Annotated in this window: 55 protein-coding genes, 1 tRNA gene and 1 other annotated feature; of the genes, 14 read left to right on the top strand and 42 right to left on the bottom strand. The window is 46.9% G+C overall.

The window, feature by feature from the left end:
* Positions 1–74: 74 nt before the first annotated feature.
* The 6 genes from ilvD to folP all read right to left on the bottom strand — a co-directional run bounded on the left by ilvD (position 75) and on the right by folP (position 7,723).
* Positions 75–1,727, bottom strand: a complete 1,653-nt coding sequence (gene ilvD, locus ACE418_RS08740; RefSeq protein WP_416450245.1) for a dihydroxy-acid dehydratase — start codon at positions 1,725–1,727, stop codon at positions 75–77.
* Between the two features lie 16 nt (positions 1,728–1,743).
* Positions 1,744–2,247 carry an acetolactate synthase small subunit gene (gene ilvN / locus ACE418_RS08735; RefSeq protein WP_416450244.1) on the bottom strand — a complete coding sequence of 168 codons (504 nt, stop codon included), beginning with the start codon at positions 2,245–2,247 and terminating at the stop codon, positions 1,744–1,746.
* Positions 2,244–3,941 (bottom strand): biosynthetic-type acetolactate synthase large subunit, encoded by a 1,698-nt coding sequence (ilvB, locus tag ACE418_RS08730; RefSeq protein ID WP_416450243.1) that lies wholly within the window; start codon positions 3,939–3,941, stop codon positions 2,244–2,246. Before ilvB ends, ilvN begins: the two co-directional genes overlap by 4 nt.
* A gap of 115 nt (positions 3,942–4,056) precedes the next feature.
* Positions 4,057–5,067: a ketol-acid reductoisomerase gene (gene ilvC, locus ACE418_RS08725; RefSeq protein WP_416450242.1), complete on the bottom strand. Its 1,011-nt coding sequence runs from the start codon at positions 5,065–5,067 to the stop codon at positions 4,057–4,059.
* 91 nt (positions 5,068–5,158) lie between these two features.
* Positions 5,159–5,400: a binding site (T-box leader), on the bottom strand.
* 141 nt (positions 5,401–5,541) lie between these two features.
* On the bottom strand, positions 5,542–6,777 hold the full coding sequence (locus tag ACE418_RS08720) for an ATP-binding protein (protein ID WP_416450241.1): 1,236 nt from the start codon (positions 6,775–6,777) through the stop codon (positions 5,542–5,544).
* Positions 6,778–6,886: 109 nt separating this feature from the next.
* On the bottom strand, positions 6,887–7,723 hold the full coding sequence (gene folP / locus ACE418_RS08715) for a dihydropteroate synthase (protein WP_416450240.1): 837 nt from the start codon (positions 7,721–7,723) through the stop codon (positions 6,887–6,889).
* A 293-nt stretch (positions 7,724–8,016) separates the two neighbouring features.
* Here folP and ACE418_RS08710 point away from each other — a divergent pair, with 293 nt between their 5' ends.
* Positions 8,017–9,198 carry an ATP-binding protein gene (locus ACE418_RS08710; RefSeq protein WP_416450239.1) on the top strand — a complete coding sequence of 394 codons (1,182 nt, stop codon included), beginning with the start codon at positions 8,017–8,019 and terminating at the stop codon, positions 9,196–9,198.
* 100 nt (positions 9,199–9,298) lie between these two features.
* A complete protein-coding gene (gene ygiD, locus ACE418_RS08705; RefSeq protein ID WP_416450238.1) occupies positions 9,299–10,072 on the top strand; it encodes a 4,5-DOPA-extradiol-dioxygenase in 774 nt (257 codons plus the stop codon).
* A gap of 303 nt (positions 10,073–10,375) precedes the next feature.
* Here ygiD and ACE418_RS08700 read toward each other — a convergent pair whose 3' ends face one another.
* The 12 genes from ACE418_RS08700 to ACE418_RS08645 all read right to left on the bottom strand — a co-directional run bounded on the left by ACE418_RS08700 (position 10,376) and on the right by ACE418_RS08645 (position 26,394).
* Positions 10,376–10,726, bottom strand: coding sequence for a hypothetical protein (locus tag ACE418_RS08700; RefSeq protein ID WP_416450237.1), 351 nt, complete (start codon positions 10,724–10,726; stop codon positions 10,376–10,378).
* Between the two features lie 236 nt (positions 10,727–10,962).
* On the bottom strand, positions 10,963–12,258 hold the full coding sequence (locus ACE418_RS08695; RefSeq protein WP_292300493.1) for a CitMHS family transporter: 1,296 nt from the start codon (positions 12,256–12,258) through the stop codon (positions 10,963–10,965).
* Positions 12,259–12,330: 72 nt separating this feature from the next.
* Entirely contained in the window at positions 12,331–13,518 is a 1,188-nt protein-coding gene (locus ACE418_RS08690) for a CaiB/BaiF CoA transferase family protein (protein ID WP_416450236.1), read from the bottom strand.
* Positions 13,519–13,530: 12 nt separating this feature from the next.
* Positions 13,531–13,851: an AtuA-related protein gene (locus ACE418_RS08685; protein ID WP_230583075.1), complete on the bottom strand. Its 321-nt coding sequence runs from the start codon at positions 13,849–13,851 to the stop codon at positions 13,531–13,533.
* A gap of 4 nt (positions 13,852–13,855) precedes the next feature.
* The gene (locus ACE418_RS08680; protein WP_416450235.1) at positions 13,856–15,214 is read right to left on the bottom strand and encodes an acyclic terpene utilization AtuA family protein; all 1,359 of its coding nucleotides are present in this window, start codon (positions 15,212–15,214) and stop codon (positions 13,856–13,858) included.
* A gap of 284 nt (positions 15,215–15,498) precedes the next feature.
* A complete protein-coding gene (locus tag ACE418_RS08675; protein ID WP_416450234.1) occupies positions 15,499–16,908 on the bottom strand; it encodes a sigma-54 interaction domain-containing protein in 1,410 nt (469 codons plus the stop codon).
* 33 nt (positions 16,909–16,941) lie between these two features.
* On the bottom strand, positions 16,942–17,859 hold the full coding sequence (locus ACE418_RS08670) for a BsuBI/PstI family type II restriction endonuclease (RefSeq protein ID WP_416450233.1): 918 nt from the start codon (positions 17,857–17,859) through the stop codon (positions 16,942–16,944).
* Entirely contained in the window at positions 17,825–19,336 is a 1,512-nt protein-coding gene (locus ACE418_RS08665; protein ID WP_416450232.1) for an Eco57I restriction-modification methylase domain-containing protein, read from the bottom strand. The genes ACE418_RS08670 and ACE418_RS08665 overlap by 35 nt, the downstream gene beginning before the upstream one ends.
* Entirely contained in the window at positions 19,330–22,326 is a 2,997-nt protein-coding gene (locus ACE418_RS08660; protein ID WP_416450231.1) for an ATP-binding protein, read from the bottom strand. Before ACE418_RS08660 ends, ACE418_RS08665 begins: the two co-directional genes overlap by 7 nt.
* Before the next feature lie 5 nt (positions 22,327–22,331).
* Positions 22,332–23,597, bottom strand: coding sequence for a metallophosphoesterase family protein (locus tag ACE418_RS08655; protein WP_416450230.1), 1,266 nt, complete (start codon positions 23,595–23,597; stop codon positions 22,332–22,334).
* Complete coding sequence (pdxR, locus tag ACE418_RS08650) at positions 23,597–24,997, bottom strand: MocR-like pyridoxine biosynthesis transcription factor PdxR (protein ID WP_416450229.1); 1,401 nt, start codon at positions 24,995–24,997, stop codon at positions 23,597–23,599. Before pdxR ends, ACE418_RS08655 begins: the two co-directional genes overlap by 1 nt.
* Positions 24,998–25,125: 128 nt before the next feature.
* On the bottom strand, positions 25,126–26,394 hold the full coding sequence (locus tag ACE418_RS08645) for a hexokinase family protein (protein ID WP_416450228.1): 1,269 nt from the start codon (positions 26,392–26,394) through the stop codon (positions 25,126–25,128).
* Between the two features lie 241 nt (positions 26,395–26,635).
* Between ACE418_RS08645 and thiS the strand changes: the two genes are divergently transcribed.
* The 5 genes from thiS to ACE418_RS08620 all read left to right on the top strand — a co-directional run bounded on the left by thiS (position 26,636) and on the right by ACE418_RS08620 (position 30,208).
* A complete protein-coding gene (thiS, locus tag ACE418_RS08640; RefSeq protein WP_292106898.1) occupies positions 26,636–26,830 on the top strand; it encodes a sulfur carrier protein ThiS in 195 nt (64 codons plus the stop codon).
* A 57-nt stretch (positions 26,831–26,887) separates the two neighbouring features.
* A complete protein-coding gene (locus tag ACE418_RS08635; protein ID WP_416450227.1) occupies positions 26,888–27,658 on the top strand; it encodes a thiazole synthase in 771 nt (256 codons plus the stop codon).
* Between the two features lie 13 nt (positions 27,659–27,671).
* Entirely contained in the window at positions 27,672–28,856 is a 1,185-nt protein-coding gene (gene thiH / locus ACE418_RS08630) for a 2-iminoacetate synthase ThiH (protein ID WP_416450226.1), read from the top strand.
* A 221-nt stretch (positions 28,857–29,077) separates the two neighbouring features.
* A complete protein-coding gene (locus ACE418_RS08625) occupies positions 29,078–29,668 on the top strand; it encodes a thiamine phosphate synthase (protein ID WP_416450225.1) in 591 nt (196 codons plus the stop codon).
* An 18-nt stretch (positions 29,669–29,686) separates the two neighbouring features.
* Positions 29,687–30,208, top strand: a complete 522-nt coding sequence (locus ACE418_RS08620) for a cysteine hydrolase family protein (protein WP_416450249.1) — start codon at positions 29,687–29,689, stop codon at positions 30,206–30,208.
* A gap of 288 nt (positions 30,209–30,496) precedes the next feature.
* Here the strand turns inward: ACE418_RS08620 and ACE418_RS08615 are convergent, their stop codons facing one another.
* The 3 genes from ACE418_RS08615 to ACE418_RS08605 are packed head-to-tail and all read right to left on the bottom strand — an operon-like array spanning position 30,497 to position 31,992.
* Positions 30,497–30,910, bottom strand: coding sequence for a SoxR reducing system RseC family protein (locus tag ACE418_RS08615; RefSeq protein WP_416450224.1), 414 nt, complete (start codon positions 30,908–30,910; stop codon positions 30,497–30,499).
* Between the two features lie 25 nt (positions 30,911–30,935).
* Positions 30,936–31,580: a lactate utilization protein gene (locus ACE418_RS08610; RefSeq protein WP_416450223.1), complete on the bottom strand. Its 645-nt coding sequence runs from the start codon at positions 31,578–31,580 to the stop codon at positions 30,936–30,938.
* 13 nt (positions 31,581–31,593) lie between these two features.
* Positions 31,594–31,992 (bottom strand): PaaI family thioesterase, encoded by a 399-nt coding sequence (locus ACE418_RS08605; protein ID WP_416450222.1) that lies wholly within the window; start codon positions 31,990–31,992, stop codon positions 31,594–31,596.
* Between the two features lie 158 nt (positions 31,993–32,150).
* On the opposite strand from ACE418_RS08605, the gene ACE418_RS08600 reads away from it, so the two are divergent.
* The 3 genes from ACE418_RS08600 (at position 32,151) to ACE418_RS08590 (ending at position 35,642) form a co-directional block, all read left to right on the top strand.
* Positions 32,151–32,708 (top strand): DUF3793 family protein, encoded by a 558-nt coding sequence (locus ACE418_RS08600; protein ID WP_416450221.1) that lies wholly within the window; start codon positions 32,151–32,153, stop codon positions 32,706–32,708.
* A 13-nt stretch (positions 32,709–32,721) separates the two neighbouring features.
* Positions 32,722–33,135 (top strand): flavodoxin, encoded by a 414-nt coding sequence (locus tag ACE418_RS08595; RefSeq protein ID WP_416450220.1) that lies wholly within the window; start codon positions 32,722–32,724, stop codon positions 33,133–33,135.
* A gap of 368 nt (positions 33,136–33,503) precedes the next feature.
* Positions 33,504–35,642, top strand: coding sequence for a PTS transporter subunit IIABC (locus tag ACE418_RS08590; protein ID WP_416450219.1), 2,139 nt, complete (start codon positions 33,504–33,506; stop codon positions 35,640–35,642).
* 379 nt (positions 35,643–36,021) lie between these two features.
* Here the strand turns inward: ACE418_RS08590 and ACE418_RS08585 are convergent, their stop codons facing one another.
* On the bottom strand, positions 36,022–37,134 hold the full coding sequence (locus tag ACE418_RS08585) for a 4-hydroxybutyrate dehydrogenase (protein ID WP_416450218.1): 1,113 nt from the start codon (positions 37,132–37,134) through the stop codon (positions 36,022–36,024).
* A gap of 107 nt (positions 37,135–37,241) precedes the next feature.
* Here ACE418_RS08585 and ACE418_RS08580 point away from each other — a divergent pair.
* A tRNA-Sec gene (locus ACE418_RS08580) sits at positions 37,242–37,338 on the top strand.
* Positions 37,339–37,455: 117 nt separating this feature from the next.
* On the opposite strand, the gene tatA is transcribed toward ACE418_RS08580, so the two are convergent.
* From tatA to ACE418_RS08515, 13 genes are all read right to left on the bottom strand, one after another.
* The gene (tatA, locus tag ACE418_RS08575; RefSeq protein WP_416450217.1) at positions 37,456–37,647 is read right to left on the bottom strand and encodes a twin-arginine translocase TatA/TatE family subunit; all 192 of its coding nucleotides are present in this window, start codon (positions 37,645–37,647) and stop codon (positions 37,456–37,458) included.
* 61 nt (positions 37,648–37,708) lie between these two features.
* On the bottom strand, positions 37,709–38,515 hold the full coding sequence (locus tag ACE418_RS08570) for a Cof-type HAD-IIB family hydrolase (RefSeq protein WP_416450216.1): 807 nt from the start codon (positions 38,513–38,515) through the stop codon (positions 37,709–37,711).
* A 28-nt stretch (positions 38,516–38,543) separates the two neighbouring features.
* Positions 38,544–39,863, bottom strand: coding sequence for a D-serine ammonia-lyase (locus tag ACE418_RS08565; RefSeq protein ID WP_416450215.1), 1,320 nt, complete (start codon positions 39,861–39,863; stop codon positions 38,544–38,546).
* Positions 39,864–39,888: 25 nt separating this feature from the next.
* Positions 39,889–41,235 (bottom strand): alanine/glycine:cation symporter family protein, encoded by a 1,347-nt coding sequence (locus ACE418_RS08560; protein WP_416450214.1) that lies wholly within the window; start codon positions 41,233–41,235, stop codon positions 39,889–39,891.
* Positions 41,236–41,247: 12 nt separating this feature from the next.
* Positions 41,248–42,567, bottom strand: coding sequence for an alkaline phosphatase family protein (locus ACE418_RS08555; protein WP_416450213.1), 1,320 nt, complete (start codon positions 42,565–42,567; stop codon positions 41,248–41,250).
* Complete coding sequence (locus ACE418_RS08550) at positions 42,560–42,859, bottom strand: DeoR/GlpR family DNA-binding transcription regulator (protein WP_416450248.1); 300 nt, start codon at positions 42,857–42,859, stop codon at positions 42,560–42,562. The genes ACE418_RS08555 and ACE418_RS08550 overlap by 8 nt, the downstream gene beginning before the upstream one ends.
* Positions 42,835–43,074: a hypothetical protein gene (locus ACE418_RS08545; RefSeq protein WP_416450212.1), complete on the bottom strand. Its 240-nt coding sequence runs from the start codon at positions 43,072–43,074 to the stop codon at positions 42,835–42,837. The genes ACE418_RS08550 and ACE418_RS08545 overlap by 25 nt, the downstream gene beginning before the upstream one ends.
* Positions 43,075–43,490: 416 nt before the next feature.
* Positions 43,491–44,366: an L-serine ammonia-lyase, iron-sulfur-dependent, subunit alpha gene (gene sdaAA / locus ACE418_RS08540; protein ID WP_416450211.1), complete on the bottom strand. Its 876-nt coding sequence runs from the start codon at positions 44,364–44,366 to the stop codon at positions 43,491–43,493.
* 12 nt (positions 44,367–44,378) lie between these two features.
* Positions 44,379–45,038: an L-serine ammonia-lyase, iron-sulfur-dependent subunit beta gene (gene sdaAB, locus ACE418_RS08535; protein WP_416450210.1), complete on the bottom strand. Its 660-nt coding sequence runs from the start codon at positions 45,036–45,038 to the stop codon at positions 44,379–44,381.
* A 54-nt stretch (positions 45,039–45,092) separates the two neighbouring features.
* Entirely contained in the window at positions 45,093–46,334 is a 1,242-nt protein-coding gene (locus ACE418_RS08530) for an LL-diaminopimelate aminotransferase (protein ID WP_416450209.1), read from the bottom strand.
* Between the two features lie 161 nt (positions 46,335–46,495).
* Positions 46,496–47,842, bottom strand: coding sequence for an alanine/glycine:cation symporter family protein (locus ACE418_RS08525; RefSeq protein WP_416450208.1), 1,347 nt, complete (start codon positions 47,840–47,842; stop codon positions 46,496–46,498).
* A gap of 13 nt (positions 47,843–47,855) precedes the next feature.
* A complete protein-coding gene (locus tag ACE418_RS08520) occupies positions 47,856–49,169 on the bottom strand; it encodes an alkaline phosphatase family protein (RefSeq protein WP_416450207.1) in 1,314 nt (437 codons plus the stop codon).
* Positions 49,166–49,975 carry a DeoR/GlpR family DNA-binding transcription regulator gene (locus tag ACE418_RS08515; protein ID WP_416450206.1) on the bottom strand — a complete coding sequence of 270 codons (810 nt, stop codon included), beginning with the start codon at positions 49,973–49,975 and terminating at the stop codon, positions 49,166–49,168. Before ACE418_RS08515 ends, ACE418_RS08520 begins: the two co-directional genes overlap by 4 nt.
* Before the next feature lie 214 nt (positions 49,976–50,189).
* On the opposite strand from ACE418_RS08515, the gene ACE418_RS08510 reads away from it, so the two are divergent.
* On the top strand, positions 50,190–51,530 hold the full coding sequence (locus tag ACE418_RS08510; RefSeq protein WP_416450205.1) for an MFS transporter: 1,341 nt from the start codon (positions 50,190–50,192) through the stop codon (positions 51,528–51,530).
* A gap of 423 nt (positions 51,531–51,953) precedes the next feature.
* Here the strand turns inward: ACE418_RS08510 and ACE418_RS08505 are convergent, their stop codons facing one another.
* From ACE418_RS08505 to ACE418_RS08485, 5 genes are all read right to left on the bottom strand, one after another.
* Entirely contained in the window at positions 51,954–52,190 is a 237-nt protein-coding gene (locus ACE418_RS08505) for a hypothetical protein (protein WP_416450247.1), read from the bottom strand.
* Between the two features lie 10 nt (positions 52,191–52,200).
* A complete protein-coding gene (locus ACE418_RS08500; RefSeq protein ID WP_416450204.1) occupies positions 52,201–52,371 on the bottom strand; it encodes a hypothetical protein in 171 nt (56 codons plus the stop codon).
* Positions 52,372–52,750: 379 nt separating this feature from the next.
* The gene (locus tag ACE418_RS08495; protein WP_416450203.1) at positions 52,751–53,044 is read right to left on the bottom strand and encodes a hypothetical protein; all 294 of its coding nucleotides are present in this window, start codon (positions 53,042–53,044) and stop codon (positions 52,751–52,753) included.
* Positions 53,045–53,361: 317 nt separating this feature from the next.
* On the bottom strand, positions 53,362–53,568 hold the full coding sequence (locus tag ACE418_RS08490) for a hypothetical protein (protein WP_416450202.1): 207 nt from the start codon (positions 53,566–53,568) through the stop codon (positions 53,362–53,364).
* 82 nt (positions 53,569–53,650) lie between these two features.
* Positions 53,651–53,947, bottom strand: coding sequence for a hypothetical protein (locus tag ACE418_RS08485; RefSeq protein WP_416450201.1), 297 nt, complete (start codon positions 53,945–53,947; stop codon positions 53,651–53,653).
* 396 nt (positions 53,948–54,343) lie between these two features.
* On the opposite strand from ACE418_RS08485, the gene ACE418_RS08480 reads away from it, so the two are divergent.
* Positions 54,344–55,147 (top strand): gluconate 5-dehydrogenase, encoded by an 804-nt coding sequence (locus ACE418_RS08480; protein WP_416450200.1) that lies wholly within the window; start codon positions 54,344–54,346, stop codon positions 55,145–55,147.
* A gap of 83 nt (positions 55,148–55,230) precedes the next feature.
* Here ACE418_RS08480 and ACE418_RS08475 read toward each other — a convergent pair whose 3' ends face one another.
* Both ACE418_RS08475 and ACE418_RS08470 read right to left on the bottom strand, forming a co-directional pair.
* Positions 55,231–55,929, bottom strand: coding sequence for a helix-turn-helix transcriptional regulator (locus ACE418_RS08475; RefSeq protein WP_416450199.1), 699 nt, complete (start codon positions 55,927–55,929; stop codon positions 55,231–55,233).
* Positions 55,930–56,193: 264 nt separating this feature from the next.
* Positions 56,194–56,562, bottom strand: coding sequence for a RidA family protein (locus ACE418_RS08470; RefSeq protein ID WP_416450112.1), 369 nt, complete (start codon positions 56,560–56,562; stop codon positions 56,194–56,196).
* A 316-nt stretch (positions 56,563–56,878) separates the two neighbouring features.
* Here ACE418_RS08470 and ACE418_RS08465 point away from each other — a divergent pair, with 316 nt between their 5' ends.
* Positions 56,879–57,604 (top strand): CaiB/BaiF CoA transferase family protein, encoded by a 726-nt coding sequence (locus ACE418_RS08465; RefSeq protein WP_416450198.1) that lies wholly within the window; start codon positions 56,879–56,881, stop codon positions 57,602–57,604.
* Positions 57,605–57,671 lie beyond the last annotated feature (67 nt).

Genomic DNA, 57,671 nt, shown 5'->3' with positions numbered 1-57,671 from the left:
CTCCTGCCCCAAAAAGGAATTCTCCGAAGCTCCGAAGAAGCCCTGCCGGGGCAAGAGGTGACATCAAAGACGGTTTATTTCATGACAGCGCCCGTATTGGCGGACGTAACGAGTTTAGCATAGCGGGACAAGTAGCCAGTCTTGACTTTCGGTTCCGGCTGTTTCCAAGCCGCTCTGCGTTTAGCCAGTTCTTCATCGCTGACTTCCAGTTCCAGCTTACGGTTCGGGATGTCGATGGAAATGGTGTCCCCGTCGTGTACCAGGGCCAACGGACCGCCTTCCATGGCTTCCGGCGAGATATGGCCGATGCAGGCGCCGCGGCTGGCACCGCTGAAGCGGCCGTCGGTCAGGAGGGCGACTTTCAGGCCCATGCCGGTGATGACGGCTGTCGGGTTGAGCATTTCACGCATGCCCGGACCGCCTTTCGGTCCTTCGTAGCGGATGACGACGACGTGGCCTTCTTTGATTTCACCGCCGATGATAGCGGCAATAGCAGCTTCTTCCGAATCATAGCATTTAGCCGTGCCTTTATAGACCAAGAGGTCCGGTTCGACAGCACTTTCTTTGATGACCGAACCAAGCGGAGCCAGATTGCCTTTGAGGACGGCAATGCCACCTTTATGCATATAAGCATTTTCTACGGAGTGGATGACATCGTGGTTGAGGATCTTGGCATCTTTGATGCGGTCGCCAACAGTGCCGGTGATTGTCTTGGCATCCGTATGGATGAGGCCTAATTTAGAAACTTCTTTCATGACGGCACAGATACCGCCGGCTTCATCGAGGTCCTGCATGTGGTAGGTGCCACCGGGGCTCATCTTGCAGATATAAGCAGCTTTACGGCTGATTTTATCGAATTCGTCGAGAGAGAGGTCGACGCCAGCTTCGTGGGCAATGGCCGGCAAATGGAGGGCCGTATTCGTAGAACCGCCGATAGCCATGTCGACAGCAATGGCATTTTCAAAGGCTTCCAAAGTCATGATGTCGCGCGGTTTAATATCCTTGCGGACCAAATCCATGACAACCTGACCAGCTTTCTTAGCCAGCATGCGGCGCATACCCGTATAGGCAGCCGGAATCGTGCCGTTGCCAGGCAGGCCCATGCCGAGGACTTCGGTCATGCAGTTCATGGTGTTGGCCGTGAACAAGCCGGAACAGGACCCGCAGCCCGGGCAGGCCTGGAATTCCATCTGGTGCATTTCTTCCGGTGTCATCTGACCCGATTCCACTTTGCCAGCTGCTTCAAACATGGTGCTGACACTGATATTCTTGCCGTTATGACGGCCGGCGAGCATCGGGCCGCCGCTGACGACGACCGTCGGGATATTGAGGCGGCCGGCGGCCATGAGCATGGCCGGTACGATTTTATCACAGTTCGGGATGAGGACCAGCCCATCGAAAGCATGTGCTGTCGCAACGGCTTCGATGGAATCGCAGATCAATTCACGGCTGGACAGGGAAAAGCTCATGCCGCGATGGCCCATGGCAATGCCGTCGCAGACGCCGATGGACGGGAATTCAATCGGTGTACCGCCGGCAGCGGCTACGCCAAGCTTGACAGCTTCGGCAATATCGCGCAAATGGATATGGCCGGGAATGATTTCATTGAAGGCATTACAGATACCGATCAACGGCTTCTGCAAATCTTCATCGCTATAGCCCATAGCGTGGAACAACGTACGATGGGCGGTTCGGGTAACGCCCTTTTTAACAACATCACTGCGCATGGTATTCATCCTTTCTTTACATATCCTTGACGGCTGCTTCGCCGCGGGACAGGGAAATCTGCCCAGTCCGGGCAATTTCAATAATATCATAATCTTTCAACATTTCTAAAAGTGCCTCGATATGGTCTTCCCGGCCGGTCAGGCGCAGGACCAGGGAACGGCGCTGGACGTCGACGATCTTGGCGTTGAAGAGCTGGGCGATATTGGTCAGTTCTTCACGGGTCTGCGGCGTCGGACTCTGGACTTTGATCATGGCCAGTTCATAGCTGATGAACGGCGCATCATCGAGGTTGACGACTTTGATGACGTCGATGAGCTTGGCCAGCTGGTTGACCGCCTGGTCGAGTTCCCAGCGGTTTTCGACGGAAACGACAATGTTGATACGCGTTACATCGGCTTCTTCCGTATAGCCGGCATTGATACATTCAATATTAATGGCTCTGCGGCTGATCAGACCGGCGACATGCGTCAGGACGCCCGGTTTATTGTCGCAGAGAATGGCGAGATGTTGTCTCATCATTTCCCTTCACCTCCCAATACCATCTGGTCCAGGCGCTTGCCGCCAGGGACCATGGGATAGACATTTTCATCAGCCGGGATGAAGACGTCGAGCAGTGCCGGCCCTTCCGTCTTGAACAGAGCTTCTACGGCCTTAGCCAGGTCTTCCGGCTTGTGGACGGCCGTTCCGGGGACGCCCATGGACGCGGATACGGCTGTCAAATCGGGATTATCATTGATGACCGATTCGGCACAGTGGCCGTTGTAGAACATGCGCTGCCACTGATTGACCATGCCCAGGACATTGTTGTGAAGGACGATGGTCTTGACATCGACGCCGTATTTATGAAGAGTAGCGAATTCCTGGCAGTTCATCATGATACTGCCGTCACCAGTGAACAAGACGACTTTCGATTTCGGACAGCCCAGCTTGGCACCGAGGGCAGCCGGCAGGCCATAACCCATGGTACCCAAACCGCCAGAAGTGACGAAGCGGCGGGGCTTATTCAAATCGAAGAACTGTGCCGCCCACATCTGGTGCTGGCCGACGTCGGTGACGACGATAGTATCATCATCGGTCCATTTCTGGACTTCTTCAAAGAGCTTCTGCGGCGAAACGGCATCGGGAAGGTCCCGCGTGGCAAAGGGATGGGCGGCCTTCATATCGAGGACGAAAGTCCGCCATTCGCCATAGCGGTCAGCCAAATGTGTTTCGTGCGCTGCCAGCTTTTCGTCGAGCAGCGGCAGGGACCAGCGGAGGTCGCCATTGACACTAATGTCTGCATGAACGATTTTGTTGATTTCTACTTTATCGATATCGAAGTGAACAATCTGCGCATTCGGCGCGAAATTTTCGACGTCGCCAGTGACGCGGTCATCGAAACGGGCACCGATAGCCACCAAGAGGTCGCACTTGGTCACAGCCATATTCGCAGCGTACGAGCCGTGCATGCCGACCATACCCAAATGGGCATCATAGGTATCAGGAACGCATCCTTTGCCCATGAGAGTCGTCACGACAGGGACGTGCATCTGCTGGACGATGTGCTTCAACCGGTCCGACATGTTGGAAAGGACGACGCCGCCACCGGTGAGGATGACCGGTCGCTTGGCCTTTTCAATGGCTTCGACAGCGCGGTCGACATCGGCTTCATTGCCTACATGATGGCCTTGATAGCCGCGCAGATGAACTTCTTCGGGATATTCAAATTCAAAAGGTGTATCGAATACATCCTTGGCAATATCGACAAGGACCGGCCCGGGCCGGCCTGTGGTTGCGATGTAAAAGGCTTCTTTCAAGACCCGGGGCAATTCCTTGACGTTCTTCACTAAATAGTTGTGTTTCGTAATCGGTGTGGTAATACCGGAAATATCAGCTTCCTGGAAGGAATCGCGTCCGATGAGGGGCGTCGCTACCTGTCCGCTGATGACGACGAGGGGGATGGAATCCATATTGGCCGTCGCAATACCCGTAACCATATTGCAAACGCCAGGGCCGGACGTGGCAAAGCAGACACCGGGCTTGCCCGTGGCGCGGGCATAGCCGTCAGCGGCGTGGACAGCTCCCTGTTCGTGGCCTGTCAGGATATGGGGAAATTGGGCTTTATATAATTCATCATATAACGTCAGGACAGCCCCGCCGGGATAGCCGAAGACGACTTGTACCTGTTCACGTTTCAAGCATTCGATCACTGCTTGTGCTCCGGTCATTTTCATCTCATTCACCTCATCTAATATCGTTCATCGTTGCTAGTAGTTCGTTCATCGAGGAAGGTCATTCATCATTTTTCTTTCGACGAACGATGAACGGCCTGCGATGAACGGATTTTAATTAGTCGTTCTGGTCGTTGTTGTGGAGCCACGGCATCATAGCACGGAGTTTTTCGCCGACCTGTTCGAGCGGATGTTCAGCATGCTGACGGCGCATAGCGAGGAAGTGTGCGCGGCCGCCGGCTTTGTTTTCCAGGAGCCAATCTTTGGCGAAAGCGCCGGACTGGATGTCATGGAGAACTTCTTTCATGGCTTTCTTGGATTCCTGGGTTACGACACGCGGGCCAGCCGTGTAATCGCCATATTCAGCCGTGTCGCTGATGGATTTACGCATTTTAGCCATGCCGCCTTCATACATGAGGTCGACGATCAATTTCATTTCATGGAAGGTTTCAAAATAAGCGATTTCCGGCTGATAACCAGCTTCGCAAAGGGTTTCAAAACCGTTGGTGATGAGCTGGCAGATACCGCCGCAGAGGACAGCCTGTTCACCGAAGAGGTCCGTTTCCGTTTCTTCCTGGAAAGTCGTCTGGATGACGCCGGCGCGGGTACCGCCGATGCCGCGGGCATAAGCCAAAGCGAGGTCGAAGCATTTGCCGGAAGCATCCTGTTCGACAGCGAATACGTCAGGAACGCCGCCGCCTTCTACGAAAGTACGGCGTACGAGATGACCCGGTCCTTTCGGAGCGACCATGAATACGTCGACATCAGCCGGCGGAACGATCTGTTTGAAATGAACATTGAAGCCGTGTGCAAATGCAAGGGCACTGCCGGATTTCAAGTTCGGAGCGATTTCTGTTGCATAGACGTCAGCCTGTTTTTCGTCCGGGATGAGGACCATCGTGACGTCTGCATCTTTAACAGCTTCAGCAACGGTCTTGACTTCAAGGCCGGCTGCTTTAGCTTTTTCTACCGATTTGCTGCCTTTGTACAAACCAACGACAACGTCGACACCGCTATCTTTAAGGTTCAATGCATGAGCATGACCCTGACTGCCATAACCGATAACAGCAACTTTTTTGCCTTTCATTACGTCCCAATTTACGTCCTGATCATAAAATACTTTTGCCATAATAACATCTCTCCTTGAGTATAAAATAATTTATTCTCGTTGGGATTTAGAGATTCGTCGAAAGAGGCCAACAAAAAAACTCCGCCCCTCACTGAGGGACGGAGTACTATTCCGCGATACCACCCTGATTCCCGGTGCATTACTGCAACCAGGCTCTCTACAACGTACCAACATACGCGTTTCCTATAACGTGGAAAAATCGTCAGTGCTTAATCTTGCTTCAGCACTTCTCTTCGGGGATGATTTTCACTCGCCATTCATTACCGGCTCACACCAGCCGCCGGTTCTCTGGGAATGTCCGGACGAACTACTCTTTCCCGTCATCAGATTTCACTATATGCTTTTGCGAGCCGTTATCGTTGCGGCCCGTTTGAAAAGCTTGAACACATTCTACAAAATGCCGTGCCATTTGTCAATGCTTTTTTGGAAATTTTCCGAAAAAAGTTCGGTTAAACGTTTATTTGCCTAAGATTCTTAAGCCTTGCGATTGCCAAGATACCATTTCACAAACTGCTGGGCAATGCGGCCATTACGGCCGGAATGTTCCATTTCCCAGCGGACGCCTTCGACGCGCAGCTCTTCCGGATCCAGGGTGATGCCGGCTTTCTTCAACTCATGGGCGATGATCTGCAAGTATTCATCCTGTGTCGGTGCCGAGTAATGGAGGATAAGGCCAAAGCGGTCCGACAGGGAAATCGATTCATTCGTGCTGTCGTCGCGATAGACTTCGTCCAGTTCGTCGTTGCGGTCGCGCCACGTTTCCTTCAAGAGATGGCGGCGGTTCGAAGTTGCATAAATAAGCACATTTTTCGGCTGTGGCGTGACGCCGCCATCGATGGCCGACTTGAGATATTTATACTCTTTTTCATTTTCGTCAAAAGACAAATCATCCAAAAAGAGGATGAACTTCTTGCTGCCGATGTCGCCGAGTTTTTCCATAAGCTGCTGCAGGTTGTGCAGCTGGCCGCGCTGGACTTGGATGAGGCGCAGGCCCTGTTCATGATAACGGCAGACCAGGGCTTTGACCGCCGTCGACTTGCCTGTCCCACGGGAGCCCGTCAGCAAAACGTTATTGGCAGCCCGGTCAGCCAGAAAAGCCGTCGTATTGGCCAGGAGCTTTTCTTTCTGGGCCGCATAGCCGATGAGGTCGTCCCAGGCGAGATGCGGAAAATTCTCGATACCTACGAGGTCTCCGTGTTCGCCGATGCGGAAAGCCATGAACTGTGCCAGTTTACCCCGGCCATATACTGCATAATGATGCAGCAAAGTCTTGGTCGCTTCTTCCGGCGTCGATGCTGCCATAAGGGCCGTTTCCAAGGTCTGTACGTACCCATAGACCTTAGGCACAGCCGGTTCGTAGTTGTCGAGGAAATCAACATCGAGGAAGTCCGAAGCCGCCTGTTGCAGATAGGGCCAGAGCAGGGTCATATCCAAGAGCAGGGCCTTGGTCATGCCCGTACCGGCCTTGCCAGACCGTTCAATGGCTTCAGCTGCCACCGTATTGCCTTCCCCTAGGAGATAGAGGAAATACTGGCGCAGGATATTGCCGCTGAGGCCCAGCTGTTCCGCCCGTTCCAAGAGGACGGCAGCCGCTTCATGCTTGCCAAAGGGATTATCGCCCTGTTCCTGGACGGTCAGCAGTGCTTTGATGACCGGATCCTGTAAAAAATTGCGGCATACGACGAGGCCGCGCAGACTTTTATTTTCCATATAGAAACCTCCTATAACCCTACACATATATTTGAGCCATTATACCGCCGACAGGCCACGGTGGTCAAGGAAGTTTCGTCATATTTATGCGGTAAAAGGTTTTACCTAACTACTTTTCCGGGCGCAGGGCGTCGGCCATCTTACACATGCGGGCGATAGGTTTGACGTCATGGACGCGGACAATCGTGCATCCCGCCAGGATACCAGCAACACAGGTCGTTCCCGTCCCTTCCATCCGTTCCGTAACTGGCAAATCGAGAATCTTGCCAATGAAGCCTTTGCGGCTCGTCCCCAAGAGCATGGGATACGGCAGGGCCGTCAGTTCCCGCAGGTGCTTCATGACGTAGACATTCTGGTCAAAGGTCTTGCCAAAGCCGATGCCCGGGTCGGTGATGATCTGATCCTGGCTCATGCCGGCCTGATCAGCAATGATGGCCGAGCGGATAAAGAAACGCTTCATATCTTCTATGATATCGTCGTATTCCGTGCCGTCCTGGTTGTGCATGACGACGACAGGCACGCCGTATTTGGCAGCTACAGCCGCCATCTGCCCCGGTTCCGGCGCATATTGGAGGCCCCAGATATCATTCATGATATGAGCCCCAGTACGCATGGCATAATCTGCCGTTTCGGCTTTATACGTATCGACGGAAATGGGAACCGGGCAAGCTTCGACGAGGCGTGGCAAAATCGTTTCCAGCCGGGCAATCTCTTCCGCTGCCGAAATGGGCGTAAAGCCCGGCCGCGACGATTCGGCCCCGATATCGATGATATCCGCCCCATCGGCTACCATCTCTTCCATGTGCTTCAAAGCCACATCTGCGTTGTTCCACTTTCCGCCATCCGAAAAAGAATCAGGCGTATAATTGAGGACGCCCATGACCAGCGTCCGTTCCCCAACGGTCAGGGACTTTCCATCTTTCCAATGATAATGACGAACTTCCACGATAATTCCTCCCAACAAAAAAAGAGATAACCAAGGCGCCCAAAAGGACGCACAGTCGTTATCTCTAAAAAATCAAGTCCGTAACCTGTACGTTACCCGTTTATTATAGCAAAAGAAGCGTATCCTCACAAGTAAACGAAAAATTCAACTATTATACTAGTTGAATTTACCGTTTTTCATAATTTATACTAGTATAATAGTATGAATTATAGAAAATTGCAAAAAATACTGGTATAATAGTATAAATAGTTTTTCAGAAAGGACGGGATACCATGATTCAGCGCGAATATTACATGAAACAAATCAGACCGTTCATTAACACGAATCTCATAAAGGTATTGACAGGAATACGCCGCAGCGGAAAATCAGTCATGCTGCAATTAATCCAGGAAGAACTATTATCTCAACAAGTCCGTCCTGATCAAATGATAAGCCTAAATTTTGAAGATTTAGCCAATCTCCCCTTGTGCCAACCCATGGCACTCTATCAATGGATTGCAGACAAAGCAGCTGCTATAAAAGGAAAAATATACATTTTTTTAGATGAAATACAAGAAGTGACGAATTGGGAACGGGTCATCAATTCCCTGCGTATCGCTTTCGATGTCGATATTTATCTCACCGGTTCAAATGCCAAGCTGCTTTCTGGGGAACTTTCCACCTATTTAGCCGGCCGCTATGTTCAATTCGTCATTTATCCTTTTTCTTATCAAGAATTTATATTAGCAAATCAATTAGACGATACCCCGCAAGCCTTCCAAAAATACCTGCTCTTCGGTGGGATGCCTTTCTTAATGAATCTTCATTTCCAAGAAGGCCCATCTCGTCAGTATTTGCAGGATATGTACAATTCCGTAATTTTGAAGGATATCGTCCAACGGAATAATCTGCGCGACGTCGATTTATTAGAGCGCATCATCGGATATGCCCTCAGCAGTATCGGCCACGTTTTCAGTGCTTCTAACATTACAAAATACTTGAAAAGTGAACATCGAAAAGTTTCCAACGATACCGTATTGAATTACTTGAATGCTTGTACAACAGCTTATTTATTCTATAAAATCCCCCGCCAAGATTTATTAGGGAAGAAACTGCTTTCCATCAACGAAAAGTACTATGTCGTTGACCATGGCCTGCAAGAAGCCGTATATGGCTACAATGCCCGCGATATCGACCCAATATTAGAAAACATTGTCTGCTTGGAATTATTGCGCCGCGGCTATACGGTAACGATTGGCAAAACAGGAAATTTTGAAGTCGATTTCATTGCCGAAAAAGGAAATCAAAAATGTTATGTCCAGGTCACATATTTACTCGCTTCACCAGAAACTATCGAACGCGAATTCCGTGTATACAAAGACATAAAAGACAATTATCCCAAATACGTCGTTTCTATGGACGAACTCGACTTTAGCCAGGATGGAATACAGCACTATAATATTCGTAAATTTTTGCAACTCCCCCGTGATTATTAAATATGTGAAAAATAGCCGTTTGTTGACGTAAAGTAACTTCATGATATACTTAAGATGGTTTTATCTTTATGTTTTCTATGCAAAGGGGGATTTCATCATAATGAAAAAAACGCCTGTTATCTTCACCGGTCATGGCAGTCCGATGCTGGCTATCGATGAAAACGACTTGACGCGCGAAATGCAGCGCGTCGGCGCAGACGTTCTAACCAGTGAGGACAGACCCAAAGCCATCCTGGCCATCTCGGCCCATTGGTATGTTCCAGGCACGTATATCCAAAGTGCCGAAAAGCCACGACAAATCTATGACATGTACGGCTTCCCGGAAGAGCTCTACCAGCTCCAATACCCGGCCAAAGGCTGTTCGGCGCTGACCCAGGATGTCTGTCAGCTTTTGGGGAATGACGTTTCTATCGACGATTCATGGGGTATCGACCACGGAACATGGAGTGTTATGGTCCACATGTTCCCCAACGCGCCCATTCCCGTCGTCCAGCTTTCTGTAAACAGCACATTTACGCCGGACCAATGCTTTGAACTCGGTCAGAAACTCGCCCCGCTCCGCGAAAAAGGCTACCTCATCTGGGCCAGCGGCAACATCGTCCACAACCTGCGCCGCGTCGAATGGAATAAACGCAGTGGCTCTGAAGCGGCCAAACAATTTAACCAGGACATCGTCGATAACGTCGTAGCCGGCAACATCGACGACGTCATCCATTACGAAAATCACGAACACGCAGCCTACGCCGTACCGACACCGGAACACTACCTGCCCCTGCTCTATTGCCTGGGCGCCGCCGGAACGGATAAAGCTACGCCATTCAATAATACCTGTACCTTAGGGTCCATGGCTATGACCGGATTCGTCTGGGCATGAAAAAAGAGGCTGTCGCATTAAGACAGCCTCTTTTTACGTTGATCGTAGGTCGTTCATCGTTTGTCGTATGGGATTAAAAATATCAATCCATCGCGATGAACGATGAACTACGAACGAAAAACTTTTAAGTTGAAGGGGCCTCGCATGATGGCAAAAACCTTCGTGCGACAGCCCCTTTTTGAGTTGTTAGTGGCTAGGGGTTAGGGGTTAGCGGCTGCTTTTAAATTTAAAAGCCATCGTCTCAAACATTAAAGCAAAAGGAGCCTCGCATGATAGCAGAAACCCTTGCAAATCCATTCTGAATCATAAATACTGCTGAACGACATTGAAAATATTCCATACCGATTCACTGTTAGTTACATTTCCGCCACCTTTGTAAGGGCCATTGTCAAATCGATAGCCGTACCACCAAGAACCTTCATCATGATTGAACAGGAATTCTTCTATTGAAATAACCCGGTCCCATTTAACCTTTTTGACTTTCACGTGGATTTTTCCCCCAAGTAAACGATACATAGAATTCGTGTCAACATAGGCCTGCGTCCCGTCGTGATACGTATAAGCCCAAACATCTTCAGCAAACGCACTTCCAGCTCCCAAAGTCAGGCACAAAAAAGTAAGTCCTGCCACTATCCCTCTCTTCAGATTCATCATAGCCAGCCTTCTTTCTCACTTGTTATTTATCTCAATTATATACAAATATTATTACATTGTACATATATTATAATAACTATTTCCATTAAAAAATATATTTTTTATCTTCATCATCGTCTGTACTCAGAAGTAACGTTCCTTTAATAAGGTTCTATTTTATAAAAAAGTCCAACATGATATAAAAACTACCATGTCGGACTTTTTATGGTCCTCAATATTTATCATTTTTAGTACGCTTATAAAGGAATGGTTCCGACAATAATCGCCGTAAAGAGAATGACCAGCGATACAAGCCATGCCCACAAAAAGGTATGTTTTTGATGTTCGCCTAAATCAATTCCTGTGAGCCCAATCAATAAGAACGTTGCCGGTGTAAGTGGGGAAATAGGGAACCCTAATGTCATTTCCCCAGCAATAGCCGCCCGGCCTAAGTCTACTCCAGCCAAGCCAACGGCATCTGCAGCTTGTGCCAAAACTGGCAAAACAGCAAAATAAAAACTATCTGGGTCAAACAAAAGACTAGCCGGCATTGAAATGACCCCAATAATAACAGCAAAATGGGGAGCTAAAGATTCTGGCATGATTTCTACCAAGCCATTTGCCATCGCACTAATCATCCCTGAACCTTTCATGATTCCTGTAAAAATCCCTGCTGCAAATAAGACACTGGCCATCATTAAGGCTTCTTTCGCATGAGCATCAATCAATTTTCCTTGTAATTTTACATCAGGGTAATTAACAATAAGCATGACGACCAAGGCAGCCATAAAACAACCTACAGGAGGCAAGGTGCCTTCAACCATAAGTGCAACAGTCACAATGATTAGAATGAGATTGAACCAAAAAAGTTTTGGTCTGCGTAACACTTGCTCCTCTTCTGATAATACAGCTGGCGCTACGCTGATGCTGGCTAATTCAGTTCCTAATCGGCGTTTTTCCTTCATTCCAAAAAAGGCTGCAATTGCAATCCCACATGCCATCCCTGCAATCTGCGGTACAATCATAGGATTAAACAAATCCATAACGGGTATATCCAATGACGTTGCAGCTCGTAAAGTCGGCCCGCCCCAAGGCAACATATTCATTGTCCCAGCACCTAAAGCAACAATAGTGGCTAAAATCCGGCGATCCATTTTCAGTTTCTCATAAATAGGGAGCAACGCCGGTATAACAATCAAAAAAGTGGCAGCCCCTGAACCATCTAAATGTGCAAACATAGTAATGACATAGGTTCCGATACAAACTTTAACAGGATTTGAACCCACAATGCCTACAATTTTATTAACAATTTTTTCAAATACGCCTGCATCACCTAGAATAGTAAAAAATAAAACTGCAAAAATGAACATGGCTCCAGTCGGAGCTACATTCTTAATCCCAGCAAGCATATATTTTCCCAGGTCACTACCTTGCCCTAAAAAAAGACATGCAACGATAGGAATTGCAATTAATGCTGACATCGTCGACAATTTTTTTGTCATAATCGATGCTAAGACGAGTAAAATCGTAATCAGTCCAACAATTGCTAACATCTTAAACCTCCTTATCTTGATTCAACCGGACTCTTATAAGAAAGAGCCCGGGAATCATGGTAATCCAGAATATCAGTCAGTAGTTGCCTTCGTAAAATACGAAACATCGTCAGGACTTAAATGAAGGAGATTCGACAGTACATCTCCCGTATCTTTCCCTAATGTCGGTGCTTTCACATAGGTATAGGGATCGGCTTCAGTCATTTTAACAGGGTTCCCAGTAACTCGCATCTTACCTTCAACAGGATGATCTATTTCACAAATCATCTGTCGTGCTTTGGCAATATGCTCGTCATTAACGACATCTGCTACGTCATGAATAGGCGCACAAGGAACACCGTGAGCTCGAAGCAATGTAATGATATCTTTAGCCGTATGCTGTTTGGTCCAACTAGTAACCATCGCATTCAATTCATCTTTTTGATTTGCCCGATCTTTATTCAACTTAAAACGTTCATCAGCAAACCAATCATCATGTTCGGTAGCTTCGCAAAAACGTTTCCAGATAGCATCATTACCAACCCCTATGACAATCCATTTATCCGAGGCTTCAAAAGAATCGTATGGATAAATAAATTCATAACGGTTGCCAGCGCGTTTAGGAATACGTCCCTCTACCATATAAATTTCAGTAATGGTTTCCATTGCGCTAACAGAACAATCGACAAGGCCGATATCAACATATTCACCGTGATGCTGCGTATTGCGGCCCTGCAATGCTGCTAAGATTCCAATGCAACAGTTCAAGCCACCTAATACATCACCAATAGCAGTACCTGTACGAGTTGGCGGCGAATCAGGCCAACCAGTAACACTCATCATACCGCTTAAAGCTTGAGCAATAACGTCATATCCAGGAAGCAGTCGATAAGGCCCAGTTTGTCCAAATCCAGAAATAGAAGCAAAGACAATATTAGGATTCAATCTTTTGACTTCCTCATAAGAAAATCCCATTTTCGCAATAGTTCCAGGTTTAAAATTTTCTACAAAGACATCCGAAATCTTTATTAGCTTACGCAGCACATCTTTTGCTTTTTCATCATGCAAATCAAGTTTTATACTTTTTTTATTACGATTTAAATTCGCATAATAAGCGCTAATTCCCTTATCAAAAGGAGGATAGGCACGACTGTCATCTCCTCTAGGGGATTCTATCTTAATAACTTCAGCACCCATATCTGCTAATAACATAGTGCAATATGGTCCTGATAAAACACGAGTTAGGTCTAGGACACGAATGCCCTGTAACGGTTTTGCCATGACATCCATCTCCTATTCATCATCAATTTCAATATACATACGTAAAAGTGCCGCTTCCATACATTTCCCCAATGTATCTAAACGCAATGAACGAGTAGCACCGCCATCCAAGGCGTGATGCATAACAAAATTAAACCCATCTAATTGTGGTACATCATAGCGAGTGACATCGCCAAAAACAAGGCCTTCAAAATGACGACGTACTCGTTCTGGCGTCAACTGTTCTGCCATCGCTTTATAGTATTTCGGTTCACGAGCATAAATACAAATGTTTGATGTATCACTTTTATCTCCACAACGACCATGTGCAATATCTTTTAACTGTACTTTCATGATATTAGACCTCCTCAACATATGTAGTAAGTTTAATGGCATCTCTCGGAATCAAAGTAGGCCATAGTGCAAAAACTTCACTCGGTCGACTACGTCCGCCGAAGAAGCACCCCTGTGCCGGACCATTCAGATTACTGACCGCAGCAACTTCTGGAGTTAATTTCAGTCCTTCTTGCTTCGATTCAGTCATGATAGCATACCGTAAAACAACTTCATTGAGATCAGCATCGATTTCAGGAGCCAATGGCCCATGAAGGGCATTAACACCAAGATAGCTAATATTCTTGCGAATAATTTTTGCATTTTTCATAGCCAGGCGTTTATCAAGAATGTCAGCTGCCATCTTAGCCTTATCCAATGCTCTAGGCCAAGAATACGGCAAATAAGCAATCGTCCGATATCCTTCCAGATAACCAACACAAAGTTTTAACGTATCAGGGGCAGGCGTCCCAGTAACACCGCGGACAGCAACATGATCCCGTTCAATTTCTTCTACCGTAATTTTACTGAAATCAGCAACTACATCAGGCGTAATATATTTAGAAGGGTCATGGATTTCATAAAGAAGCTGTTCTTTCACAGATTGCGGAGTAACAAGCCCGCCAGTATTTTTTGTTTTTGTCAAAATTAAACTACCTTTTTCACTGATTTCGGCAATCGGATAGCCCAAATTTTCTGGGCTTGGAACATGTTCCCAATCATAATCATAGTTCCCCCCTGTTGCCTGAGCGCCACATTCGCAAAGATGACCCGCCAAAATACCTGTAGCTTTTGCAGTCCAGTCGTCATATTTCCAGCCAAATTCATAAATAAGGGGAGCTTCAAACATAGCCGTATCTGTTGAACGACCAAGAATAATAATATCAGCTCCATCTTCTAAACATTTGACAATAGGTTCTACCCCATAATAAACATTGGCATTCACCATATTAGGTAAAATCCGATCAATATCTTCACCCGTATCCATGTGTTTCATCGTAATACCCTGTTGACGGAGCTGAGGAATAATTTCACGCACATCATCTCCCAGTACATAGCCAACTTTCAAATGATATCCCCCTTCGCGAATAGCTTCTTTAGCTTTTTCGACACAGGCTTTAACATTCATCCCACCGGCATTCGTAATAACTTTGGTCCCTTTTTCTGCAATATACGGCAGCATCCCTTTAAGAGCCGTAATAAAATCACGAGCATACCCAGCTTCGGGCCTTTTTTCCTGTTGACGTCTCATAATGGATAAGGTCAATTCAGCCAAATAATCGCAGCAGATGTAATCAAGATTATCTTCCCTTGCCATAGTAATCGGTGCATCACTTAAATCGCCCCAAAAACCTTGGCCACCGCCAATTCTGATTGTTTTCATAATAGGTTTACCTCTTTTCTTTAAGACTATACAGTATTTTTTTACCGTACATTTACTCGTTACACCTATTTATATGAAATTTTCATGCCATAAATTATTTAAAAGCAGTATATTCAACTCGATGAATTCAAACGTTAAGATAACTACGCCATTTTTGTTTTATGTTATTGTTATATTTAAAGAAAGCCCGATTTAAGTATACCCCCAAAAATGTATACCTAAATCGGGCTTTATGTTTACATAATATACAGTATACTACGTACCACTTGTCTACATAGTATACACTATGATTTATCAAATCCATATAATTTCCATTTTTTATAAAAAGTCCTTCGGCTAATTCCTAAAATCTTCATCGCTTTAGTTTTATTACCTTTAGCGTCTTCCATAGCCTGTGCGATTTTCTTCTTTTCCATTAGTTGAACACCTGATTTTAGGGAATAGGAATCTATGGCCTTACGCTTTTCCATATCAACAGAAGGCAGATTTTCTGAACTTGTCGCAACATATTGTAATTCTTCGGGTAAGTGCTCTAAACGAATAACAGATTCATTACACACAATAACAGCATATTCCATACAACTTTGCAATTGTCTTACATTACCCGTCCAAGGAAAAGATAAAAAATATTCCTCTACTTCTGTAGACAAAGTGATTTTTTTCCCATATTTTAAGGCATACTTTTTTAAAAAGAAATTAGCCAGTAAAAGTATATCATTTCCCCGTTCACGTAGAGGTGGAATCATTATTTTAAAAGTATTCAAGCGAAAATATAAATCATCTCGAAAACGCCCTTCACGAACCATCTGCTTTAAATCTCGATTTGTCGCAGCAATAACCCTTACATTAACCTTTTGAACTGTATTTGATCCTATCTTTTGAATTTCACCAGATTGCAGTACTCGCAATAATTTGGCTTGCATAAACAAAGGCATTTCGCCAATTTCGTCTAAAAAAATAGTTCCGCCATCAGCTTGTTCAAACTTCCCTAATTTTCCTCCCTTTACAGCCCCTGTAAAAGACCCCGCAGTATAGCCAAAAAGTTCACTTTCCATTAACGATTCTGGAATAGCCGAACAGTTCAAGTTGACATAAGGCCGGGATTGTTTACCACTGATTTTCAAAATAGCATTAACCAAAACTTCTTTCCCTGCACCACTTTCTCCTTCAATAAGAACCGTAGCATCTGTCGGTGCCACCAGCTCAGCTAAGCGAAGGCATTTTAAAAAATTAGGACTCTGGCCGATAACATCAGAAAATTTATCAGACAATGCTTGCGGACTATAGACAGCAGCTTTAAATATAGAATGATTCAACCGCTGGGCCTTTTCTAATTCTTCTTTACTCCGAGTTAATTCAGTAATGTCATTAAAAACAGAAACGGCTCCCATCAATTTTTGTTTTTTAATAATCGGAGTAATATTTACTTGAATCTTCTTCCCCCGAGTCCGAACTTCTACCAGCTGATGATAAATGGGGACGCCCGTTTTAAGAACCTGTAAAATCAACGCTCCAGGTTCAATAGTCTTTACTTGTTTATAAATTACTTTGTCCTTTGATACTGCTAAAATCTTCGTATAAGCAATATTTACATAAAGAATCCGTGATGTCTTATCAACAATAACGATTCCATCATTGACCGCATCCATAGCTTCACGCATCATAAGCTCTGTAATATTGTCATATTCAGCCATGCAATCCATCTTTTCACCTGCTTTTCTACAAATTCAACGCGGACCCATAAACCGATTGCCATTAAGGTGAATCATGTGGTCTGGTTCATTGGCAATCCAGACTTCTGTTTCCCAAGCTAAATCCGCCACAAAACGTTTATAGACAGTTACATCAGGAAACGCGGTAACGTAGATTTTTCCACTCGTGACCTGCCGAGTCATGGCTTCCAATTCTTGCAAGCGTTTAGGGTTCATAGGGCCTACGGAGGTCACGGCTTCGATAAAGTAAATCCAGTCAACGTCTTTACGATATAAAATAACATCTGGCAGCTTATCGTGTCCTGTCAAAGCAATGCCTAATTCTTTCAGCAATGCCTGGTTTTCCACTAAATTCTTATTCGTCGTATCACCAACATACAAGCAAACGGATCCCGGCGCAAAGCGTGGTGCAAATTCTTCCAGGATAGCCTTTTGTAAGGCGTTGTGCTTGCCTGGTGAAAAAGTATAAGCTGTCTCATTGATCATGACCGGCATTTTCCGGACTTCTTTTTTCGATGTATAAATGGAAATCAGCGAGTCATGAACATCGGTAAATTCTTTTAAAGATTTTTCCCACAAATCAGTGCGAAACGCCTGCAAAAGACAAACTGTTTCCCGAGTCAGCCGATACCGATAGTTAGGACTATTCGTCGCTTTTCCATTATCTTCAATCAAAGCGGCATTGCGAAAATGATGCATGGCCTGCTTACGGAAAGTTTCTCGACTATTCTCTGCATAATTAACTTCATAATACATATTTACGAACTGAATAATATCATGAATGCGAACCCACTCATTGCAGGCCTGACGCCAATCATCGTCAGGCCGTATATGAGCTAAAGCCAGCAGACTTAACGCACAAATAGGCGCTTGCTGACGTTCGGGCATCCCAATAGCCTTAAGAAAGGCTTGCGCTTCGCTGATTTTCCCCATGTAAAAATCCCTCCAAAATCTGATTGCACGTTTCTTCTGTTATATCGGATTTTCCCAACAAGGCTTGCCCCAGTGCTTCAATAATTGAAATATCCGGGACAGGCATATGATTAATTTCTGTAGCATTGACCTGCGTAGAACCATTGAGTACGCGATAGTACACATCATAAAGGGTTGAATTGAACAAAACATATAGACCATATACTACGTCTTTAGACAATGTATGTTCTGCATTATCAATAAAATTGATTTTATTCTGCGTACTTATAGTTTGATATTGCGGAAAGTGTTCCGCCAAATAAATACCACATTGTAATCGGCGCTTTTCCTCCTTTGCCGTAAACCGCCTGACAAACAAATAATTACTATTAGGCTGTACCAAACTTTTCCGAGATGGTACTAAATATTCCCCTTCTTTACCAATCGGAAAACAGACACGACCGTCTTGTATATGCTGGGCAAAAAAGAGCGGTACGGCCCCATCGACTTCAATATTCCGCAAAGCCTCTCTCTCCCTAAAATCAACTGTCAACCCCGTTTTCATTTTCATGCCGAAATCTGGCAGGGTATAGGGAAATGCATTTAGCAAGCTGACCGCTTCCACTTCCCGATGATTAGTCATCAAAAAAACATATTGGTCCGCTCCGTAAACTACCGCCGAATAAGGCAATGAAATCTGCTGTAAATGCTGGAAATCACAATTAGATTCAGAAGAAGTGACCAAAATATTAGAAGGAGTCTGACGTTGTTTCCGTATCTTGATAATCATCGTTTCTTGCAATACCTGTTCTGTATCAAAGACCTTATCCCGGCTGGTAAACAAGTGAATTTGTTCCATCACACCATGGCAGAATAAATATTGGCGAAAGCGCCTGAAATACATGCCGCTTGTCCAAGAACGGGGAATGATATAAACCATTTCTCCGCCGTTGCAGACATTAAATAGAGACATAGCAGCAAACAAAAAATATAAATTAGGAGCTCCATAACAGATTTCCGGCATGGCTTTAGCTTCAGGTGCATCTTTCCCAATTTTCATATATGGCGGATTGCCAATACAGAGGTCACAAGTAACACCTGACTCCGGAAACAAGCTCCCATTGAAAGTATTTGCCTGGCTCGTAATGTAATTCAAAGTACGCAACTCATAGTCAACCTTTTTCACACAATGGTCGGCCATATAACGAAGATTATCCTCTAAAACAGGAATGATTTTTTCGTCTGTTTCATAGCATATGATATGTACTCGTTCCACTTCAGGGATTTCCGAAACACGCTCCAACAAAGCAGCCGTGAGAATTCCCGTGCCAGCTCCGGGATCCAATATGGTAACTTCCGGCTGTGCAGGGATAGCAAACAGCCCGGCCATGAACCGGGCTGTTTCTACACTGGTAAAGAATTGACCACTTTTTTTACGAACTTGCTTAGGCATGGATTCCATATATATTGTCGTTTGCTGAACTATATAGTCTAACATAAAGCAGCCTTTCCTTTTATTGTTCCTTTTTCGATTTCAAAGAGATGGATGGTATCCGTTTCTCCGGACAGTTGTTTTTGGACTTCTTCGGCCAGGTGCAGGGTAGCATCGGAGCAGGTGAACAGGAAAATCTGTTCTTTTTTGCCAAGTGATGCCAGGAACTGGATGGCTTCTTTCTGGCGCTGTTCGTCGAAGCGGACCAGGATGTCGTCGAGGATGAGCGGCATCGGTTCGATTTGTTTGGAGAAGGCCATGGCCAGGCTGATGCGGATGGCCAGGTAAATCTGGTCTCCCAAGCCGCTGCTCCACTGTTTTTCCGGGACGCGGCGCTGGCTGCCATCGACGGCAAAGAGCTGTTTGCCATCCAGGCTGGCCTGCAACGTATAGCGTCCCTGGGTCATGAGGTTCAGGTATTCGCCGGCCTGGCGGATGACGATAGGCTGGCGGACTCGTTCGTAGTATTCCTGGGCCTGTTCCAGCATGTACTGGGTGTACATATTGGTCAGCCAGTCATCGACGTCGCGGTCCAGTTCGGCCTTGCGGTTCTGTTTGGCCTGCAGGAGCTTGCCGTATTCGTCGGTCTTGGCCATCTGGCTCAGGCGTTCGATGATGCTGCCCCGTTTTTCGGCGACTTCAGCCAGTTTCTTTTCGGCATCGGCGATTTTTTTCTGGTAATAATCGCGTTCGTCAGTCCAGGTCTTCAAGGTATGGATTTTCAATTCATGGCGCAGTTCAGCCAGGTTCTTCGGCGTCTTGGCGATGAGGCGGATATGGGCTTCCGTCTGGTCATAGACTTCTTTGTACTGGTGGAACTGGCGGAAGCGCAGGACTTTACTGCGGAATTCGCCTTCCGTCTGGGCACCGGTCGCCTTGAGCAGTTCCTGCTGTTCTTGGACGCGCTGCTGCCGTTCATCTCCCAGGCTGGCAATCTGACTTTCCCGTTCTTTCTGCTGGCGGTCCTGTTCTTTGGCTACTTCCGCCTGGACGCGGATATCCTGCCACTGTTTATAGACGCCTTCGACAGTATCCGGGGAAATCGCCTTTTTGACGCCGACTTCGCGGAAAATCTGTTCCGCCGTATCACTCCATCGGGAAATGGCGCTCTTCAATTCCAGCTTGCGCCGCTTCCAATCAGCCGCCGCCGTCGTGACTTCATGCCACGTATCCCAAGCCTCTTTGGCTTTGGCCACATCGGCCGTATCCAATTTACTGAAACTATTTTTATCCCGCCAGCCATCCCAGGCCGCTTCACAGGTCAGGAGTTGTTTTTTGCAGGTATTACCATCGGACTGCCATTTTTCATAGATAGCATCGTACATGACTTTCTGTTCCTTCTGCCAGGCATTCTTCGTTTCCCGCGTCTGCCAGTCCAGGTACTGCTTGCGGACGGCATCCAGTTCTTGGAGCCAGCGTTCATTCGATTCGTCCGTACTGAGGGTCATTTCCGCTTCTTTGGCTAAATCGCTGATTTTGCGGTTGACGCCTGCCAACTGACCTTCGATTTCCGCGATTTTCCGGGGAACCCGGTCCGCACCGGTACTCTGGCGGACCAGGGAGATGATGGCGATGACGACACAGGCAGCAGCCCCGCCGAGGCCCAGTGTCGAATCGAAGTGGGCCAGATAGACAGCGGCGACGCAGAGGGCTGCCAGCACCAGGAAGGCGATGCCGACGAGGGTAAAGGCCTTCGACGAACCAGCCGGTTCCGTTTTCAGCCATTCCAGCTGTTCCTGTATCTTTTGACGTTCCATGACGACGTTCTGGATCGTCGCCACAGCCGTCCCGATGACCTCCCATTCGTCCTTCGTCTTTTCAGCCGGCCCGTCTTCGCCGCTTGAACCGGACACATTCTTCGGTTTATCGGCCTGCCATTTTTCTAAATCCTGACGGCTGTGGTCGAGAGCGGCTGCGGCAGAAATCCCCTGGGTCCAGTTGACGGCTGCCGGGATATCCTTGCCATCGGTCCAGGTCTTGAGCAGGTCGGCCTGCTTCGTGCTTTCAAATTCCCAGTCCATTTCCTTATCTTCATGGTCTGAGAGTTCTTCCAGCCCCTGTTTCCATTCCCCGACGTGATGATACATGGCGTCGAGCTGCGGGCCGCAGGCCAGCCAGCGGTTCCACGATTCCTGGAAAGCCGGGCCTTTACGGCTCGTCGCCTTGAGCTTGCGTACCTGTTCGTCAATGGCCTTGATGTTCTGTTCCAGCTCGGCCCATTTCTGGGCTCCGTCAGCCGGAAACTGAGATACATCGGCCAGGGACTGCATATGCTGCATCGCGTCCTGGCCGCGCTTATAGACATCCCAAGCCGCGATGGGCATGGAAATCCGTTCGATCTGCTGCTTCGATTCTTCGATATCCAGGCGGATGCGGTTCTCGATTTCATGGGTCGTCTGTTCCGTTTCCTGCAGGCTGGCGAATTCGTCTTCGTCATAGGCCATGCCGGTAATGCGGCGATCGAAATCCTTCTGCTCGTTGAGCAGGGCATTGATAGGTTTCTTGCCTTGCGGTGAAGCGACCAGGAGCTCTCCCATATGCTTGGTCACTTCACTGCGGGCCAGGCCCATGCCGACGCCGCCTTCGATACTAAAGAAATGGCTGCGCACGGCTTCATTGGACAGGATTTTGAAACCCTGGAGGTCTTCCAGGCCCATGGCAAAAATCGTATCATACGTCTGCCGGTCCAGACCGTGCCACCACAGATTGGCTGGCTCTTCCTGTACTTTCTGATTGCCGTCAGACAGGAAATATTCTTTTTCATTGCGGACGATGCGGTATTCCTTTCCGTCTTCCCGACGGATTCCCATACTGCCGAAATAGCCCTTCCAGTCTCCGCGCAGATAGCCGAAGAACATGGAGCGGACATATTTCATGAGCGTCGTCTTGCCGCTTTCGTTGCGACCATGCATGACAATCAGGCCGTGTTCCGGCGGATTCCAGCTCACGTTATGGTAAATCCCGAAATCATCCAAATGCATCTCTGTAATCTTCATACTGCTTAACCTCTTCTATGTTCCAGCAATTTCTGTACGCCCAGCCATTTGGCCTTTTCGAATGTTTCCAGCAGGCGCTGGTCCGTCAGTGCTCTTCCATAAGCCCCGAGGCGTTCAAATTCCGGACGGCTCATGAAAATATCCCGCAAGGCCTTGGCTCTTTCTTCAGGAGCCAGCTTTTCCAACTTGTCGAAGACATTCAGATAGTCACCGACGGAATCGGGAAGTTTACTCCGTTCGTCCATATTCATCTTGGGACGGGCCAGGTTACGCAGGCGTTCGACCATGACAAAAGCGTATTTCCCCTGTTCTTCTTCACGCCAGCTTTCCAGCCAGTACTGCGTCGCTTCCGGATTGTTGAGGACGTGGTACATGCTGCCGGAACCGATGAAATTGACCGTCAGGAAAGTCGGCTTACCGATTTCACGGCGCACTTTTTCCTTGGCAAAGCGGACGGACTCGCGCAATTCTGACACCGATTCGATGCCGTCGATGGAGAGGTCGATGCTTTCCCAGCGGACGATACTCGTGTCGATGAATTCCAAGTCCGTCGTCCCATAAGGGCCGACTTCGACGTAATAACAGCCCCGCGGCCCCGTTTCTGTACAATCGAGGCCCTGCGGATTGCCGGCATAGACGACATACGGTTTTTCGCAGAGTATCTCATGCTTGTGGATATGGCCGAGGGCCCAGTAATCCATACCGCATTCTTTCAGGTCTTCCAGGGTGCACGGTGCATAGGTCGAATCCCGGCTGCCCACCTGGGTATGGAGCATGCCGATGGAAAAGCGGTCGCCAGCAGCGCGGTTGAATTTCCAGGCCAGGTTGTCCCGCTGTTCACTTTTGGCATAGCTCTGCCCGTAAATGGCCGCCACTTCTTCCCCATCTACGACCAAAGGAACACGTTCGACAGCATCGGTCGGGAAAACATGGACATTCGGCGGAAAGGGGATTTTCGCCTTCCACGCTTCGAGTGGGTCGTGATTTCCCAGGACAGCAAAGACTTGGATATTATTCTGTGCCAATTTATGTAAAAGGCGCACATAATCGAGCTGTGCCGTCAGATTATGATCGGCACTGGTATAGACATCCCCGGTGATGAGGACAGCGTGAACCCGTTTATCAATGGCCATCTGGACGATTTTCTGGAACGCCCGGACAGGCGCTTTCCCGACGATGCGCTGCCACCGTTCATCAATAGCGGAGAGGTTATGGAAAGGGCTCCCTAAGTGGAGGTCACCGCATTGAATAAAACGCAAACTTTTCGCCATTAGTATCCTTCTTTCTCTGACCACGCTCTATGCAACGCCGCTACGGCATCGCGGAGCTTGCAGCTGGGAATTTTTGAAAATGACAGGAGAAATTCTTTATCCGTTTCCTGTGACGGTGTTTCATAAAAAGACTGCATGGACAAGACACGGCAGCCCTGCCGTTCCGCCCGGCGGCGCAGTTCTTCTTCGGATAAGGCGCTGCGCAGGCGGATATGGCAGTATACGCCGGATACCAGCCTCCCTACGACGATATCCTGGCCAAAGGCTTCGATTAAGAGCCGGCCTAAAAGCTCCCCTTTTTCCTGATATTCCTTGCGCAGGCGCCGGACCTGGCGGGCCAGTTCGCCGCTCTCGATATATTCCGCCAGTACACACTGTTCCGGAACCGAAGCCCCCTGACGGAACAAGCTGCGCCGTTGCTCATAAAGGGGCATGAGCTGTGGCGGCAGTACCATATAGCTGAGGCGGATGAAAAAGGGCAGTACCTTGGACAAGGCGCCCATGTAGACGACACGGCCATGGCGGTCCAGCCCCTGCAAAGCCGGGACAGGGCGGCCATAATAGCGCAGTTCGCTGTCATAATCGTCTTCGATGATCAAGCCGTCCGTCTTTTCAGCCCAGTGCAGCAGGCGATGGCGGATGCCAGCCGGCATGACGGTCCCCGTCGGGAACTGATGGGATGGGCTGACGTAGACCAGGCGGACGCCGCTGGCTTCCAAAGCATCGACATGGAGCAGGCCGCCGCTGATAGGAATGGGGACGATGGAATAGCCGCTGTTGCGGAAAATTTCACGTCCCAGGCGGAACCCCGGGTCTTCGACGCCAATGCAGGCATGTTTATCATGAAGCAAATTGGTCAGGACGCCGAGGAGGGAAATCGTCCCGGCGCCGATGATGATCTGCGACGGCTCGGCATGGACGCCGCGCGTTTCATAGACATAACGGCTCAGGGCCCGGCGCAAATCGGGGACCCCCTGGTCATCATTGGCCGCCAGCAGCCGGTCCGGTTCTGATAAGATCCGATTCATATATTTCCGCCAGATATCGAGGGGAAAGCGTTCCAGGGCCATATCGCCGCTGGCGAAGTCATAGGCATAGACGGGGCGCCGGCTGGCTTCGCGCAATACGGGCGCAGCATCCGCTTCGGGCTGCGCTTCCAGCTTGTCCAGAGAAGCCACTTCATACCGTGCCTTATGGCGGCGCAGGATATAGCCTTCACTGGCCAGCTGGTAATAGGCCTTTTCAACGGTCATCTTGCTGATGCCCGCAGCCTGGGCCAGTTCACGGACTGAATCGAGGCGCATACCGGCTATCATCCGGTGCTCTTCGATTTCCCGGCGATAATATTCATAAATTTGTACATAATACGGTTTGCTGATAGATTTATCGAGTTGCAGCATCGTGACCTGGCGCAGGCGCCGTCTCCTTTCCCTGAACTACAGATAAGATGGCAGAAATATCTCTGCAATATTATATTGTACCGAAAAAACGTGGCCGTGGCTAGTGGCTAGTGGTTCGTGGCTCGTGGCTAATGCGCCATGGCCGCTGCGACGGCAGCCCCGACCAGGGGGCCGTCTTTGATGAGCACCGGGTCGACGGGAATCTGCTTCTCCCGGCTCACGCCTTCATTCTGGCAGGCCTGCATGGCATCTTCCATCATGAACAAGGCGCCGCGGACGTGTTCCAGGAGACTGCCGTCAACGGCAACGGACTGGGCTGGAACGGCGCCATCGCCATAAAGATGGCGCAGGATGCCACAGCTCACGGCGCCGGCCAGCTGGGCAGCGCGGACGAAGATGGCGGCGCCGATATTGCGGACAGGCCGCACCTCATCGGGCCGCACGATGCGCTTCCACAACCGGCCCATCTTGAGACGGCACTGCTGGTCATTATCGCAGCTGATGATATCGTTCATAGCGGCTGTTGAAAAATCCGGAATCTGTCTGGTCTTGAAATAAGAGAACAGCGTCTGCCGGAAGATGTCTGCCGCATAGGCGCCGCCCATCATCTTTTCCATCCGATGCCAGCCAGGCTGGGCCGACAGATTATCGACCGCCCGATCCCAGCGGTTGCGCACCAGACCGCCATAGTCGCCGGCTTCCAAGTTGACGATCATATCCCATGCCGGCTCATAGTAGCAGGCGTTGAAGCCCGTCCCGCAGACGATGCCCATGCGGACGCGTTCCAGCGTATATGCCGCCGATAGCAACAAGGCCGTCGTATCATTGACCAGGGCTGCCGGTTCGATGGCCCTAAGGCCCTGACGGACCAGGGCCTGTTTGAGCATGGCGTTGACCCAGCCGCCTTCTACGCCGGAAACGGCGATTTCTTTAGACCACGACAGGAGCCGCCCATCGTGCAGGTCCTGCCGCTCCATGGCAAACGAAAAGGTGTGCCCCAGGGTATAGGCCTGCTGTCCATGGGCGACCTGTCCGACCAGGCGGGCCAGGAAGCCAAAGAGCTCCTCAGCCGTCGTCGACGAAGAGAGGTAGTCGTATTGTCCGGGCATCCGGAGTGGCTGGCATATTTTCTTTTCGATGAGGTAACAGTGCCGGCCTAACAGGCGGATCCGCGCAGCCCGCACGTTCGTACCACCAAAATCCAAGGCCAGATAGACGCCGTGCTCATCACCACCAGGCAGGGAAACATACGACTTCAGGGCCGATACGGTCGCCCCGGGCTGGCCGTGCAGGGCCCGTTCCATATCGTCTGCAAAACCACGGGAAATCTGCTGCAACCGCTCATCAGTCAAATAAAAATAGCGGGCAATATTCATCCAGTCCATCCGTTCTTCCATGGCAGTGATCACACCTCTCGTAAAATCATAACTTTATTATACTATAGTTTCTCGGCCTTTGTCGTCTTCGCCCGGCATTTCTCTCGTCCAGTTCATTATCAACGGTTGACTTTTTGTGACAATAGGCTATAATCATAGGCAGAGTGAGACCGAATCATAAGGGTCGCACGAAGGGGTACACCACCTTGGGTGTAATTCTTCGTGCGACCCTTTTTTCATTTGAGAGAAAGGAGGACCCTCCATGGTACGGATCAACGGCAAAGACATCGAAGCGGCCGGCCAGAACCTGCTCGCTTACCTGACCGATCAGGAATATCGTACAGACCGCATCGCCATCGAGCTGAATGGCGCTATCGTATCGCGCAAAGATTACGATAAAGTGACCTTGAAAGACGGCGATTCCATGGAAATCGTACACTTCGTCGGCGGGGGCTGATCCCCTGCGGCAAAGCAGTCATGAACTCATCTATCATCATAAAAGGAGTGTTTCCCAATGGAAAAAAAAGATACCTTGGTCCTTGGCGGCCACGAATTCACATCGCGTTTCATTTTAGGTTCCGGTAAATTCTCTGTCGACCTCATCAAGGCCGCTGTCGAACAAGGCGGTGCCCAAATGGTAACCATGGCCCTGCGCCGCGTCGAAGCAGGCCAGAAAGACAATATCCTCGACTATATCCCGAAAGATGTCACCCTGCTCCCCAATACATCCAGTGCCCGCAATGCCGACGAAGCCGTCCGCATCGCCCACTTATCCCGTGAAGTCGGCTGCGGCGATTTCATCAAAATCGAAGTCATGCGCGACTCCAAATATCTCCTGCCGGACAACAACGAAACCATCAAAGCCACGGAAATCCTGGCCAAAGAAGGCTTCGTCGTCCTGCCGTACATGTACCCGGACCTCTATGCCGCCCGTGCCCTGGCTGACGCCGGCGCCGCTGCCATCATGCCCCTGGCATCGCCTATCGGCACCAATAAAGGCTTATCGACAAAAGATTTCATCCAGATCCTCATCGACGAAGTCGACCTGCCGGTCATCGTCGACGCCGGTATCGGCCGTCCGTCCCAGGCCTGTGAAGCCATGGAAATGGGCGCCGCTGCCATCATGGCCAACACCGCCGTCGCTACGGCTGGCGACCTGCCGCTCATGGCCAAAGCCTTCGGCGAAGCTATCCGTGCCGGCCACAATGCCTACCTCGCCGGCCTGGGCCGCGTCCGCGAAACGGCTTCGGCTTCGGATCCGCTGACGGGATTCTTAGGGGACTAAGGAGGGATCAAACATGACGGAAACCAAAACTATCGACCAAAGCAAACTTATCGATCATATGAAATATCTGCCGGGCATGGAAGTCATTGACTCGGATATGCTCGACCAGGTCGTCGCTATCCACGACTCCTTCAACAATGACGACTTCACGGATAAAGATGTCCGCCTGGCCTTGTCGAAAGAACACCTGGACCCGCGGGACTTCATGGCCCTCTTATCGACGGCTGCTGCACCGCACCTGGAAGAAATGGCCCAGAAAGCCCATCTGGTCACACGGCGCCATTTCGGCAACAACATCACCATCCTGACACCGATTTATTTCGCCAACTACTGCGATAACTACTGTATCTACTGTGGCTTCAATTCGCACAACAAGATCAAGCGCGCCCGCCTGACTGATGAAGAACTCCACCGCGAATGTAAGAATATCGCCGATACAGGCATCGAAGAAGTCATCATGCTCACTGGCGAAAGCCCGAAGATGAGCGACATCAAATACATCGGCAACGCCGTCAAGATTGCCCGCCAGTACTTCCGGGTCATCAACATGGAAATCTATCCGGTCAATTCGGAAGACTATAAATATCTCCACGAATGTGGTGCCGACTACGTCACGGTCTTCCAGGAAACGTACAATTCCGACAAGTACGCCACCCTTCACCTGGCTGGCCACAAGCGCATCTTCCCATACCGCTTCTATTCCCAGGAACGGGCTATCCTTGGCGGCATGCGCGGCGTCGGCTTCGCAGCCCTCTTAGGACTGGACGACTATCAGAAAGACGCCCTGGCCACGGGGATGCACGCATGGCTCATGCAGCGTAAGTATCCGCATGCCGAAATTTCCCTGTCCTGTCCGCGCCTGTGCCCGATCATCAACAACGACAAGATCAACCCAAAGGACGTAGACGAACGGAAATTGACACAGATCATCTGTGCCTACCGCCTGTTCATGCCCTATGCTACCATCGTCGTATCGAGCCGTGAAAGCGCCCGTTACCGCAACGCCATCATGAAAATCGCCGCTACGAAAGTATCGGCCAGCGTCTGCGTCGGCATCGGCGGCCATCTGGAAAACGACGGCTCCGAAATGGGCGATGAACAGTTTGAAATCACCGACGGCCGTTCCTTCGACCAGATGTACTCCGACATCAAGAGCATGGGCCTGCAGCCGATCACCAGTGAGTATATTTATTTGTAAACCATCCATGCGATCCATTACCTAATCCTATAAAATGTATATGACAAAAACGGTCCGGGACCCAATCCACCCCGAACCGTTTTTGTCATATATCTTCTCGTTTTAGGGCGTAAAACTCATATGGAACATTTATTATATTCTATTGGTATAATTGTTGACGTTAGTATGAGATTCATGTATAGTTATAGGTATAAAATACTCTAATATTCAGGTGATAAATCGTGTTAAAAGTAGCTGCAATTACAAACCACGAATTAGCTTCGACGAACTACTGGGATCAGCTCGAACAAATCGCCGCATCCGATGTAGATTTCATCGTCCTTCGTGAAAAAAACCTTTCGGAAGAAGAATACACGGACTATGCCAAACGGGTCCTGCGCCTCTGCAGCATCCATCAGAAGACGTGTGTCCTCCAACATTTCGGAAAGGCTGCTATCCGTCTCCACATTCCCCGTTTCCAATGTTCTCTGCCTTATTTGGAAACCCATTCGTCCCTGCTCTATTACATGACGACCCTCGGCGTTTCCGTACACACCGTCGAAGAAGCCGTCAAAGCCGAACAGCTCGGCGCTACGTACCTCATGGCCAGCCATGTCTTCCCGACAGCCTGCAAGCCGTCGGATCCGCCCATCGGCGTCGACACGGTCGAAGCCATCTGCAAGGCCGTCAAGATTCCAGTCTATGCCTTGGGCGGCGTTACCCCCAAGACCATCGCCCAGCTCCAGGACGTCCCCATCAAAGGCGTCGCTCTCATGTCAGGCCTCATGACCTGCCCGGACGTACCGGAATATTTAAAAGAATTGCGTGCCTAAACAGAAGGGATGACCGTAATGACTCAGGCTTATATCATCATCGACATGCAAAATGATTTCATCGACGGCGCCTTGGGCAGCCCTCAGGCCCAGGCCGTCGTCCCCCGCATCGAGGCCAAGATCGTGGCCAGCAAAAAGGATGAAGACCAGGAAACGGACCTGATCTTCACCCAGGATACCCACGACGAGTCCTACAGCGAAACCCAGGAAGGCCGGAAACTTCCCATCGTGCACTGCCTGAAAGATACACGGGGCTGGCGGATCTGCAAACAGCTCCTGCCGTATACCATGTGGGCCACCATCCTGGAAAAGCCATCCTTTGGCTGTCCGGCCCTGGTCGATGAAGTCCAGGACTATGACCGGCTGGTATTGATGGGCTTGTGTACGGATATCTGTGTCATCGCCAATGCCATGCTGCTCAAAGCATTTTACCCGGAAAAGGAAATCATCGTCGACAGCAACTGCTGTGCCGGTTCCACCCCGGAAAACCACGAAAGAGCTTTACAGGCCATGAAAGCCTGCCAAATCGATATTGTATAAAAAAAAAGGGGCTGTCGCACGAAGGTTTTTGCCATCATGCGAGGCCCCTTCAACTTAAAAGTTTTTCGTTCGTAGTTCATCGTTCATCGCGATGGATTGATATTTTTAATCCCATACGACAAACGATGAACGACCTACAATCAACGTAAAAAGAGGCTGTCTTAATGCGACAGCCTCTTTTTCTGTAGGGGCGCCACGCGGGGCGCCCGCTCATGCCAATCGTTCACGGAATTCTTACATATATCTGGCGGGCTCGCCACGTGCGAGCCCCTACGAACCTGCAGCCTCTTAACTGATGATTCCTGTAATCTCTGCTTTGGTCTGGTTGTTGTTGATTTTCTTTTCGTAGCCTTTCAAAATCAGGCAGCCGATGATGCCGCCTGCGACCATGCCAGCAAAAGCCGTCATTTCCGGCGTGACCTGCCACGATTCTCCCAGCAGGTAGCCGAGAACACCGCAGACAATGACCAGCAGCAGGGGGACGCCGAAGCAGATGATGCCCTTGACGCCCATGCCGGCGTCGGGGATGTTGAACTGTACATACTGCCCCTTTTTGGCCCCTATGGGGTTCACAGCATCGATGACGACATTATCCGCGCACATACTGTCACTGCACGGCGTATAAAGATTATTGCGGTTGGTCTGGATCTTGGCCAGGCCATTCGGGCAGACTTCTTCGACGACGCCCGTTCCAGTTCTCATAATAAAATACCTCGCTTTTCAGGCTCTAAAAGCCCAGATTTTCTCCGACCAGGATGACCTTGATGCGGCCCTGGGGCTTGCAGATACGCGTCCGGACGACTTGGGCACAGACACTGTCCGGCCGGATGCAGTGAGCACACATGCCTGTTTTGGCACAAGGCGTACCGACCCCGGGGAAGCGGCCGATATTCTGCGGCGATGCTACGGTATGTGCCCGTTCGATGCCGGCTTCGACTGTCGGGACGACTTTGTTCATACCGACGATGGCGATGACCTGTTTCGGTCCATAGCAAAGGGCGGCGACACGGTTGCCGTTGCCATCGATGTTGATGAGCTGTCCGTCCTGGACTGCTGCGTTGGTCCCCATGAGGAACGTATCGCAGAGCAGCGCTTTACGCATCAGTTCGACCCGTTCTTCCGGCGTCTTAGCCGAATCGCGGTCAATAACCGTATTGTGTTCCAGTACATAGGGCCGCAGGCCGATTTCGTTGATGGATACCGAGCCGCCCCAGGATACGACATCCGTTTCGGGAATATAAGAAATAGCCTGCTTCAAGGCTTCTTCCTTAGTCGGACAGTAGACGGCTTCAAAGCCGCGGGCGGCAAACTTCTTGGCCACTAAAGGCCCTTTAATATCGTACATGCGGTGCATCATATCGCTTCTATCCATAGTAACTCCTCCTTTATTTGGCCAGCATCATTTCCGCTTTCGCTTCGGCAGCCGGCGTACCGTCAGCGTGGGTAATCCTCCCTTTCATGATGAACAGGCGGCCGCGATGGACTTCCGGCCAGCCTTCGACTTTGACCGTTTCGCCAATGCGTATGGCACTGCGGAAACGGATTTCCAGGCGTGCCGTATATGCCGGTTTGCCGGCGATGCGGAACACATAGTCACCCATGACCTCATCCAGCAGTGTACTCGTCAGGCCGCCGTGCATGCGGTCGCCATAACTTTCATGCTCTGCCTTGGGCGTAAAATAAGCCACGCAGTGATCGCCTTCCAACTTCATGTCCAGCTTCAGGCCGATTGGGTTATCACGGCCACAGCCGAAACAATGATTCGTCTCATAAGCAGTTTCCATCGAATCCCCCCTTCCGAATGTGCTCTCATTCTATCTTTATTATACTATACTTGGCAAGCCCCTTGTCTTATTTGAAATGAATTATCATATTAGTATTGACAATCACTTTCAAATAAATTATACTTACAGTATCAAAGCGAAAGGAGCGGCAAACGGATATGAACCTGGATTTCGTCTTAATAACCCACTGTTCACCGACTTTAGCAGGGCTTAAGCAGGCATCCCTTCTCTGTCTGCCCCGCTTGGACAGTGGCTGCACCTATGATGATATAATTGAAAAATATAATCATAAATACAATCCAAAAGGCTTGTATTTCCGCATCTTGTATGCCTGTCCCAAACGCACCCTGCTGTACGTATACCGACCGGCCAGGGTCTGGGAATATGTACAGCGACGGGACATTTCTTCATTCTTGCAGCAATTCGGGTATCAAGACTGCCAGGACGTATCTGCCCTGCTGGACCGTCTTGCCGCGCGCTTTGCAGAAGGCGGCTGTTTCCCTCATGAATCGGGCATTTTCCTCGGTTATCCCCTGGAGGACGTGTGCGGTTTCATCGCCAACAAGGGAAACCATGCCAAGCTCTGTGGTGAATGGAAGGTATACGGCGACGCTCATGCTGCCGCCCGTACTTTCCATCGCTATACGTGCTGCCGGCAAGACTACTTGAATCGCTTTGCCGTTGGGACAACATTAGACTCGCTCATTGTAGCATAAGGAGGATTTAATCATGGTAGAAATCGTTTATTGGAGTGGAACAGGTAATACAGAAGCAATGGCTAATGAAATCGAAGCAGCTGCTAAAGCCGCTGGTGCTGATGTAGAATCAGTCCGCTTTGAAGATACAAATGTCGATAATGTAGCCAGCAAAGATGTCATCTTGCTCGGCTGCCCGGCCATGGGTTCGGAAGAACTCGAAGACTCCGTCGTCGAACCGTTCTTTACCGATTTAGCTCCGAAATTAAAAGGCAAAAAAGTCGGTCTTTTCGGTTCTTATGGCTGGGGCTCCGGCGAATGGATGGACACCTGGAAACAGCGTACCGAAGATGCCGGCGCTACGGTCATCGGTACGGCCATCGTCAACGAAACACCGGACAATGCTCCTGAATGCAAAGCATTGGGCGAAGCCGCTGCTAAAGCATAATTCGTAAGTCATTACTTAGGTCATAAAAAATAACAACTTCACATTCATTCTCCTCTTAGCAAAAGGGCTTGTCGCATGACGACAAGCCCTTTTGAGTTGTTAGCGTATGGCCTTAAATTTAAAAACATTCACTAGCCGCTGACTGCTAACCCCTAGCCCCTAACCGCTAGCTGCTGACGGCTTAAAAAAGGGCTAGTATTTCGACGACGAACGATAAACGGCCCACGTTCACTTGACTTTTTATCAAGTATATATGCGAGATACGTACGATTAGACGTAACTCTCATACTTCTCATTTGCCTAGGGTATGTTAAAATAGGAACGTACTATCTCATACTTATTTATTCCTATATTGAAGGAGGATTTCTATGAAAGACCAAGTCTTTTCCATTTTGCAGGCTGTCGGCCGCAGTTTCATGCTGCCTGTCGCCATCCTGCCAATTGCCGGTTTACTCCTCGGCATTGGGGCTTCTTTCACGAACGCAACGACTATCCAGACCTACGGACTGGAAAGCGTCCTGGGAAATGGCACCCTACTCCATTCACTGCTCACCATCATGAGCGATGCCGGCAACATTATTTTCGGCAACTTACCGATCATCTTCGCCGTCGGCGTCGCTATCGGCATGGCCAAGCAGGAAAAAGAAGTCGCTGCCTTGTCGGCCATGATCGCCTTTTTCGTCATGCACGCTTCGACCAACGCCGTCCTCAAGCTGACAGGTAAAGTATTGGCAAACAATACCGTATCTCCCGACGTCCTGGAAGGTACGATTGCCAATGTTTGCGGCATCATGTCCCTCCAGGAAGGCGTCTTCGGCGGTATCATCGTCGGTATCGGTGTCGCCTACCTGCACAATCGCTATCATAAAATCGTCCTGCCCAATGCCTTGTCCTTCTTCGGCGGGTCGCGCTTCATCCCTATCATCTCTACCGTCGTCTACATGTTCGTCGGCATTGCCATGTACTTCGTCTGGCCTGTCGTCCAGAGCGGCATCTTTGCCCTTGGCGGACTGGTAACGGGTACAGGCTACATCGGGACCCTCATCTTCGGTATCATCAAACGGGCCCTCATCCCCTTCGGTTTGCATCACGTCTTCTATCTGCCTTTCTGGCAGACCGGCGTCGGCGGCTCGATGATGATCGACGGCAACCTCGTCCAGGGCGGCCAGAACATCTTCTTCGCCCAGCTCGCTTCGCCGAACGTCACCCATTTCAGTGCCGATGCGACCCGGTACTTCTCGGGTGAATTCATCTTCATGATTTTCGGCCTTCCCGGCGCTGCCCTGGCCATGTACCGCACAGCCAAACCGGAAAAGAAAAAGGTCGCTGGCGGCCTGCTCTTATCGGCAGCCCTGACCTCCATGTTCACAGGGATTACAGAACCGATTGAATTTTCCTTCCTCTTCGTCGCACCGATGCTCTTCTACGTCCAGGTCGTCCTGGCCGGTGCGGCTTACATGATTGCCCACATGCTGAACATCGCCGTCGGCCTGACCTTCTCTGGCGGCCTCCTGGACCTGTTCATCTTCGGTATCCTGCAAGGGGAAGCCAAGACCAACTGGATGTACATCATCCCGGTCGGCATCATCTACTTCTTCCTCTATTACTTCATCTTCACCTTCCTCATCAAGAAATTCGACCTCAAGACACCGGGTCGTGAAGACGACGACGTAGAAACCAAACTCTACACCAAAGCCGACGTCAAAGCCCGTGATGCCGCTGCCAAAGCCGATGATGGCAGCGCTGCCACCGACGTCGTAAGCCAGTCCATCACCCGTGCTTTGGGCGGAACCCAGAACATCACGTCCGTCGACTGCTGCGCTACGCGCCTGCGCTGCTCCGTAGCCAATTCGGATTTAGTCAATGACGCCGCCCTGAAGGCTACCGGCGCCGTAGGCGTCATCAAAAAAGGTCAGGGCGTCCAGGTCGTCTACGGCCCGCAAGTCGCCGTCATCAAGGCCAACCTGGAAAGCTATCTGGCAACCAACCCGGCAGACGGTCCTATCGAAACAGCCCCCGCCGCTGAAGCCGCTCCGGCTGAACCGGAAGCAGCCGCTGAAAAACGGTACTTCAATTCTCCCTTTACCGGCAGCCTCCATCCCATTACGGAAGCCCCGGATGAAGCCTTTGCCGGCAAGATGACAGGCGACGGCTTCTTCGTCTACCCGACAGATGGCACGGTTTATGCGCCGGAAGATGGAACAGTCACCTTCGTTTTCGATACGAAACATGCTATCGGCATGACTACGGCCGATGGCGTAGAATACCTCCTGCACATCGGTATCGATACGGTCAAGCTCGAAGGCAAGGGCTTCAACGTCTTCGTCGAAAACGGTCAGGAAGTCAAGAAAGGTGATAAGCTGATGGAATTCGACGACGAATACATCAAAGCCAACGCCCCGTCTGACGCCTGCCTGTGCATCTTCACCGACCTCGAAGACGGCCAGGAAGTCCACCTGGCCGCTGACGGCAACGTAAAAGCCGGCGACCAGGCCGTCTGGTTCTAATGTGTAAAGCCCGTAGGGGCGCCACGTGGGGCGCCCGCTCACACAAGTAAGCCATAACAAAATCCAACATATACCGTCGGGCTCGCCACGTGCGAGCCCCTACAAAAAAAAAGGGGGCTGTCGCACGAAGGTTTTTGCCATCATGCGAGGCCCTTTCAACTTAAAAGTTTTTCGTTCGTAGTTCATCGTTCATCGCGATGGATTGATATTTTTAATCCCATACGACAAACGATGAACGACCTACGATCAACGTAAAAAGAGGCTGTCTTAATGCGACAGCCTCTTTTTTTAGCAGTTAGCGGCTAATAGCTCTCCCGGGATTCCCACATAGCCCGAGACGGGCCGCCCACGTACGGCCCCTGCGACGAACCACTAGCCACTAATACAAATTCTTGTAAATGCCATACACCTTATCATAATCGAGAGGTACAAAGCTGTGTTTCATGAGACGCTGCTGATTTTCGATGACCGATTTAGCAAATTCCGGCAATTCTTCCTCTTTGACGCCGTATTCATGGAGCGCCTTCTTCGGCAGGATGACGTTGAGCAGTTTTTCCAGTTCTTCGTAGACGTGCTCCGGTTCACAACCCAGGATATCGGCGATGAAGCGGTTCAATTTTGCAATTTCACCATCTGACTTGATGGACATATAGCAGTTCATGACGCCGGTGAACATGGCATAGTTCGATTCACCATGGGGAACATGATACTTAGCGCCCAGGGGATAACTCATGGCGTGGACAGCCGCGCAGCCAGGGACGCTGAAAGCGATGCCGGCCCAGTTGCTGGCCAGGAGGAAATCCTTCATCAAAGGAATACGGGCTTCCGGACCATGGTCGCGGATCTGCAAGTATCCTTTAAGGATGAGTTCGATGGCATGATAGCTAAAAACGCGGAAGCTGGCGCTGGAATCAGGAGACAGCGCCGATTCGACAGCATGGACGAGAGCATCGATTGAGCTGGTTGCAAAGACCTTGAAGGGCAGTGTCTTCAACAACTGGGCAATAAGGACGGCCTTGTCGGCATACAGAGCGTTATCGGCAATCCCCTTCTTCGTATTGCGGCTGACCAGGGCCATGACCGATACATTGGTAACTTCACTGCCCGTCCCGCACGTCGTCGGAATCAAGATGAGTTCCTTGGCTTTTTCTACGGGAATCTTGCCATCGAATAAATCGAGGACCGGGCTGACCTGTTTCAAGACGAACAACTTGCACAAATCCATGACCGTGCCGCCGCCGATACCGATGATGCGCTTTACATCTTTCGGCATATCTTTATAAATAGCCTCTGCCATTTCATCAGACGGTTCACCCATGCCATACTTTTCCTGGAACAAGACGTGGCACGTAAGGCCTAAATCCTTGAAGTTCGGATCAAAGATATACTGATTGGTGACAATCAGGTCATCAGGCCCAATCTGCAGGTCTTCCACAAATTCACGGCACGTATCATACGAGTAAATCGTCGGTTTCAACTGTAATTCAATCATCTTATAAACCCCTTTCTCATAGTTAATGCACTCACCGCCTTTAGTGTAACAAAGATACAAACGGTTTTGCAAGAGACCAGACACCCGTGATATAATAAATCTGTCCTGGGGGAGGATGGGTTCTGGTGTTCCCTCTGGTCTTCAAAACCAGCATGGGGAGTTAACAGCTTCTCAGGTGGGTTCGATTCCCACACTTTCCCGCCAGAAAATAAAAAAGGGGCTGTCGCACATGCGACAGCCCCTTTTTAAGTGGTTAGCAGTTAGTGGTTAGGGGTTAGTGAGTGGCTTTAAATTTAAAGCTATCACATCAAACATCATACATCAAACATTCTTACTTGATTTTTCATCCGTCTTTTCCTCTATCTGCTTCGTTTCGTCAGTATTGACGGCTTCCTTGAATTCGCGGAGGCTTTTTCCCAAAGCCCGGCCGATGGTCGGCAGCTTCCCTGGTCCAAATACAATCAAGGCAATCACTAAAATGAGCAGTAATTCCGGTGCGCCTAAGCCAAACATCGTCATTCCCCCCTATAACGCATTTTTTCTGCTTCCATGATACCCTTATCCGGAAGGGCTGTCAATGAACGCGGGAGGGAAAGAAATGACGGGCTACTTCTACGATGCCCTGTTCGTCGTTGGAATGGCGGGTCACATAGTCGGCAAAGGATTTGACGTTTTCCGGCGCGTTGGCCATGGCAACGCCCGTCCCGGCGTAACGCAGCATGCCGATATCGTTGTAACTGTCACCACAGCAGATGACGTCTGCTGGAGAAATGCCCAGGAAGTGAAAGAGTTTCTTCAGCCCAAAGGATTTATCGACGCGGCATGGTGTCACTTCCAGGCACAACGGCTCGGAATGATAGACTTCAGCCCGCCCCAGATAGAGCTGGGACAAGAGGGGATTGAGGGACTGGAGTAAATCGGATGGCCCCGTCAGCAGGCATTGATGGATTTTTTTCGGCGCATGGCGCAAAAAATCACGATGCCAGACGATGGGCAGCTGGCTCCATTCCGATTCTCCCAGCATGTACGTATCGGGGCAGGTCCCGGTAATAATCCGCCCCTTGCCGTAGGTCATGATGCCCAAACCGTGACGGCAGGCATCATCCCACAGAGAACGCAGTGTATCCGCTGCCAGGCACTGTTCGTACAAGCATTTCCGGGTCTTATATTCGATGACGGCAGCGCCGTTAAAGGCGATGATATAACCGCCGAAACGGTCGAAGCCCAAGGTCCTGGCTATGGGATAGACGCCCTCCGGCGGACGGCCCGACGCCAGGATAAGCTGCACGCCCTGTTCCTGTAATTGGAGCAGGGCGTGTTTTGTCTGCAAATCGACCTTCTTTTCTGACGTCACCGTCGTGCCGTCTATGTCTAATACCAAAACACGATGTGTCTTACCGTTCTTCACCTTAGAGCCCCATGGTGAGGTATGCTTTACGGACATCATCCGGGACCATACTGCCGCCCGTAGCCCATGCAATATGCGTAGCCTGAGGCATGACCGCTTCCAGCCCCTGCTGTTCAACATACTGCTGCAGGACGGAAGACTGCAAGAATGCCGCAAAGGCTGCACACGAACTCGGTTCGATAAAGATATTTTCATGGCTGAGCAACCCTCTCATCAAATCATACAACGTCTTATCCTGAATGGTAGCAATGCCCGAAATAAGTGGTTCGACGACACGGCCGACAAAGGCTGAGGGACGGCCGACAGCCAGGCCATCGGCTTCGGTACGGCCATCAATGCCGAAATCTTCGACGGATACGCCATCGTGAAGTCCCGTTGCCATACCCAGGAGCATGCAGCAGGCATGCGTCGGTTCAGTAAAGAAGCAGTGTACATCGTCGCCAAAGGCTTCCTTCAGTCCATAAGTGACACCGCCGGGAGCTCCACCGATACCGCAGGGAATATAGACAAACAAGGGATGATCTGCATCAACGGGCACCTTCATATCCTGCAGCTGTTTCTTCAACCGCTGACCAGCGACACTATAGCCCAAAAACAGGTTCTTTGAATTTTCATCATCTACGAAGTAACTCATCGGGTCGGCATCGGAATTTTTGCGTCCCTGAGCGACGGCTGCACAGTAGTTGTCGGCATATTCGATAACCGTGACGCCGCGGCTGCGGAGCAAATCTTTCTTCCACTGCTTGGCATCAGCCGACATGTGCACGATAACCTTAAAGCCGATTTTAGCACTCATGATGCCGATGCTCATACCCAAATTCCCAGTGCTGCCGACTTGGACAGTATACTGGCTGAAGAAGTCACGGAATTCCGGTTCTGCCAAGACGGCATAATTATCCGTCGTCTTCAGTTTCCCTGCCTGAATCGCCAAATCTTCTGCGTGTTTCAGTACCTCATAAATGCCGCCGCGGGCCTTGACGGACCCTGAAACGGGCAGGTCGCTGTCCATCTTCAGGAACAACTGGCCCGTAATACCGGACTGGTACGTGTCATTGAGGAATTCTTTCATTGACGGCGTAGGCCGTAATTCCGATTCGATGATGCCATGAGTCGGCTTCAATTCAGGAAATACCGTTTCCAAATACGGGGCAAAGCGCTGCAGGCGGTCCGAAGCATCCTGGATATCCGCCGGCGAGACGGCCGTAATGTTCCAATGAGCCCGGTCCGTCTTCTTGGGGTTGAGCCAAAACGTTTCTTCCAAATGAGCGGCCTTGGCAACGGCCGGAATCTGATTGATATAAGTTTCAAGATCCTTACGCATGATGAATGATTCTCCTTTTATTTATCTATTTAATATACCCGTTTTGAGGGTCCAAAAATTCTTTCGTCAATGCCCGCACTTTCCGCGACAGCACGACTAAGGCGACGATATTGGGGATAATCAACAGCCCTAAGGCGATATCCTGGATAGACCAGACCAGATGGATGGTCCCCAAACTGCCGATGACAATCAGTATCGGGAATAAATACCGGTACAGACTATCCCATTCTTCTTTCTGCAAGAAAGTCAGGCTGACGTGCCCAAAATACCACTGATTCATGATCGACGTCCCGGCAAAGAGGATGAGGCTGAAGTACATGACATAGCGCATCCCCGGCAGGATGGAGTCAAAGGCCGTCGCCGTCAGCGTCGCCGCATTATCATTCATGCCATTGGCCTGGGTCAGCAGGATGACGATACCCGTCGTACTGCAAATGAGGAAGGTGTCGACAAAGACTTCCACGATACCGTAAAAGCCCTGCCGTACGGGGTGGTCGACCTGGGCCGACGAATGAAAGACCGGCGCTGAGCCTTCGCCAGCTTCATTGGAATATAAGCCGCGGGCCACGCCATAACGCATGGCTTCCTTCATGGTATATCCCATAGCGGCGCCAGTCCCGGCCTGCCAAGTGAAGGCGTGGGCAAAAATCTGCTGGAACATCTGCGGCACGACATCGATATGGACGATGAGCACGATGAGGCCGCTGATGAGGTAGATACCGGCCATCAGGGGCACGACGCGCTGAGAAATCTGGATGAGCCGCTGGAAACCACCGCTGATGATGAAAAACATCAGCACGGCAACGAAGACAGCCGTGACCCCGACGGGCAGCCAGAAGGCTTCCTTCATGACCTGGGCGATAGTATTCGACTGAATGAGCGTGCCCCCGCAGTTCTGGATGAACAAAAGGATGGCCACGGCGGCCCCGGCATGGCGCCAGCCCAGGCCCTGGGCGATATAGTACATGGAACCGCCAGTGATATTTCCCTTGCGGTCATGGCCATGATAGCACATGCCGAGGACGATTTCGCCAAATTTCGTAGCCATGCCGAAAAAAGCAGCGAACCACATCCAGAACAAGGCACCATCGCCGCCAGACAAGATAGCCGTCGAGACACCGACGATATTCCCGCTGCCGACGCAGCTGGCCAAGGAACCGCACAGCGACTGCCATGAAGAACAGCCTTCCTCTCCCTGTTTCTTGAGATGAGACTTTCTGAAAATGCCGCGGCGAAGCAGGAACAGGCAGCGAATCTGGATGCCGCCAGTCATAAACGTATAGAGCATGCCCAAGCCGAGCAGGGCAAACAACAGCCAGTCTCCCCAAAGAGCATTGGCTATATTTCCGATGACGAGCTCAATTTCTGCCATGGCACCTCATCCTCACTGTTTTGCCAATACATCACGTCCTTCGGCATCCGGGAGGACAAATCCCATCAACGCCGCCAAAGTCGGAGCCACATCAATAAGGTGTACATCCGTTACAGTTCCTGCTTTGATGCCCGGTCCGGCCAACAGGAATGAGGCCCGCATTTCCGGGAATTCTTCATTATAACCATGCTGGGCCTTCTGGGTCACTGTCGTCCGTAGATAGGCGCCGCTCCAATCATCCCGGATTTCATAACCTTTACGGGAAATGAGGACAAAATCAGCATCAGGGAATCCACCACGCTGCCGAGCCTGTTCCCCTGTCAATACATCCAGGATACCCATAGCCGGATTGGCCTTGAGATTTTCCAATATCTGGGAAACATGCTGGCGCAGGCTGTCATCTGCTTCTGCCAGACGAATTTCTGCAATGCCACCAGCCCGCTGGCTGAAAACTTTCCAGTCGGTAATGGCATCTTTATCATCCGTCTGAATCAGTCCTTCTTGGTGGAAAATAACATTCGGGCAGATATTATGCGTATTATCCATAGTCCCATGATCTGAAACGACGCAAACAATCAAATGGCCCCCACTCACAGCTTCTGCTGATGATACCAGTTTACCAACCATTGCATCAATTTTTTCTATGCTCTGTGCCGCTTCTTTGCTGTAGACACCATATTCATGCGCGCTTTCATCGAAGCTGGCAAAATACGCCGTCAGGAAAAAGGGCTTCGGAGATGAAGATAATTTATGCGTCAGCAGCCAATCAGCTGCCCGATAACGCTGGACATCGCCAGCATCAGATAAATCGAGCCCACCAGCATAACGGCCAATATCTGCTTCCATTTCCGATACCAGTCCCTGCGGACGAGAAACGGCGTCAATAAAAAGACTGTCCAGTTCAGAACCGTCCCACCAAAATTCAGGGGCAATATAATCGCCTTTGGCTCCAACGGAAGTCGGAAAAGCTGCACTGGCCGTCACATATCCAGCCTGACGGGCAGCTTCCCACAAAGTCAGCACTTTGCGATTGGCAAACCAATGCCATGCACCATGATGTTCGTTCATCGGGTCAAAGATAGCATTATTGACGATGCCATGAGTTGCGGGATTGGTTCCGGTAATCATACTCTGATGGCAGGGATAAGTGAATGGGGGAAAGACGCTCTTCATTCCATCCGGTGCTACACAGCCCTTGTCTACGAACTGGGATGTTAAAAAGGGAAGATGAACCCCTACTCTCTCCTGTTCAAATACAAATTCCGGTTTCAGCGCATCAATAGATATCAACAATACGCTGGCTTTTTCTTTACTTTCCATCTGCTTATTCATGAATTGTGTCGCTCCTTTCCGGTGTCACCATGACGCGGACACCGGCATTTTCAAACTTACCGACTTCTGTCGGCGATACTTCGTAATCGGTAATCAGAGCAGAAATGTTTTCAATCCCACACATGCGAACCAGGGAATTCACCCCTAATTTAGGACTATTAGCAATGACAATCGTATGATCGGCATCTTCCATCATCTGGGTCTGTACTGAAATTTCATCTATTTGCTGATACGTAATGCCTGCTTCCACAGAAATGCCACAAGTTGTCAAGTAAAAAGTATCAACGTGGATTTTCGGGAAAATAAGATTGGCAAAGCTAGAAACAAAATCTCTGCATCTTCATCGCCCCGATAGATATCACCGGTCACGATGGGCTCAATTCCTTTGTCTCCAACAAGCATTTTTGAAAACATCAGTTCGTTGTTATATGTTTTACTATACGGCATAACGCTTTGAATATCTTGACAATAATATTTTTCAATAGTTCTAACTGTTAGAATTCCCAAATTGCCCGCCAAATAACATATGCACCTGCTCCTTTATCTGTATCAAATCTTTTTGCTGTGGTTATTGTATCACAGTCTTTCTTTTTTTGCAATTATTTACCATATTTTGCCAAATATTAAAATAAAGTTCACTCATTAAAGCTCATTATGCCACACTTTGCCTCATGTACTAATTTCAAAAATTCAGCTCAAAAGATACCTACAAATACACATCTCCAAATTATAATTTAGTTTAACTTAACCTAGATTTTATTTTAGTAACCATATACATTTTGATGCGGCATATGACCACTATCTTCATCTCAATTTTATATCCATTTAACAAGTAAGCAATAGTGCTGATAAGCTTTAATAATGTTGAATTTATAAAAATTGCCTTGAAAGCATAAGAACTTACTCTTTCAAGGCATATCATTTTACATTTTTTCTAATTTTCTTGCTATTTTTTTCCCAGTTTCAGTATGTGCCAATCCGCCTTCAGATGTCTCTTTTAAAGCTACTGGCATCATACGACCAATTTCTGCCATAGCGCTAATCACCTCATCGGGTGGAATAACACTACAAATTCCAGATAAGGCCATTTCAGCAGCACCTATAGCCATTATGGCCAAACACGCATTGCGTTTTACGCAAGGAACCTCCACTAACCCAGCAACAGGATCACATGCTAATCCTAAAGTATTTTTCATACACAAAGCCATTGCTTCTAATACAACCCGATCGGATCCACCAGCTAATTGTGCAGCTATAGCAGCTGCCATAGCTGCTGCAGTCCCACATTCAGCCTGACATCCTCCAACAGCACCAGCAACAGATGCATTCCGAGATACAACAGCCCCAATGCCAGCAGCCATAAATAAAGCATCTACATTTTCTTTTTGCGATGTCTTAAAGTATTCACTCATCGCCATAAGTACGGCTGGTACAATGCCACAAGAGCCAGCTGTAGGGCATGCAACTATTCTAAACATTTTTGCATTTGCCTCGCTAACAGCCAGTGCATATATAGCAGCTTTATGCGATATTGTTCCTAAAAGATTAATTTTAGAACATAGTAATTTATTTGCATCCCCTCCAATCAATCCACTAACGGAACGTTCCTTATCTAAAATTCCAGCATCGATAGATTCACGAAAGACTTTAATCCTCGATAACATAATATGGTATAAAGCCTCTCTACTTAAATTTGACATTTCAAGTTCATGATTAATTACAACTTCTGCCATACGAATTTGATGTTGTTTTGCTATTCGGTAGAGTTCATCCAAAGTTCTATACGTATAACTATACATCAACAAAGCCTCCTATAATGGTTTTAATACAACAACATTTGCAATGGCAGGAATCGCTCGAATGCGTTCAACCATTAATTGAGCTATAGGGCTATCAGTACAAACAATCATTACTGCCTGATTGTTTGTACCATCACGGAACACCTTCATCGTTGATACATTAATTTTTCCTTTAGCCATAATACCTGTTACTTGCGCAATAATTCCCGGCTGGTCATGATGAAATGTAATTAAAGTATTTTCCTCCCCAGAAAGTGAAACTTTAAAACCATTTATTTCTATTATTTCAATCTTTCCACCTCCCAAGGAAACTCCTAAAATTTCTATTTTACCTCCTTTTTCCCCTATCAACTCTATCCGCACAGTATTAGGATGTTCCACGTCTTCGTCAGAACATTTTAAAGTAAAATTCAAACCACGTTGTTCGGCTATCATAAAAGAATTCCTTAAATCAGTGTCCTCTGGCGATATCCCTAAAATTCCCGCAACTAAAGCTTTATCAGTTCCGTGTCCTCTATAAGTTTTAGCAAAAGATCCATAAACCGTAATCACAGCAATTTTAGGATTTTCTTCCAATATTTTTCTAGCCATCATTCCGATACGTGCTGCACCAGCTGTATGTGAACTAGAAGGCCCAATCATAATCGGACCAATAATGTTTAATATACTCATTTTCCCTCGCAATTAATGATTATAAAACGCATCTTTTGCAATATAGTAAATAACCTATTGCAAAAGATGTAAATCACGAATACGTTTTATCGCTTGGATCGTATTTTCTCTTGTTCCAAAAGCTGTAAGTCGAAGATACCCTTCACCATGTGGGCCAAATCCCGATCCCGGAGTAGTAACAACATTTGCATTTTTCAAAAGCAAATCAAAAAAATCCCAACTCTTCATATTATCAGGAGTTTTTACCCAAGCATACGGGGAATTAGTAGCTCCATAAACTGTAAATCCAGCTTCGCTCAATCCATCTCTTATAATCTGTGCATTTTTCATATAATATGCCACATCTTCTTGACATTGCCTATATCCTTCTTCAGTATAATATGCTTCTGCAGCTCGCTGTACAATATATGGTATACCGTTTGTAAAAGTACTTTGGCGACGATTCCAAAACGAGTTTAAAGTTAAATGAGTACCATCTTTTTTATATGCCATACATTTCTTAGGCACGATAACATAAGAACAACGTATGCCAGTAAATCCAGCACATTTAGAATAAGAACGCAATTCAATTGCTACATCTTTTGCTCCTTCGATTTCATAAATACTATGAGGAATATTCTTTTCCGTAATATATGCTTCATAGGCAGAATCATATATAATAATAACCTTATTTTTCTTTGCATATTCAACCCATTTTTTCAACTCTGTTTTTGACATAGCCGTTCCCGTCGGATTGGAAGGATTACACAAGTAAACGATATCAACCTTCTCTTCGGGAGGTAAGGGATTAAAATTATTTTCCGGAGAGCAAGGTAAATAAACCACTCCATCATAAGAGCATTTTTCATCATTCCATTCCCCGGTATGCCCAAACATAATATTAGAATCAAGGTATACAGGATAAACAGGATCAGTTACAGCAATTTTAACATCATCACTAAAAATTTCTTGAATGCAAGCTGCATCCGTTTTAGCTCCATTACTAACAAATACTTCATCTAAATCTAGTTCTATTCCTCTTTTATTATAGTCCCCCTTAATAATGGCTTTACGTAAAAAATCATATCCTTGTTCTGGGCCGTAGCCACGAAATGTATCAGCATGACTCATCTCTTCAGCAGCCTTATGAATTGCTGATATAACGGCTGGTGCAATTGGCCGTGTAACATCTCCAATCCCTAGACGAATAATATTTGCTTCGGGATTTTCTCTAGAAAAAGCTTCCACTTTTTTTGCAATTGCAGCAAAAAGATAATTTCCTTTAAGTTTTAAATAATTTTCATTTACATAAGCCATAATAGCCCTCCTATTAAATGATAAATATTAAGTATTATAGAACACTTAGATAAATTACAAAATATCTGAATAAACTCATCAATTCAGCCTGTTTATTATTTTAACTATCTGAATTTTTATAAATGAATGCTCAGATGTATTAATGTTTATACATCTATCTATTATATATACTTATTCTTAGGATTTAAAAATTCTTTAGTTAACTTTCTTACCTTTATAGATAATACAGCTAACCCAAGTATATTGGGAATAATAAGTAACCCCAATGCAATGTCCTGTATAGACCATACCAAACGAATAGTACCTATACAACCAATTGCAATAAGTATAGGAAAAATATATCGGTATATACCATCCCATTCTTCTTTTTGTAAAAAAGTTAAACTAACATGACCAAAATACCATTGATTCATAATAGATGTCCCTGCAAAAAGGATTAAACTAAAATACATGAAATATCGCATGCCTGGCATTATTGAATCAAATGCTACCGCCGTTAAAGTTACCGCATTACTATTTAACCTTGCAGAATCAGTCAATAAAATCACGATGCCAGTTGTGCTACAAATTAAAAAAGTATCTACAAAAACTTCAATTACACCATAAAATCCTTGACGTACAGGATGATCCACTTGTGCAGCTGCATGTAATACAGGTGCTGTGCCTTCACCAGCTTCATTAGAATATAATCCACGTGAAATTCCATATCTCATAGCTTCTTTAGCAGTATACCCTAATGCCGCACCGCTACCTGCTTGTAAAGAAAAAGCATCTTGAACAATATGCAAAAACATTCCAGGAACTGCTTCTATATGGATAAGCATAACTATAAAACCAACTAAAAGATAAGTTCCTGCCATAAAAGGAACAACTTTTTGAGCAACATTGACTAGCCGTTGAAATCCCCCAGAAACAATAAAAGACATAAGAAATCCCAATAATACAGCTGTAATCCAAGTGGGCACATGAAAAGCTTCTATCATAATTTGAGAAATTGTGTTTGATTGAATTAAAGTGCCTCCACAATTTTGGATAAACAAGAAAACAGCCACAGCCATACCAACCTTTTTCCAGCCTAGTCCATTAGCTATGTAGTACATAGAACCACCAGTTATATTTCCATCTTTGTCATACCCATGGTATTTCACCCCCATAACGATTTCGCTAAAAGCAGTTGCCATACCAAAAAAAGCTGCAAACCACATCCAAAATAAAGCACCATCACCACCCGCTAAAATTGCGGTTGAGACCCCAACAATATTTCCGCTTCCTACACAACTAGCTAGAGAAGCACATAGAGATTGCCATGATGAACAACCCTTTTGCTCTTTTGAAAATCGTCGTGAATATTTTAAAACACCTTTGGGAATAAGAAACAAACATCGCAATTGAATACAACCTGTCATAATGGTACATAACCCGCCTAGCCCAAGCAGAGCAAATAATAACCAATCACTCCAAATAAGAGCTGCTATATATGCCGCTACAGATTCTAGATTTGCCATCATGAGAAAACCTCTCTTATACTAAAACATTTTTACCTTCTGCATCAGGAAGCAAAGCTCCCATCAGAAAAGCCAATGTAGGTGCCACATCAATTAATCGTAAAGTATCTATTTTTTTTGAAATAATATTGGGTCCTGCAATCATGAATGACGCAAACATTTCCGGGAAATCTTCATTATATCCATGTTGGGCTTTTTGGACCAAATCTGTACGCAAATAAGCTCCCTGTGTATCTTCTCTTATTTCATAGCCTTTTTTAGAAATAATTACGTAATCAGCATCAGGAAAACCTCCCCGTTTTCGTGCTTCATCACCTGTTAAGACTGATGCAATTCCAGACTTTTCATCATATACTAATTTTTTTAAAAGTGTGGCAAGTTTTTCCTTCACCCTTCTATCATTACGATCATGTATATGAATTTCTGCAATACCACCTGCCCTTTGGCAATATACATCCCAAGCTATTACATTGCCTTTTTCATCTATTTTTAACAATCCTGCCTGTTGCAATAGCACATTTGAAAAAATATTATAAGTATTATCTAAAGTTCCATGATCTGAAACAACGCACACAACCAGATTTCCATTCGTTACTTTTTGAGCACGTGTAATTAATTTTCCAATCATAGAATCAATTTTTTCCAAACTATGCGCAGCCTCTTTACTATATACTCCATATATATGCGCATTTTCATCAAAACTCGCAAAGTAAGTAGAAAGGAAAAACGGTTTTTCTGATTGTACAGGCGCTAATTTATTATTTAACATCCATAAGGCTGACTTGTACCGTTGTTCATCTCCATGATTAGTTAAATCAAGGCCACCCGCATAGGTACCAATATCATTTTCCATTTCTAAAATCAAGCCTTGTGGTTTAGAAACTGCATCAATAAATGCACTATCTAATTTTGATCCATCCCACCAAAATTCCGGAGCAATATAATCCCCATTGGCTCCTAAAGATGTTGGAAAAGCAACACTTCCAACAATATAACCGGCTTGTTTAGCAGCTTCCCATAAGGTTTTTACTTTATGAGTTGCAAACCAATTCCAAGCACCTTTATGCTTCTTTTCTGGATCAAATAACATATTATTGGCAATACCATGTGTTACCGGATTAGTTCCTGTAATCATACTTTGATGACAAGGATACGTAAATGGTGGAAACACGCTCTTCATTCCATGAGTTGCAATGCATCCATTTTTCATAAAATATTCAGTAATAAACGGTAATGACACATCCAGTTTCTCCTGGTTTAATAAAAATTCTGGTTTTAAAGCGTCAACAGAAATCAATATAACATTGGGTTTATTGTTAACCATATTCATTTACTATCTGCTCCTTCTGGCAATGCCACAATTATTTTTACACCAGCATTTTCAAACTTCTCTTTTTGTTCCTTATCAATATTCACATCTGTAATTAGCTTAGAAATTCTATCAATGCCACACATGCGAACCAAAGAATTGATTCCCAATTTTGTTGCATCAGCAATAACAATGGTTTTATCCGCAGCCTCCATAAGCTGATTCTGGATAGGAATTTCATCCATTCGTTGATAAGTAATGCCAGCTTCAACAGAAATGCCACAGGTCGTTAAATAAAAAGTATCAATGTGAATTTTCGAAAAATCTAAGTTAAGAACCCCTGCTATAAAAGCTTTTTCATCATCTCTATATATACCTCCAGTTAAAATCAGTTCGATTTCAGGAGCATCAGCTAATTCATTGGCTATGGCTAGAGAATTCGTAACAACTGAAAGAAAATGAAATTTCCCCTTTATTTCTTGAGCTAGAAGCAAAGCAGTAGTACCAGAGTCCAATGCAATAATTTGTCCATCATGAATAGTTTTTGCAGCTTCCTTAACGATATCTTCTTTATATTCATATTGTTTCATTTTACGTTTATCGAAAGATACGTATGAATTATTTTTTTTCAAAGAATCCTGTGTATTAGATATCTTCATAGCCCCTCCGCGAATACGTTTCAGAAGACCTTTTTTTTCCAATGCAATTAAGTCACGCCGCACTGTTTCTCTAGTTGTTCCCATCATTTTACTCAGTCCATAAGTCTTTACAATAGCCTTCTCATCTAAAGCCTTCAAGATGACATGATAACGTTGTTCCGATAGCATAAAATCCTCTCCTATGTGTCAAATCTAATTGCTTATGTTATCGTATCACTAATCGCTATTTTTCGCAATATTTCATTGGTCGTTTTTTTGCATTTTTTATTATATTTGCCATTATTTTACACTTTTTGTCTTGACATGCCATATTTTTGCAATTATACTAAATGTGTCAAATCTTAATTGCAAACAAATTAGTTATTCAAAAAAGAAAGGTGAGATGAATATGAGTGCAAATATAATCAATGTAAATCAAGAAAATCTAGAAAAAAAACCTGAAAAATTTTTAGGATTTGAAAAAAAATGGATTTCTTTTGGTACTTTGTTATTAGGTGCTGGTACGATTTATAAATTAGGATCTTTAAAGGATGCTTTTTATGTACCTATGCAACAATTTATGGGATTATCTCATACACAAATTGGTAGTGCCATCAGTATTGCCGGATTAATTTCAACTTTTGGCTTCTTAGCATCAATTTATCTTACCGATCGAATTTCCAAACGAATCATGTTACCAATAGCCTTATTAGGTATCTGTCTATGTGGTATATGGTTATCAACCTTTCCCTCTTATGATGTCTTTGTCTTAATCTACTGTCTTTTAGCGGTTTGTGCAGATATGCTTTATTGGCCTACTATGTTAAAAACAGTACGATTACTAGGTACCCCCGAAGAACAAGGAAGAATGTTTGGAATTATGGAAGCAGGCCGTGGGTTAGTAGATACAATTGTAGCCTTTTGTGCTCTGGGCATCTTTTCTGGCCTAGGTAGTACTGAATTTGGCTTACGTGCTGCCATTTTATTCTATGCATTTCTCCCTGGTATCATTGGTATAATTCTATATTTCTTGCTTGAGCCCGATGAAGGCGCTCAAGATTCAATGCAAGAAAAACATTTAAGTGCCAATCAACAAGCTTGGAAAGGGGCAATACAAGCTATAAAAAATAAAAACATCTGGTTAGTATCTTTAAATATTTTTTTAGTATACAGTGTTTATTGTGGTCTAACTTATTTTATTCCATTTCTTAATCAAGCATATGCATTACCGGCTGCTCTCGTCGGGGTTTATGGTATTATTAACCAATATGGTCTAAAAATGTTTGGTGGACCTGTAGGTGGCATTATTTCTGACAAAGTACTTCATTCCCCTACAAAATTTTTACGGCTAGGCTTTTTAGTTGCTGCTGTAATCCTTGTTATTTTTACTTTCCTTCCTTATGAGTCTCTTGGTCTTTGGAGTGGTATCATTATCACACTGGTTATTAGTGCTAGCGTTTACTGCATGCGTGCTATTTTCTTTGCCCCAATGGATGAAGTAAATGTGCCACGAGAAATCACCGGAGCCGCAATGGCCATGGCTTCATTCATCGGCTATCTTCCTGGTGCATTTATGTATGCAGTTTACGGATTCATTCTCGACTCTTATGTAGGCATTCAGGGTTATAGAATTGTTTTTACAATAATGGCTGTTTTTGCTATTTTAGGAGTTTTGCTAAGTACCTTTATTATTCATAAAGCAGGCTTAAATATAAAGCAGATGCAAAATAATCTTAATTCATAATTCGTAAAAAGCTCAGCTCACGTTAGATTTTTTTTATGAACTGGGGCATTAATTATTAGCTCAACAAGTACCTAAAATCCGGAGCGACACATATATGTCAGCTCCGGATTTTTATGTCAAAAACATATCATTGTGCAAAGGAATCATCGTCTCTATAATCAGAAAAAGCTTCCCCATGAATATATCAATAGCTCTAAACGAGATTCCTATAAATGGACCTAATATCATTTTTAAGTGAACGCGCTTCAGCAAATTAAAACTCAATATTAGATCAACAAAGCCAAACAGAAATAGATAGCATTGGTACTGAAATACGGTATCGCATTTTGCAGAAAAAATTCATATCGTCACATAAAATCCGTTCCCCGTAAAACAACTGGCTCGGCTAACGGCTATAAGCCTTCATTGCTAAAAGCCAGCGTCTCAAGGTGCTGGCTGATTCATCACTAACCCCCGATGTTCTTTTTCGTAGTCTTTCATGATATGCAACGTCGTGTGGATAACATCGCTACCTAAGTCTCTATACATTTTCTTGTCGCCAATGATGTAGAATTCTTTCTTGGCTCGTGTTGCGGCGACGTTCATGATATTCGGTTCATCGCCGGCCCAGCTGGCAACGCTTTTGCTTTGTTCATCGGCCCCTAATACGAGAAAGACGATGGCAGCTACTTTACCTTGGAATGTATGTACCGTACCGATATTGGTCGAGGCCCTGCGTACTGGTAAAATTAATGAACTTCAGGAGCTGAGTCAGCTTGTACGCGACATTGCGGAAAGGTGAGATGATGTAGACCTTGTCTTTCTTAGTCGGGTCGATGATTTTATGGTCTTCGGCAATCATTTCCTTTAATTTCTGCTTCAGGAATTCGCCCTATTCTTTGACATATTTGTCCACTGCTTTGCCTTTAACATCGAATCAGACCGTCTTGCCGTATTTCTTGACGCCCTGTACCATAAAGCCGTGATAGGAGATTGCGTTGGCAATGGTGACATGGAATACTGATAACGACGATGTACCTAAAGAGGGAGGCCAATCCAGGAATCTTCCTCTTTATCCGGATTGGTGTAGAAACCAAAGCGGCTGGTTGCGTCTACCAATGTCTGGATAGACGCATCATCCGAAAGGTATCGCTCACTGATTTGATAATGACGACAAAGCATCGTCAGAATGCTGGAATCGAGGGTGAGGACAGGCTTAATCTGTGACGGATTCCCAACAACTATAATCTTGCGGCTGCGCCAAATGGCACCGACGGCAGCTTGGGGCAATACCTGACAGGCTTCATCGACAAATACATAGCGCCCAATACTCCCGAGCCAATATGTTTCATCATGCGTTCAAAGCTGGTAAAGGTAGAACTAATAACGGGAATCGTTATGTTGATCCAGTTCCAGGCCGCGTTGAGGATACGCGGATTCTCTACATGATTCTTCTGGTTTTTCCAGATATTGTAAGCAGCTTTTACATTTTTCTGATTTTCGCCGAGAAACTGTTTCCGTACAGCCAGAACCAACAGAAAAAGCTTTGACTGCTTAATACGAAATTCTTCATTGAACCATAGATTGGACAGTTACAGGTCATCATAGGGCTGGTTTAAATCTAGGTCAATTATTTCCTGTTTTTCCGAATCAAGCAGTTCATTCTGCAAAGCCTGCTGTATTGATAAAAGCTTCCGGATGGCCTGATGGCAGATAATCATCTGCCTGCTCCGTCGTTCTACGGTATCCTCAGCTTCATGTAGCAGTCGTAGATTTTCAGTTCTTCTGGACTGTAACTTTCGGCATCGTCGCTTTGTGCCAATTTCTTCAGGATACCGAAGAAGTTATGTTTCTACGGGTGCCATTCCCTGATGATAGCTACGCCCGGTTCCAATTCGTTCAAAGCTCGTTGGGCATTTTCCTGCTGTTCCTGCAGCACCAGATTGAAATTTTCTACATCCTCTGACACTTCATCGAATCGCTGGGCAAACTTTTCCTGTTCGTCGTTTTCGAATTCTTTGAAATCTTCTTCGAAAGGAACTTTCTTAAAACGCCGCATATAGGCGCTTTCCGTGTAGAAGAATTTATCCTTGTCGTACTACAGGTTCCTGTCGAAATATAGGGCGAAGCTGAATTTATCGCTATAGTGGATATCTTCCCCCCCCTTTTTCTAATGTAAACTGCTGCCCGAGAAAATCGATAATCGACTCAAACTTAAAAATGTCGAAATAGATGACAAGGCCACTGTTCTTCCCAAGATGTTTTCGTTTGCTATATAATTGTATTGTATCTTTTAAGAATCGATAATAATCGCGTTCTTCCGATGCCGTACCTTCCAATTCATCGAATCGCAGGAGGTTCTTGTCACTGGTGCTGATATCGTCTTCGGACAGATGTTCTGTCATAATCCAGGCATTCAAGATTTTTCCTTTTTCCATTGGTGCCTTCCTATTTTCCTATGCTGGTAGTGAATACCGCTCGTCTGCCGTTGATGCTGTAAATCGGCGTCATCCTTCATGGAAACCTATGACGTGACCAAGAATCCCAAAATCATTATGCAAGACCGTAATATTTTCACTGGCATTCTTTGACAATTAAAATATCAAAAGACGATACCCATTTTGACCTCATTGTATCAAATTTAATTTTTTGTACAATCCACACAAAAAGAGCACATAGAAAAAAGCCTGTGCACAATTACGTGCAACAAGCTTCTCGTTCTTCGAATATACAAATCCGGATGGTTTTGCTAAAATAAAATCAATCCGTAATTCTAATTCAACCAACTCTTTCCTATTGTTTGGTATACCATTCCTATTTTCAGGAGGCTCAATATGGATTATTTAAACAATATGTTTTCTTTAAAAGGAAATGTCGCTCTCGTCACGGGTGGTTCTTACGGAATCGGCTTTGCCATTGCCAAAGCCTTAGCCCGCGCCGGTGCTGTCATTGCCTTCAACTGCCGCAGCCAGGAACACCTGGACCAGGCGATAAAGGACTATAAAGAAGAAGGCATCGAAGCTCACGGTTATATTTGCGATGTCACTGATGAAGTTCATGTGCAGCAATTAGTTAGCGATATCGAAAAGACGTTAGGAACTATCGACATCCTCGTCAACAACGCGGGTATTATAAAACGCATCCCCATGTGTGACATGACAACAGAAGAGTTCCGTCAAGTCGTCGATATCGACTTAGTCGGGCCGTTCATTGTATCCAAAGCAGTTATCCCCGGCATGATCCGGAAAGGCCACGGCAAAATCATCAACATCTGCTCTATGATGAGTGAACTAGGCCGGGAAACGGTATCCGCTTATGCCGCAGCCAAGGGCGGCCTGAAAATGCTGACCCGCAATATCTGTTCCGAATTTGGCGGTGCCAATATTCAGTGCAATGGCATTGGTCCTGGCTATATTGCAACACCTCAGACAGCTCCGTTACGCGAAAAACAGCCGGACGGCTCCCGTCATCCCTTTGACCAGTTCATCGTCTCGAAGACGCCGGCCGGCCGCTGGGGAACGACAGAAGATCTCGAAGGTCCGGCCGTGTTCTTAGCTTCCCATGCTTCAGACTTTGTAAACGGACACATCTTATATGTCGACGGCGGCATTCTTGCCTATATTGGAAAACAACCGTAATCATAAAAAGGCTGACACATCCGTCGTCATTTTGATGTGCCAGCCTTTGAGATTCACCCCTACAAACGGTTTGTAGTCTTCATTCATTTTCCCTGCAGGTTCGCCTGATTCTCCTTTTTAATCCGATTGAGATAGCGGTAAATCGTCGGTTCTGAGACGCCCAGGACATGGGCCAGGGCATAGACACTGCCTTTGAGGACGAAGAGGCCATTCTTATAGAGGTCTTCTACGACCGCCAGCCGTTCTGTTTGAGAAAGGCGTTTGGCATCGGCTGCATACGGAGACAGCGCCCTTTGGATAAGGTGCTGGATAGCATCGTCTACGGTCGGATACATACTTTCCGAAATTTCAACGCCCAAGAAATGGTCTTCTTCTTTCTTGAGGACGTTCTGCGTCATATCGTCGATACGCTTTTCAGGGTCCATCAGGATGAGGGCGTCCAGTTGTTTCCGCACATCGATATAGCGCTGGACATCGTAATTCAGACAGAGTGCCCCAATAATGTTATCTGCCTCATCGTGGATAAAGAAGGTCGAAGACCGCAGGGTATGACCATTGACACTCTTCCCATAATAATTGGTCATATATTCCTGATCCTTTTTTTTACCGACCTGCATGAGTTTCAAAATAAAATCGGTAGCGGGAGCGCCTACTTTGCGGCTGCTGATGTCACCATTGGCAATGGCGATCACCGATTCATCAGGATGGCGCAAATCGTGCAGAACGACTTCACAATCTTTTCCCAAAGCAGCTCCCAAAAAAGGTACGATACGTTTATACATCTCTAAAATAGTCACGACGTCACTTCCCTTATATATTATAAGAAAATTTTATCACAATGAGAATGTACAGGGCAAGGAAAAAGGCGCTGTCGCATAAAGACAGCGCCTTTTCACATGGGTCGCAGGTCGTTCATCATTTGTCACATTATAGCACTCTCACGATGAATGATGAACTACGAACGAAAAACTTTTAAATGGTTAATAGTTGCAAATAGTTTTAAATTTAAAGCCCTCTTCTGCAAACCACACACTTCAAACTAACAATTACACTTCTGCAATGACTTCGATTTCACAGAGGAAATGCGCCGGCAGTTCTTTAACAGCTACGCAGCTGCGGGCCGGTTTGCTGATAAATGCTTTTTCATAAATAGCATTGAAAGCGGCAAAGTCTTTCATATCATAGAGGAAGCACGTCGTCTTGACAACTTTTGAGAAATCCGAACCGGCTTCTTTGAGGATAGCAGCAATATTTTTGATAGCCTGTTCCGTCTGTGCTTCAATACCTTCCTGGAGCTTGCCGGTCTGCGGATCGACGCCAGCCGTCCCGGAAATATACAACATTCCATTCGATACCATAGCCTGAGAATAAGGGCCGATTGCCTTCGGTGCATTCGAGGAAACAATTACGTTCATAGAAATACCCTCCTGTGATAAAATTTATTTTTACTAATAAAATTTTATCACGATAATAATTGATTTGCAATGCCAAATTCATCATAAGTTAGTCAAATTCGATTAATTTTTTTATTTTTGACTAATCAGCAATTTTAACCCTCTATACGCAATAATAAAAAAACACCTAGTCATAAATGACTAAGTATTTTTTCCTAATTTCTCTTAGTCCCCATTATTAAGCCATTCTTAAATTGGCATGATTATTACATATAAATAAGTAAGCGAAATAACTTATTAAGCAAGATGGCAACGTAGAAAGGAGAATAAGAATACGATGAACGCCTTAGAAGATATTAAAATTTTAGATTTATCGAAGACCTTAGTAGGTAATTTAGCAACAATGTACTTAAAAGATTTCGGAGCAAAAGTTATCAATCTTGAATGTCCGCACATAGGAAATCCAATTCGAAAATGGGACCCGATGGACAGTGGTGAAAGTTTATTTTTTTCGTATATAAATGGAGGGAAACAAAGCCTGACCCTTGACATCAGTACAGAAGAAGGAAAATCGATTTTTAAAAAAATCATAAAAAACTTTGATGTCATTGTCGAAGATTTCGGGGCAGGATATATGGAAAAACTCGGTCTGGACTATGACCAGCTAAAAAAATACAATTCCCAATTAATTTATGCAGCATATTCCGTTTATGGTCATTCTGGCCCTGACAAATATAAACGCGGTTCTTCGTTAACAGCTCAGGCTCGTTCTGTAGCCTTAGATATGACAGGCGTCCTGGATTCAGAGCCCATAAAATCTGGTTCCTCCGTAGCTGAACACTATGCCGCTAATAATTTAGCCATCGGAATTGTTTGTTCCTTAATCCACAGACATTTTCATGCTTCAGGCCAATTTGTCGATATTGCCCTGACCGATTCGTTATTTAATTGTATTGAAGCAGCGCCGGCAGCTTATTCTACCGTCGGCGAAATCCATACGCGTAAAGGAAATTTCGACCCGTCTTGTGCGCCTTATGATACGTTTAAGACAAAGGGAGTGTAAAATAGTTTGTGTAAACCGGTTATTGCACAAATCCAATTTATCCCCCATAATTGGGTAATCAAACATT

This window comes from Megasphaera jansseni (assembly GCF_047974155.1).
Classification (GTDB): Bacteria; Bacillota; Negativicutes; order Veillonellales; family Megasphaeraceae; genus Megasphaera.
This window is presented reverse-complemented; position numbering and strand designations above follow the sequence as displayed.

What these genes read in the sequence shown, in the direction of transcription:
- ilvD (WP_416450245.1), bottom strand. Translation starts at nt 1,727, where the DNA reads ATGCGCAGTGATGTTGTTAAAAAGGGCGTTACCCGAACCGCCCATCGT.
- ilvN (WP_416450244.1), bottom strand. Translation starts at nt 2,247, where the DNA reads ATGATGAGACAACATCTCGCCATTCTCTGCGACAATAAACCGGGCGTC.
- ilvB (WP_416450243.1), bottom strand. Translation starts at nt 3,941, where the DNA reads ATGAAAATGACCGGAGCACAAGCAGTGATCGAATGCTTGAAACGTGAA.
- ilvC (WP_416450242.1), bottom strand. Translation starts at nt 5,067, where the DNA reads ATGGCAAAAGTATTTTATGATCAGGACGTAAATTGGGACGTAATGAAA.
- ACE418_RS08720 (WP_416450241.1), bottom strand. Translation starts at nt 6,777, where the DNA reads ATGGAAAATAAAAGTCTGCGCGGCCTCGTCGTATGCCGCAATTTTTTA.
- ACE418_RS08710 (WP_416450239.1), top strand. Translation starts at nt 8,017, where the DNA reads ATGAAACAAATCAGACCGTTCATTAACACGAATCTCATAAAGGTATTG.
- ygiD (WP_416450238.1), top strand. Translation starts at nt 9,299, where the DNA reads ATGAAAAAAACGCCTGTTATCTTCACCGGTCATGGCAGTCCGATGCTG.
- ACE418_RS08700 (WP_416450237.1), bottom strand. Translation starts at nt 10,726, where the DNA reads ATGATGAATCTGAAGAGAGGGATAGTGGCAGGACTTACTTTTTTGTGC.
- ACE418_RS08695 (WP_292300493.1), bottom strand. Translation starts at nt 12,258, where the DNA reads ATGTTAGCAATTGTTGGACTGATTACGATTTTACTCGTCTTAGCATCG.
- ACE418_RS08690 (WP_416450236.1), bottom strand. Translation starts at nt 13,518, where the DNA reads ATGGCAAAACCGTTACAGGGCATTCGTGTCCTAGACCTAACTCGTGTT.
- ACE418_RS08685 (WP_230583075.1), bottom strand. Translation starts at nt 13,851, where the DNA reads ATGAAAGTACAGTTAAAAGATATTGCACATGGTCGTTGTGGAGATAAA.
- ACE418_RS08680 (WP_416450235.1), bottom strand. Translation starts at nt 15,214, where the DNA reads ATGAAAACAATCAGAATTGGCGGTGGCCAAGGTTTTTGGGGCGATTTA.
- ACE418_RS08675 (WP_416450234.1), bottom strand. Translation starts at nt 16,908, where the DNA reads ATGGCTGAATATGACAATATTACAGAGCTTATGATGCGTGAAGCTATG.
- ACE418_RS08670 (WP_416450233.1), bottom strand. Translation starts at nt 17,859, where the DNA reads ATGGGGAAAATCAGCGAAGCGCAAGCCTTTCTTAAGGCTATTGGGATG.
- ACE418_RS08665 (WP_416450232.1), bottom strand. Translation starts at nt 19,336, where the DNA reads ATGTTAGACTATATAGTTCAGCAAACGACAATATATATGGAATCCATG.
- ACE418_RS08660 (WP_416450231.1), bottom strand. Translation starts at nt 22,326, where the DNA reads ATGAAGATTACAGAGATGCATTTGGATGATTTCGGGATTTACCATAAC.
- ACE418_RS08655 (WP_416450230.1), bottom strand. Translation starts at nt 23,597, where the DNA reads ATGGCGAAAAGTTTGCGTTTTATTCAATGCGGTGACCTCCACTTAGGG.
- pdxR (WP_416450229.1), bottom strand. Translation starts at nt 24,997, where the DNA reads ATGCTGCAACTCGATAAATCTATCAGCAAACCGTATTATGTACAAATT.
- ACE418_RS08645 (WP_416450228.1), bottom strand. Translation starts at nt 26,394, where the DNA reads ATGGAAGAACGGATGGACTGGATGAATATTGCCCGCTATTTTTATTTG.
- thiS (WP_292106898.1), top strand. Translation starts at nt 26,636, where the DNA reads ATGGTACGGATCAACGGCAAAGACATCGAAGCGGCCGGCCAGAACCTG.
- ACE418_RS08635 (WP_416450227.1), top strand. Translation starts at nt 26,888, where the DNA reads ATGGAAAAAAAAGATACCTTGGTCCTTGGCGGCCACGAATTCACATCG.
- thiH (WP_416450226.1), top strand. Translation starts at nt 27,672, where the DNA reads ATGACGGAAACCAAAACTATCGACCAAAGCAAACTTATCGATCATATG.
- ACE418_RS08620 (WP_416450249.1), top strand. Translation starts at nt 29,687, where the DNA reads ATGACTCAGGCTTATATCATCATCGACATGCAAAATGATTTCATCGAC.
- ACE418_RS08615 (WP_416450224.1), bottom strand. Translation starts at nt 30,910, where the DNA reads ATGAGAACTGGAACGGGCGTCGTCGAAGAAGTCTGCCCGAATGGCCTG.
- ACE418_RS08610 (WP_416450223.1), bottom strand. Translation starts at nt 31,580, where the DNA reads ATGGATAGAAGCGATATGATGCACCGCATGTACGATATTAAAGGGCCT.
- ACE418_RS08605 (WP_416450222.1), bottom strand. Translation starts at nt 31,992, where the DNA reads ATGGAAACTGCTTATGAGACGAATCATTGTTTCGGCTGTGGCCGTGAT.
- ACE418_RS08600 (WP_416450221.1), top strand. Translation starts at nt 32,151, where the DNA reads ATGAACCTGGATTTCGTCTTAATAACCCACTGTTCACCGACTTTAGCA.
- ACE418_RS08595 (WP_416450220.1), top strand. Translation starts at nt 32,722, where the DNA reads ATGGTAGAAATCGTTTATTGGAGTGGAACAGGTAATACAGAAGCAATG.
- ACE418_RS08590 (WP_416450219.1), top strand. Translation starts at nt 33,504, where the DNA reads ATGAAAGACCAAGTCTTTTCCATTTTGCAGGCTGTCGGCCGCAGTTTC.
- ACE418_RS08585 (WP_416450218.1), bottom strand. Translation starts at nt 37,134, where the DNA reads ATGATTGAATTACAGTTGAAACCGACGATTTACTCGTATGATACGTGC.
- tatA (WP_416450217.1), bottom strand. Translation starts at nt 37,647, where the DNA reads ATGTTTGGCTTAGGCGCACCGGAATTACTGCTCATTTTAGTGATTGCC.
- ACE418_RS08565 (WP_416450215.1), bottom strand. Translation starts at nt 39,863, where the DNA reads ATGCGTAAGGATCTTGAAACTTATATCAATCAGATTCCGGCCGTTGCC.
- ACE418_RS08560 (WP_416450214.1), bottom strand. Translation starts at nt 41,235, where the DNA reads ATGGCAGAAATTGAGCTCGTCATCGGAAATATAGCCAATGCTCTTTGG.
- ACE418_RS08555 (WP_416450213.1), bottom strand. Translation starts at nt 42,567, where the DNA reads ATGAATAAGCAGATGGAAAGTAAAGAAAAAGCCAGCGTATTGTTGATA.
- sdaAA (WP_416450211.1), bottom strand. Translation starts at nt 44,366, where the DNA reads ATGTATAGTTATACGTATAGAACTTTGGATGAACTCTACCGAATAGCA.
- sdaAB (WP_416450210.1), bottom strand. Translation starts at nt 45,038, where the DNA reads ATGAGTATATTAAACATTATTGGTCCGATTATGATTGGGCCTTCTAGT.
- ACE418_RS08530 (WP_416450209.1), bottom strand. Translation starts at nt 46,334, where the DNA reads ATGGCTTATGTAAATGAAAATTATTTAAAACTTAAAGGAAATTATCTT.
- ACE418_RS08525 (WP_416450208.1), bottom strand. Translation starts at nt 47,842, where the DNA reads ATGATGGCAAATCTAGAATCTGTAGCGGCATATATAGCAGCTCTTATT.
- ACE418_RS08520 (WP_416450207.1), bottom strand. Translation starts at nt 49,169, where the DNA reads ATGAATATGGTTAACAATAAACCCAATGTTATATTGATTTCTGTTGAC.
- ACE418_RS08515 (WP_416450206.1), bottom strand. Translation starts at nt 49,975, where the DNA reads ATGCTATCGGAACAACGTTATCATGTCATCTTGAAGGCTTTAGATGAG.
- ACE418_RS08510 (WP_416450205.1), top strand. Translation starts at nt 50,190, where the DNA reads ATGAATATGAGTGCAAATATAATCAATGTAAATCAAGAAAATCTAGAA.
- ACE418_RS08500 (WP_416450204.1), bottom strand. Translation starts at nt 52,371, where the DNA reads ATGATTGCCGAAGACCATAAAATCATCGACCCGACTAAGAAAGACAAG.
- ACE418_RS08490 (WP_416450202.1), bottom strand. Translation starts at nt 53,568, where the DNA reads ATGCGGCGTTTTAAGAAAGTTCCTTTCGAAGAAGATTTCAAAGAATTC.
- ACE418_RS08485 (WP_416450201.1), bottom strand. Translation starts at nt 53,947, where the DNA reads ATGGAAAAAGGAAAAATCTTGAATGCCTGGATTATGACAGAACATCTG.
- ACE418_RS08480 (WP_416450200.1), top strand. Translation starts at nt 54,344, where the DNA reads ATGGATTATTTAAACAATATGTTTTCTTTAAAAGGAAATGTCGCTCTC.
- ACE418_RS08475 (WP_416450199.1), bottom strand. Translation starts at nt 55,929, where the DNA reads ATGTATAAACGTATCGTACCTTTTTTGGGAGCTGCTTTGGGAAAAGAT.
- ACE418_RS08470 (WP_416450112.1), bottom strand. Translation starts at nt 56,562, where the DNA reads ATGAACGTAATTGTTTCCTCGAATGCACCGAAGGCAATCGGCCCTTAT.
- ACE418_RS08465 (WP_416450198.1), top strand. Translation starts at nt 56,879, where the DNA reads ATGAACGCCTTAGAAGATATTAAAATTTTAGATTTATCGAAGACCTTA.